Genomic DNA, 57,671 nt, shown 5'->3' with positions numbered 1-57,671 from the left:
CAGGCCCGCGATACCGCCGCGCAGCTTCTTGATCGCCTCTTCCAGATCGGTCTTTTCAGCGGCCAGCGTGTCATGTTCCTCCTGCACCGCTTTCGCGTCCTCTTCGGCCCGCAGGTTGACGGCACCCAAAGCCTCCCGCTGACGTTTCAAGCGGCTGACCTCATTTTCCAGATGCTCCAAATCGGGCATCTTGTCGGGGTCGGCGTCCAGTGTTTCCAAAAGCTTTGCTGGCGAACATTCCGCCTCCTCGCGGATCCGCAGGGCGGCGGCATCGCGGGCTTCCACGGCGGCCTCATGCCGGGCCTCGGTGCGGGCGCGGGCTTCGCGGGCCTCGCCTGCCAGACGCTCAGCCTCCCGTTCATGCAAGGTCGCCTCGCGCAGCTTTGTCTCCGCCTCGGCCAGCGCATCGGCTGCCGCCGCGCGGCGGGTTTCTGCTGCCGCCATCGCATCGGCAAGCTCCTCGCGCTGGATCGCGATTTCTTCGGGGGCGGCTTGGGCGTCTTCCAGTTCTTCCTCGGTCTGGGCCTTCCGCTCGGCCAGTTCCTTGTTCCGCTTTTCTGCCGTGTCCAAGCGGTGCTTCCAGCCCGAGATTTCCTTCGTCACCTCTTGCCGCCGCTTCAGCCGTGCCTCGCCTTCGCGCCGCAATTCATCATGCGCCGAGCGGCGGGTCATCATGGTGATCCGCGCGGCTTCGACCGTGGTTTTCAACGCCTCAACAGCCGCGCGGGCGGCGTCGAGATCGGGCAGCGTCTCCACTGCATGTCTGGCATCGCGCAGCGCGGCGCGGGCTTCGGTTGCTTCGGTTTCAAACCGGCTGACGGCCAGCCGCGCGGCCTCTTGCTTGCCGCTGGCGATGGAACGGTCGGCCTCGGCGCGGGCGAGCGCGCGGTTCGCTTCGGTCACGCGGGAATCGGCGGCACGACGCGCATCGCGGGCCATTTGATCGGCGCGGGCCAGTTCAGCCAGACGCGCTTGCAGGTTTTCATGCGCCATCTTGGCCCCATCGGCGCGGGCAGCGACATCTTCCAGATCGCGTTTCAATTGCACCAGGCGGTTCAACTGCTTCAACCGCAATGCGGCGGCCGAGGGCGCGTCATCGGCCCCGGCGCGGAACCCGTCCCAGCGCCACAGGTCGCCCGCAACGCTGACAAGGCGCTGACCGGGGCGCAGCGCGGCCTGCATCGCCGCACCCTGATCGCGGCTGACAAGGCCGATTTGCCCGATCCGGCGGCGCAGCACGGCAGGCACCTGCACCCAGTTTGCCAAAGGCGTGGCCCCGGCGGGCAAGGCGGCATCTTCGTCATAATCGGGCAGGCTGGCCCAGCCGGACACGGCATCGCCCTGCACCGCAGGCGCGCGCAGATCATCGGCAAGTGCCGCGCCAAGGGCCGCCTCATAGCCCGGCTCTACCCGGCACTGGTCCAGCACTTGCGACCCGGCGGCGGATTCGCGTTCCACCAAGCGTGCCAAGGCCGCCACTTCGGCGCGCAGAGCGTTTGCCTCGCCTTCGGCTTCGGACCGCATGGCGCGGGCATCGGCCTCGCGGCTTTGGGCGTCGGCGCGGGCCTCCTCGGCGTTTTCCAGCGCCTCCTCGGTGGCTTCGGCCAGGGCCATCGCCTCTTCCTGCGCGATTTCGGCGGCCTCATAGGCTTCGGCAGAGCGGGTCTCGAATTCCTGCGCTTCGCTCAGCGCATCTTTGGCGCGGGCGGCAGAGGCTTCGGCCTTGTCGACCGTTGCCTGAGTATCGGCCAGCAAGCGCTGCCCGGATTGGTGGCGGGCCGCAAGCCGGGCGACATCTTCGGTCATATCCGACATGCCGCCTTCGCGTTCGGTCAGCACGGCCCCGGCTTCGCGCGCCGCCTCGGCGGCCTCGCGCAGCTTGTCGTCATGGCCATCGGCCGCGCGGGCCAGTTGCTCGGCCTCCCATTCCAGCCGTTCGATCGTATCCTGCGCGTCGCGGTTGAGGCCGGTTTCCCGCTCCATATCGCGCGACAATTGTTCAATCCGGGCGCGCAGCGTTTCGATGGTTTGCAGGGCGCGGGCCTCGGTATCGTTCAGCGCATCGCGTTGCACGGTGAGGCGCTGCAAAATGGCACCTGCAATCGCCTCTTCCTCGCGCTTGGGGGGCAAAGCGGATTCCGCTTGCGCGCGGGCATCTTCGGCGGCGCGGGACAGGGCTTCGGCCTTGCCTGCCTGCACCAGACGGTCCCGCAGCAGGGTTTCCGCCTCGGTCACGGCGATATCAGCCTCGCGCCAGCGACGATAGAGCAGCATGCCCTCGCTGCGGCGCAATTCGCTGCCAATCTCGCGGTAGCGGGCGGCTTGGCGGGCCTGACGGGCAAGGGTGCCAAGCTGTGCGGCCAATGCCTCCAGCACGTCATCGACCCGCGCGAGGTTGGTTTCGGTGGCGGTCAGCCGCAGTTCTGCCTCATGCCGGCGTTGATAGAGGCCGGAAATGCCTGCGGCTTCCTCAAGGATACGGCGGCGGGCCTTGGGTTTGGCATTGATCAGTTCGGCAATCTGCCCTTGCCGCACCAGTGCAGGCGAATGGGCCCCGGTCGAGGCATCGGCGAACAGCATCTGAATATCACGCGCGCGCACATCGCGGGTATTCGCCTTATAGGCAGAGCCAGCGTCGCGGGTGATGCGGCGGGTGATCTCGATCTGATCAGCCTCGTTGAACCCCGAGGGGGCAAGCCTGTCCTGATTGTCGATCACCAAGGCCACTTCGGCAAAGTTGCGCGCCGGGCGGGTGGAGGTGCCTGCAAAGATCACATCTTCCATACCGCCGCCGCGCATGGCGGTGGGTCGGTTTTCGCCCATCACCCAGCGCAAGGCCTCTAGCAGATTCGACTTGCCACAGCCATTTGGCCCGACCACGCCTGTCAGCCCCTCATGGATAATCAAATCCGTGGGGTCGACAAAGCTTTTGAAGCCGTTGAGCCGGAGACGGTTAAATCGCAAAGTAGAGGCACCGTTGATTCTGTTTGATCTGCGATGGTCGGTGGCCTCACGGAATGTGTCAACCCGTTAACCCCTGTATCATGGGGCAGATCTGTGGTTATCCACAACATCTTGGCCATTTTGCCGCGCCAAGGGGGTAGGGTGGCAAGGGAAGCCTTGGTTTGGGCGTGGCGGTATGTGTCTTTGCGGGCTTTTGTTACAGCTTTTCGGCGCTTGGTGATGCGATGAAATTGCGCGCTGTGAAAAGCACTTGACCGGGATGGTAAGGGCGCGGAAAGTCATGGCGCCAAAGGAGTTTGCATGACGCCATTTCAACCTGTTGAGCCCTATGACTGGGATGCGCTGCTGGCGCTGATCAAACGGGCTTTTGCCGGGATGGAAGGGCGAATTGACCCGCCAAGTTCGCTGCACAAGGTCAAGGCGCAGGATCTGGCGCAGTATCCGGGCGAGGTTTGGGTGATCGGGAAGCCCCCCCGCGCCTGCATGGTGCTTACGCCAAAGCCACATGCACTGCATCTGGGTCGTCTGTCGGTGGACCCACCGTGGCAGCGCAAAGGCTATGCCCATATTCTGATCAACCATGCCGAAAGCCGTGCCCGCGCCCTCGGTCTGCCTGCGCTGGAACTGCAATCGCGGATCGAACTGGTTGAAAATCATGCGATTTTCTTTGCGCTGGGGTTCAAGCAGACCGGAGCGACGACGCATGAAGGTTTTTCGTCTCCGACCTCGTTGGTATTCACCAAGACGATTTGACACCTGACACTGCGGCAGTCGGTCGCAGCGTATTTTGGCGGGCTTACATCTATACACATTCATATGTTTGAATTTAATGGAGGCTGTCATGCCAGATACTGCAAAACCGCAACGCCCCGCAGATAGTTGGGGGCCTTTGTATTTCCTTGCCTCGGTGGGTGCCGGGGGCTTGGTGGTGACCTTCTTCATGTGGCTTTACATGTGGGTGCCGCATAAGGGCCAACCTGTGCCCGTTTTCGAAGATATCGCTGCGGCCTTTGCCACTGGTGCGCCTGTCCAGCAAGCGATGATCGTTCTGGCGGCGCTTGGGATCGCCGGATTTTCGGTGCTGAACCTGAAGTCGCTGTTCTGGAACCTTGGCCAGTTCAGCCGGTTCAAGAAAACCGAAGCCTATGGCAAGCTGTTGGGCAGCAATGCCGAAAGCCAAGTGACAGCGCTGCCGCTGGCCCTTGCCATGAGCATCAACGTGGGCTTCATCCTTGGGCTGGTGTTTGTGCCGGGCCTGTGGGGCGTGGTGGAGTATTTGTTCCCGCTGGCGATGATTGCCTTTGGCCTGACGGCTGCATTGGCTTTGGCGCAGATTGGGCGGTTCGTGGGGCAGGTTCTGGCGAAGGGCAGGTTCAATTTTGCCGCGAATGCCTCTTTCGCCCAAGTCTTGCCGGCCTTTGCGTTGTCGATGGTTGGTGTCGGCTTCTCCGCCCCGGCTGCCCTGTCTGGTAATCCAACGGTTGTGGGGATTGCGCTGATCGCCTCGACCGCGCTGCTGGTGATGTCTGTTCTATGGGCCTTGGTGGCTGTGGTGCTGGGTCTGGCCGCGATGCTGCAAAACGGGGCGAACGCCGAAAGCGCGCCGACGCTGTTGATCCTTGTGCCGCTGATGACCGTGTTGGGCATTCTGGTGCTGCGCCAGAACCATGGGTTGCATGTGCATTTCGACGCGCATGAAACGGCGGGCGATACGCTGCGCTTGTTGTCGACTTTCTTGTCGGTGCAGCTGGCCTTTGGCTTGTTCGGTTTGGCCGTGCTGCGGGCGCAGGGTTATGCCGCGCGCTATCTGACCGGGCGCGACACCTCTGTCGGGTCTTATGCGCTGGTGTGCCCCGGTGTGGCGCTGAGCGTGATGATGCAGTTCTGGATCAACAAAGGGTTGGTTGGTGCTGGATTGGTGGCCAAGTTTGGCGCGGCTTATTGGGCGCTGTCGGCGGTGGCTGTGGGCTTTCAACTGGCGATGATCGTGTTGGTTCTGGTTCTGAACCGCCGCCATTTCCGCGCCGCCCCGCAGGCCGCGGCCATTGCGGCGGAATAACCCGCGCGCGACATTAGAACCGAAAGGGCGGCGCAATCCGCCCTTTTTTGCTGCGTCTAGCGTTGTGAGACGCGCAGCGCCTTGCCCTGGTTTTTCTGCCGGCTGCGGATTACGGTGAACAGCCCCGCCAGAATGACGATAGCCCCGCCGATGATGACATTGGCGCGCAGGGTTTCATCGAACACCAGCATCGCGATGACAGTGACAAAGACGATTTGCAGATAGGCAAAGGGTTGCAGCGCGCTGGCCTCGGCCATGGAATAGCTGCGGATCAGCAGGTAGTGCCCAAGGATGGCAAGGCTGGAATAGGTGACGATCATCAGCATGTCGAACGGGGGCATCGCTGTCAGATGCGGCAGGCCGATCACTGTCATCAGCACGCAGCCAATCACCCCGGACCAGAAGAACGAGATGAAGGCAGGTTCATCCCGCGTCGCCAATCGTGTGAGCAAGCTGTAAAGCGCAAACAGAAACGCGCCGATCAGGGGCAGCAGGCTGTCGAGGGAGAACACCCCGCCATCGGGTTGCAAAATGATCGCCACGCCGACCATGCCAAAGATGATCGCGGTCCAGCGCCGCCAGCCGACCTTTTCGCCCAGCACCGGCACCGCAAGCCCCGCAACCAGCAAGGGGCAGACCGCGAAAATGGCGTGGGTGTTGATCAGCCCGATACGGACATAGGCGTAAACCATCACGCAAATCTCGGCGATCAACAGAACCGAGCGGGCGATTTGCAGCCATGGGTGGCGCGTGCGCACGGTTTGGCGTAACCCGCCCGGTTTGGTCAGTGCCTGTGCGGTGACAAAGACGGCAAAGACCCAATAGCGGATCATCACCACCATAAACACGCTGTATCCCCCGGCGAGATAGCGCGAAAACCCGTCCTGCACGGCGAAAACGAACACCGTGGCCACCATTAGCCAGATGCCAAGGCGCGTGTTCTGAACGGTCATCGGGTCAACTTTCCTGTGGCCATATGGCGTTTGTGGCCGTGGCCTTTGCGCCGCTCTACCGCAAATCCGGCGGCCTGCAAGCCCCGGCGCACAAAGCCTGCCGCCGTATAGGTGGCAAATGTGCCGCCGGGTGCGGTGTGGCGGGCCACCTCGGCCATCAGATCCTCACCCCAAAGTTCGGGGTTCTTGGCAGGGGAAAACCCGTCCAGATACCACGCATCGGCGCGGCCATCCCATGCCGCCAGCGTGTCGCGGGCATCGCCGATCACCACCTCTACTTCGATGGGGCCAAGCTGAAACCTTCGCGCGTCCTGCGCCCAATGGTGCAGGAAATCGCCCGCGACGGCCTCTGCCTCGGGGAAAGCGGCCAAGGCGCGGGCAATGTCGGCGGCAGCCATGGGAAAGGCCTCGAACGAGGTATAACGCAGCGGGGTTTCGCCTGCCGCGATCAGGGTGGCCAGCAGGTTCAACCCGGTGCCAAAGCCAAGTTCTGCGATTTGAAAGCCGGGGGTCAGGCGGGCAGGCAGGTCATTGCCGCCCAGAAACACATGGCGCGTTTCGTCCAAGCCGTTGGCAAGGCTGAAATACGGATCATCAAAGCGGGTCGAGATTGGCAAGACCCCATCGCGCCAATCAAGGGTTGCGCAGGGGGCGGGCTGGGTCTGGTTCGTCACAGGGAAATCGCCTATGGGGAAGGGGTAGCGCGACAATGAGCAAAGGGGCCGGGAATGGCAACGCCCGATCTGACGATACATGGCGCGGGCATCTTTGGCCTGTCGATCGCATGGGCCGCCGCCCGGCGCGGCGCAAAGGTGCGGGTGCTGGAGGCTGTCGCCCCCGGTGCGGGATCGTCTGGCGGGGTGGTGGGGGCCTTGGCCCCGCATGTGCCGGAAAACTGGAATGACAAAAAGGCGTTTCAGCTTGAAAGCCTGTTGATGGCGGAAAGCTGGTGGGCCGAGGTGCAGGCCGTGGGGGGCAAAGACCCGCTTTATGCGCGCACGGGCCGCTTGCAGCCAATCGCGGATACCGCAGCACTGGAACTGGCCCGCGACCGCGCCGCCAATGCCGAGGCGCTGTGGCAAGGCCGCGCCGCGTGGCAGGTGCAGCGCAGCACTGGCAGCGCGTGGGAACCCGCAAGCCCGACCGGTTGGCTGATCCATGACACGCTGACCGCCCGTCTGCATCCGCGCGCGGCCTTGGCCGCCTTGCTGGCCGCATTGGCCGCCAAAGGGGCAGAGCTTGTGATCGGTGACGGCGATGCTGTGGGGCCGCAGGTTTGGGCCACGGGCCATGCCGGGCTTTTAACCCTGTCCGAGGGCCGCGCGCGCCCGATGGGCAATGGTGAAAAGGGTCAGGCCGCCAGCCTTCGCCATGACGCGGGCAGCTTGCCGCAGGTGTTTACCGAAGGGCTGCATATCATTCCGCATGGCGATGGCACGGTGTCCATCGGTTCCACCTCGGAACGGAAATGGGCCAAGGACACGGCGACAGATGCGCAACTGGATGCGCTGATCGCCAAGGCGCGCAAGGCTCTGCCTTGCCTCGCAGATGCCGAAGTGGTGGATCGCTGGGCCGGTATTCGCCCCCGCGCCCGCAGCCGCGCCCCGATGCTGGGGCCATGGCCGGGGCGGCCGGGCCATTTCATCGCCAATGGCGGTTTCAAGATCGGCTTTGGCATGGCGCCGAAAATCGCCGAGGTGATGGCCGACTTGCTGCTGGACGGGCGTGATACGATCCCCGAGGATTTCCGCGTCGAAGCCAGCCTGTAACCCGCGCCCTATTTCGCCAGCAGCGCAACCTCGGCCCGCAAGGCATCCAACAAGGCTGTCAGCGCCTTTTCGGATTGCGGGTCTTTCAAATGGCCCGCCGCATCAAAGGCGCTGCCCGACGCGGCGAGCAACATCTCTGGCCCCTGCAACAGGCGCGGGCGAAACGGCGCAAGGCACAGCCGCAGCGAGAATTGCGACCGCGCGCCCCCGGCCCGACCCGCCGCCGCCGACATGATCGCCACGGGTTTGCCCGCCCAAGGGCTGCCCCCCGGCACCCGGCTGACCCAATCCAACGCGTTCTTCAACACACCCGGCAAGGCCGAGTTATACTCTGGCGTTGAAATCAACACAGCATCGGCAGCCCGGATTTGATCTGCCAGTGTTTGAACGGTTGCGGGAATTCCGCTTTCCGCCTCCAGATCGCCATCATAGAGCGGCAGGCGCAGATCCGCCTCGACATAATGGGCGGGACCATAGTGGCGCATGGCCTCGGCCAAAAGCGCCCGATTGGTCGACCCGCTGCGCAACGCGCCACAAATGCCAAGGATGTTGTGTTCCGCCATGCTCTGCCCTTTCACTTCTGCCGTTGTGGGGACTGTAGGGCCAATTGCCGCCACTGCAAGTCAGCGTGGGTTCCGCCGCGCGGCCCCTTGCGCATGATCATCGCTTGTCGCAGTCTGCCCGCAGGCAGATATTTGGGGGGAAACAGATGCGGCACGGCGGGCAAATCCTGGTAGATCAACTTGTGGCGCAAGGGGTTCAACGGGTGTTTTCGGTTCCGGGCGAAAGCTTTCTTGCCGCGCTGGATGGGCTGCATGACAGCGGCATCCAGAATATCGTCTGCCGTCAGGAAGGCGGGGCCGCGATGATGGCCGAGGCGCATGGCAAGCTGACGGGCACCCCCGGCGTCTTGTTCGTGACGCGGGGCCCGGGGGCAACCAATGCCAGTGCAGGCATCCATATCGCAAAACAAGACAGCACCCCGATGGTGGTTTTCGTGGGTCAGATTGCGCGGCATCACCGCGACCGCGAAGCGTTCCAAGAGGTGGATTACCGCGCCGTGTTCGGCACGCTTGCCAAATGGGCGACCGAGGTGGATCAGATCGAACGCCTGCCCGAATATATCAGCCATGCCTTCCACCTTGCCACCTCCGGCCGCCCCGGCCCGGTAGTGCTGGCCCTGCCCGAGGATATGCTCTCGGCCTGCGCCGATGTGGCCGATCTGCCTGCCCCCAGCCCGCAACCCTTTGGCATCAGCGATGCGCAGCTTGCCGCCGTCACGGATGCCTTGGCGCAGGCCAAACGCCCCATGGTGCTGGCAGGCGGGCCGAACTGGTCCGCCAAGGCCGCCGCTGATCTGGAGGCTTTTGCCAAAGGCTGGAACCTGCCCGTCGCCGTTTCTTTCCGGCGTCAGGATCGGATGAACAATGACCACCCGAATTTCGTCGGCGATCTGGGTGTGGGCATGAACCCCAAGCTGGGACAGATGCTGACGCAGGCCGATACGCTGCTGGTGCTGGGCGCGCGCTTGGGCGACACCACCACCAATGGCTATGAACTGCTGGACCCAACGCGCCCCGGCCCCCGCATCCTGCACATCCACCCCGACCCAAGCGAGTTGGGCCGCGTTTACCACCCCGCGCTGGCCATTCCTGCGCGCGCCGATCAGATGCTGGCGCGTCTTGCCCAAACCATAGGCCAAGGCGCTTGGGCCGACTGGACGCAAACCGCCCGCGGCCAATATGAGGCGTGGCAAACCCCGGTGGAAACCCCCGGCGCGGTAAAGCTGGAACAGGTTGTCACATGGCTTGCCGCGAACCTCGCCCCGGACAGTATCCTGACCAATGGCGCGGGCAATTACGCGGCCTTCCTGCACCGCTACTACCGCTTTCGCCGCTTTGGCACACAGGTCGCCCCCACCTCCGGCTCTATGGGCTATGGCTTTCCGGCAGCTATCGCCGCCTCGCTGCAACACCCGGATAGAACGGTGGTTTGCATGGCCGGGGATGGGTGCTTTCAGATGACCTGCAACGAGGCATCAACCGCCATGCAGCACGGCGCGAAACCCATTGTCATCGTCGCCAACAACGGCCGCTATGGCACGATCCGCATGCATCAGGAACGCCATTACCCCGGCCGCCCCTCGGGCACCGACCTTGCCAACCCCGATTTCGCAGCGCTGGCCCGCGCTTACGGTGGCCATGGTGAAACCGTGACCGATCAGGCCGATTTTCCTGCCGCCTTTGCCCGCGCGCAAGCCGCTGGCACCTTGGCCATCATCGAATTGAAACTGGACCCGGACATGCTGACCACAGGCCAATCGCTCAGCCAATTGCGCGCCGCCAGCACAAAGCTCTGACTGCTTTCATCTATTCAAAAATATCCCGGGGGGAGTTTGCATTGCGTGCAATGCGAACCGGGGGGCAGCGCCCCCCACCGCCGCCAAAGGCATCCCCAGCATTGGCACTCAGCGCCCTGTCAGTTCCGCCGTCACATTCACCACGCCCACCGCGCCGCGCAGCTTGGCGCGGTAGATCACCAGCGATTCCACCACGCGCATCACATAGGTCCGGGTTTCCGAAAACGGGATCGTCTCGACCCAGTCCACCACATCAACCCCCGCTTGCCGCGGGTCCCCGAATTCTGTGATCCAGCGGCGCGGGCGGCCCGGCCCGGCGTTATAGCCCGAGGCGATCAGCGCCACGGCGGGGCCGAACTCTTCGACCAATTGCGCAAGATAGGCCGCACCAAGCGAGACGTTATAGGCACCATCCTGTGTCAGGCGCGGCAAGGTATAGGCCTGCGCGGTTTTCTCGGCCATCATCTTGGCCGTCCCCGGCATCACCTGCATCAAGCCGCGCGCGCCTGCAGGGCTGATAACGGCCACATCAAATTCGCTTTCCCGGCGCGCGATCGACAGCGCAAGCGCTCGGCTGACAGGCAGGCCCTCGGGCACCAGATCGACCACCGGGAAATAGGCGCGCGGCAAGATCACGCCGCGCCCGGCGGCTTGTTTGCCAATCAGCACCGCGATATGCGGCTCGCCCAGTTCCAGCGCCAGATCGGCCAGTTGCGCCAGTTCGGCATCGCTCAGGCTTTCGGCCAGATGCAGCATGAACCGCTTGCCAAGCGAACGGTCGCCTGCTGCCAAAAGCAACCGCGCCGCCTCCAGCACGGAGGAGCCCGCAAAGCCCGCCCCCCGCCAATCCGGCGCGCGTTGGTCCGACAGCAGCGCCGGGTCCAGCGTCTGGCCCAGTTTCTCGGCGCTTAGCAAACCGTAATAGGCGGTTTGATGTTTCGCCCCGGCCTCAAAGGCTGTGCGGGCGGCAGGGTAATTTCCCAAAGCTTCCTCGGCCCGGCCTTCCCAGTAATGCGCGCGGCTAAGGCTGATCGGCGTGCTGACCCCGGATTTCAGATGTTGAAAATGCCCCCGCGCGGTTGTCGGGTCATTCTTTTTGCGCAGGGCGATGAAGCCCGCCAGAAACTCCAACTCGGCGTAATCACCGCCTTCGGTCAGGTGGTGTGAGGCTGCGACGCGATACGCCTCATCCATCCGGCCTGCCTGCACCAGATCGCGCACAACCCCGGCGCGTCTGTCGGCCCATGCCTCGGGTCGGCCCAAAGCCGCCGCACTGCTGGATCGTTCAAGGATCAAGGCCACCGCCCCGTCCAGAAAGCCTTTGCGCGCGCGCCAGACAAAGCGGTCATAGGCAAGGCCGGGGTCTGCGGCCTCTGATGCCGGAACCGCGCTGATCAGGGCATCCACCCCATCATCCTGCGCGCGCAGCGCCAGTCGCGCGCGGGCCAGTGCTTGCCATCCCGGCGGCACCAGCGGCAACATCCGCGATGCCTCGTCGCTGCGGCCTGCCCAGAGCAAGGCATCAAGGCGCTGGGTGTGAACGCTTTGCAGCGCGGTCGCTTGCAACGCCAGCATGTCGGCCTGTTCTGCCGCCGAAAAGCGCAGGTCGACCCAAGCCCGCCGGGCCGCCTTGGCCGCCGCATCGCCTTGCCCTGCGGCCAGATAGGCTTTGACAAGGCTTATCGCGCCTTCGGCGGTCGATGGCCTGTCCGATTTGAAATAGGCGATCACCCGGTCAGGCGTGGTAGAGCGTGCGACGGCCACCTCTCCCTTTTGGTGCAGCCATGGCATGCCCGGCCAATCCGGCCTGCGTGCAAGGAACGCCTCATACTCCCCCAGCAGCCCGTCGCCTGCGCGCAGGCGCTGCCACTCGATCACATCGGCGGCCACGCCTTTGGGGGCAATGGCCTTGGCGGCCGCCCAATCCTTTGACTGCGCCGCCGCAAGGGCTGCGCGCAGGTCACTGGCCGGATCGGCGCTTGCGGGGCTGGCAAGGCCAAGGGCCAGTGCAAGCAAAGGCAACGCTGCGCGCAGCAGGCGCGGATGGCGGAAAAGGCGGCGGGGTGGTGATGTGTTTTTCATGCCCGGCAATCTGCCATTGTCGCCCTTTGGCTGCAACTCACATCCACGCGGGGTGGCCGTCAGGCGGCAATATCGCGCCATGCTTGGCAAGGCCCGCGCATATCGGTAAGGAAGGCACAGAAAACCAACGGGCGACTCAAACCCCCGCCCAATGCACAAGAGGAGACGCGTGTCATGTTCAAAGGGTCAATGCCTGCCCTGGTCACGCCGTTCAAGGACGGCCAGCTTGATCTGGATACGCTGAAGAAACTTGTCGATTGGCAAATTGCCGAGGGCAGCCATGGCGTGGTTCCGGTTGGCACCACGGGTGAAAGCCCGACCTTGTCGCATTCCGAACATCAGACCGTGATCGAAGAGGTGGTGAAGGCTGTTGCGGGCCGGGTGCCTGTGATTGCGGGCACCGGCAGCAACAATACCGCCGAAGCGATGGACCTGATCAAACATGCCGAGCAGGTGGGCGCCGATGCCGCCCTTGTGGTGACGCCCTATTACAACCGCCCGACCCAAGCCGGGTTGATCGCGCATTACACGGCGCTGCATGATTGCTGCACCCTGCCGATCGTCATCTACAATATTCCGGGCCGGTCCTGTGTGGATATGCTGCCCGAAACCATGGGCGAGTTGGCCAAGCTGCCGCGCATCATCGGGGTGAAAGATGCCGTTGGCAAGATGGAACGCGTCAGCCAGCAACGCGCGCTGTGCGGCCCGGATTTCTGCCAGTTGTCTGCCGAGGACGCGACCGCTTTGGGCTTCAACGCGCATGGTGGCGTGGGTTGTATTTCGGTGACGGCCAATGTCGCCCCGCGCCTTTGTGCCGAATTCCAAGAGGCGATGCTGGCAGGCGACTACGCCAAGGCCCTGCAATACCAAGACCGCCTGATGCCGCTGCACGAGGCGATCTTTACCGAACCCGGTCTGGTCGGTGCGAAATACGGATTGTGGAAGCTGGGGCTTTGCAGCCAAGAGGTGCGCTTGCCACTGACCGGTTTGACCGATGGCACCAAAGCCAAGATTGATGCCGCCATGCGCCACGCAGGGCTGATCAACTAAGCAAAACCGGCGCCGGGCTGGCGGGAAATGCCCCAGCCCGGCGCCACCTTATCCGTTTTCGCGCAGGCGGAAGCGTTGTATCTTTCCGGTCTGGGTTTTGGGCAGTTCGCTGACAAAGGTGATCTTGCGCGGGTATTTGTAGGGCGCAATCGTCGCTTTCACATGGTCTTGCAAGCGCTTCACGCATTCCGCATCGCCTTGCACCCCATTGACCAGCACGACATGGGCTGAAACGATTTGCCCGCGCGCCTCGTCCGCCTCTCCGACCACCGCGCATTCCAGCACATCGGCATGGGACAACAGCGCCGCCTCGACATCCGGCCCCGCAATATTATAGCCGCCCGAAACGATCATATCATCGGTGCGCGCGGCAAAGTGGAAATAGCCGTTTTCATCTTGCCAGAAGGCATCGCCCGTCAGGTTCCAGCCGTTTTGCACATAGGCCGCCTGCCGCGGATCATCCATATAGCGGCAGCCCGTTGGCCCGCGCACGGCCAAGCGCCCCACCTCGCCGCGCGGCATGTCCTTGCCCGCTGCATCCACGATCTTCGCCTCATACCCCGCGACGGGGCGGCCTGTGCAGGCGGGGCGGTGATCATCAAAGCGGTTGGTGATGAAGATGTGCAGCAATTCGGTGGCCCCGATCCCATCCAGCATCGGCTTGCCAGTCTTGGCCATCCATTCCTCATAGACCGGGGCGGGCAGCGTTTCGCCTGCGGAAACGGCGGCGCGCAGGCTGGACAGGTCTGCGCCTTCCTCCATCGCTTTCAGCATCACGCGATAGGCGGTGGGGGCGGTGAAACAGACGGTTGCGCGGTATTTCTGGATAATCTCTATCAGGTTCGGCGGTGAGGCATTTTCCAGCAAACAGGCCGCCGCCCCAAAGCGGAGCGGAAACACCGCCAAGCCCCCCAGCCCAAAGGTAAAGGCCAAGGGGGGGGAACCCACAAACACATCTTCAGGCGTGACGCGCAGCACCTCGCGGGCGTAACCATCCGCGATAGTCAGCAGATCGCGGTGGAAATGCATCGTTGCCTTGGGGTTGCCCGTGGTGCCCGAGGTAAAGCCCAACAGCGCCACATCATCGCGCCCGGTTTTTGCCGCCGCAAACCGCACCGATTTACCCAAAGCCGCACGATCCAGTTCAGCATCGTGGTTGGCGGTGCCGTCAAAGCCCACCACCCGCTGCAAAAAGCGCGATGCCTTGGCGCAGGCGTCCATTTCGTCCATCAGCCGCGTGTCACACAGGGCCAGCGACACCTCGGCCTTGTCGACGATCTGGCCCAATTCCTTGGCCCGCAGCATCGGCATGGTGTTGACCACAACCGCCCCCGCCTTGGTCGCCGCCAACCATGCCGCCACCATCGCCGGGTTGTTGGCCGACCGGATCAGCACCCGATGCCCCGGCTGCACGCCGTAATCTTCCACCAAGGCATGGGCGATGCGGTTGGTCCAATCGGCCAGTTCCTTGTAGGTCCGCAACCGGCCATTGCCGATCAGGGCGGTATGGTCGCCAAACCCCTTTGCCACCATGCCATCCGTCAATTCCACGCCCACGTTCAACCATTCGGGATATGAGAACCCTGCACGCGGCAAATCAGGCCATTGGTCGTGGGGGGGCAAACGATCACGGGTGAAGCTGTCGATATGTCCTGACGGTCCGAGTTGCATGGCTATCCTCTCAATCCTGGGGGATGACGGCAGTTGCTTCGATTTCCACTTTGGCGCGATCCTCGACCAAGGCCACGACCTGCACCAAAGCCATCGCGGGGAAGTGCCGCCCGAACTGCATCCGATAGGCAGCACCAATCTCGCGCAGGCTGGACAGATAGGCCTGCTTGTCGGTCACATACCATGTCAGGCGGGTCAGGTGTTCGGGGCTTGCCCCTGCTTCGGCCAATATCGCCTTGATCGAGGCGAGGCATTGCGCGACCTGCTCTGCGAAATCATCGGTTTCCCATTCCTGATCCGCATTCCAGCCAACGATCCCACCGGTAAAGACCATCCGCCCCGTCGCCGCCACGCCATTGGCATAGCCTTTGGCGCCTTTCCAGTTTTTGGGGTGCAAAATTTCATGCGGGCTGATGGCATCGGTCATTGGTCCTGCTCCTGCGAAAAGGCTATCATTCGGGCGCGCACGGCGCTGTGCCATGGCTGCGACTGGCCGTTGCAATCCACATTCACCAAGGTCAGATCGGCGGTCAGCCGGTCAATACCGCCCGCCGCAGCGGTGATGCGAAACCCGACAGAGCTGGTGCCAATGCGGGTGATCTGCAACGTAAAATCCAGCTTTTCCCCTAGGCGAGAGGGCGCGTGGAAATTCACCTCTATCCGTGCGGTCGGCACACCAGCGCGATCTTCCATCATGCGGGCAAAAGAACAGTGCAGAACATCGGCAAAGAAATTTTCCACCACCGAGTTTGTCATCTCAAAATAGCGCGGATAGAAAACGATCCCCGCCGGGTCGCAATGGTTGAACTCGATCTGGATCAGGCGGTGATAGGTCATTCCAGCACCGCCCGCGCGATCACGATGCGCTGCACGTCACTGGCCCCTTCATAGATGCGCAAGGCCCGGATATCGCGGTAAAGGCCTTCCACGGCAAAGCCCTTGCGCACGCCGTCACCGCCATGCAGTTGCAAAGCGGCATCAATCACCTTTTGCGCGGCTTCGGTGGCATAAAGCTTGGCCATCGCCGCCTCGCGGCTGATGCGGGCGGCCCCCTGGTCCTTGGTCCATGCCGCGCGGTAAATCAGCAAGGCACTGGCGTCGATCTGCAAGGCCATATCGGCAATATGCCCCTGCACCATCTGCAACTCAGCCAAGGGTGCCCCGCCGATGCGCCGCGCCTTGACCCGCGCCAAAGCGTCATCCAGCGCGCGGCGGGCAAAGCCCAGCGCCGCCGCCCCAACGGTGGACCGAAACACATCCAGCACCGACATCGCAATCTTGAAACCCGCGCCCGAGGCCCCGATCAAGGCGGCATCCGGCACGAACACCCCGTCAAAGCGCAAATGCGCCAAAGGGTGCGGCGCGATCACCTCGATCCGCTCCACCACGCTTAAGCCCGCAGTATTGGCAGGCACCAAAAAGGCCGACAGGCCCCGCGCGCCCGCCGCCTCGCCGGTGCGGGCAATCACCACATAAAGATCGGCAATCCCACCGTTGGAAATATAGGTCTTTTCGCCGGAAATCCGGTAGCCACCCGCCACTTTTTCCGCCACCGTGGCCGTTGCCGCTACGTCCGACCCCGAAGCTGGTTCCGTCAGCGCAAAGCCAGAAATCGCCGCGCCCGCGCGCGTCTTGTCCAACCAAATCCGCTGCTCTGGCGTGCCGAACAATGACACCGCCCCCATGCCCAGCCCTTGCATGGCAAAAGCAAAATCGGCCAACCCATCATGCCGCGCCAGCGTTTCGCGCAGAATACACAGGCTGCGCACATCCAAACGCTCCCCCGCGCCGGCGCCGGTATGGCGCAACCACCCGGCTTGCCCCAAATTCGCAACCAAGGCCCGGCAAGCGGCATCCACATCAGAATGATCCACCGGCAAATGCGCCGCACACCATGCCTCCAGTCCGGCCGCCAAAGCCCTGTGGCGATCCTCAAAAAAGGGCCAATCCAAGAAACTCTGATCTGCCAAGACGCTTTCCTTCCTCTGGTCAAAAATATCATTGGGGGCTGGCTGGTTCGCCACCGGTTCGAGAACCGGCCGGCGCGCGGGGGGCAGACAGCCGCCCGGCGCTTGGTCCCGCAACCCCGCCGTCAATCCCCTTGAAACGCTGGTGTCTCTTTGGCGACAAAGGCATGATAGGCGCGCTCAAAATCGCGGGTCTGCATGCAGATCGCCTGCGCCTGCGCCTCGGCTTCAATCGCTTGGTCCAACCCCATGTTCCACTCCTGGTTGATCTGGGTCTTGGTGATGCCATGGGCAAAGGTCGGGCCAGCGGCAAGACGGCGGGCCAGCCCCATCGCCTCGGCTTGCAACACCTCCCCCGGATGCAGCGCGTTCCAAAAGCCCCACCGCTCTCCTTCCACAGCCGTCATCACCCGCCCGGTGTAAAGCAGTTCCGCCGCGCGGCCCTGCCCGATGATCCGGGGCAGCATGGCGCAGGCCCCCATATCGCAGCCCGCAAGCCCGACCCGCGTGAACAGAAAGGCACATTTCGCGGCGTCACTTGCCAGCCGCAAATCAGCGGCCATGGCGACAATTGCACCCGCCCCCACGCAGACCCCATCCACCGCCGCAATGATTGGCTTTTGGCAATGGATCATCGCTTTCACCAGATCGCCGGTCATGCGGGTAAAGGCCAACAGCGCCTTCATATCCATCCCGACCAGCGGGCCGATAATTTCATGCACGTCACCGCCGGAACAGAAATTCCCGCCGTTGGAGGCAAAGACCACTACATCCACATCGCTGGCATAGGGCAGCGCGCCAAAGAAATCCCGCAGCTCGGCGTAAGACTCAAACGTCAGCGGGTTCTTGCGGTCTGGCCGGTTCAGGCGGACAAGGGCGATGCGATCTGCCACCTCCAGCAGGAAATGTTCTGGGGTCAGCTTGGCCATTTCGGTCATTCCGTGTCCTTTCGCAGCTTCTTCAGCAAAGCGGTCAACTGCTCGATCTCGGCATCTGTCAGGCGTGAAAACAGGTTGTTCACCTCGGCCTCATGGCCAGCGGCCAATGTTTCAAATTGCTGCAAACCTTCGGGCGTCAGGGCCACATGCACCGTGCGCCGGTCGGTGGCCAAAGGTGTGCGCCGCGCCAGCCCGTCTTTTTCCAAGCGGTCCACCACGGCGGTGGCATTGCCGTTGGAGACCAGCAGCATCCGGCTGAGTTCTGACATGGTCACGCCTTCGCGGCGGCGCCACAGGGCCGCCATCACGTCAAAGCGCGGCAGCGTCGTGTCATGGCCCAACCGCAGATGTTCGCGCAAATGGCTTTCAGCGGCGCGCGTCACCCCCAGCAGACGGATCCACATTTTCAAGCGGCGTTTTGACACCCCGTCCGTTTCATTCATACCTCGCCTCCTGACAGGGCAATCGCCTGCCCGTTCACGGAATCTGCGCCGGGGCTGCACAGCCACAGCGCCGTGGCCGTCACCTCATCCGGTGCGATCAACCGCCCCTGCGGGTTTGACGCGGTCAGGATCGCTTGCGCCTCTGACGCGGTCTTGCCGGTTTTGGCGACGATATTGGCGATGGAACGGTCAGTCATCTCGGTGTCCAGATAGCCGGGGCAAATCGCGTTCACCGTGATCGGCTTTCGCGCCACTTCCAGCGCGAGGCTGCGGGTCAGGCCGACCACCCCATGCTTGGCCGCCGCATAGGGCGCGGCATAGGCAAACCCTTTCAGCCCAGCGGTAGAAGCGACAGAGATCAGGCGCCCCCAACCCGGCATTTGCAACACGCCTTCGCGCAGGGTCAGGAACACGCCTGTCAGATTGACGGCCATCATCGCATTCCACTGATCAAGGCTGGTGCGCGCCAAAAGCCCGCTATCGGCCGCGCCCGCATTGGCGATCACAATGTCACAGGGGCCTGCGGCCTGAAACATCGCCCGCACGCTGTCTTCTTGGGTTACATCGGCCAGAACCGCGCGGATGCTGGGATTGGCCTTTTCCAACTTGCGCAAGGGTTCCTCGCGGCGGCCTGTCACAACCACCTCTGCCCCGGCCCCGGCAAAGGCGCGGGCCATGTTGGCACCGACCCCGGTGCCGCCGCCTGTGATCAAGACGCGTTTGCCCAGCATCATCATGCGCGGATCACCTCTGCTGCCCTTTCTGCCAAACGGCGGGCCTGTTCGGCCCCGGCAAGGTAAGGCAAGGGCCACGCCCCCGCCGGATCACCAAGCGCCAAGCCCGCGTGCAGCGTCCAATAGGGGTTGGACAGATGCGGGCGGGCAAGGCAGACCAGATCGGCGCGTCCGGCCATCAGGATGGAATTGACGTGATCGGGTTCAAAGATATTGCCCACCGCCATGGTCGCGATCCCGGCCTCATTGCGGATCCGGTCGCTGAATGGGGTCTGGAACATACGGCCATAGACCGGGCGCGCATCAATGCTGGTTTGCCCGGCGGACACGTCGATGATATCGGCCCCGGCGGCGGCAAACAGGCGCGCAATCTCTACCGCTTCTGCCGGTGTCACGCCCGCGTCGCCCAGCCAGTCATGCGCCGAAATCCGCACCGACATCGGCTTGTCCTTTGGCCATGCCGCGCGCATGGCGGCAAACACCTCCAACGGATAGCGCATGCGGTTCTCAAGGCTGCCGCCATAGGTGTCGCTGCGGGTATTGGAGGCCGGGCTGATGAAGCTGGAGATCAGATAGCCATGGGCGGCGTGCAATTCGATCATGTCAAACCCGGCGCGCGCGGCCATTTCGGTTGCTGCGACAAACTGGTCGCGAACCTTGTCCATATCGGCGCGGTCCATGGCGCGGGGGGTGGCGTTTTGCGGCGACCACGGCATCGCCGAAGCCGATAGCAGCGGCCAGTTGCCCGCAGGCAGCGGTGCATCCATCTGCTGCCAGCCCAGTTGGGTGGAGCCTTTGCGCCCGGAATGGCCAATCTGGCAGCACAGCTTGGCCGGGGTTTCCGCATGGACAAAATCCACCAGCCGCTTCCACGCGGCCTCATGCTCTGGCGCGTATAGGCCGGGGCATCCGGGGGTGATGCGGCCTTCGGGCGAAACACAAGTCATTTCGGTGTAAACCAGCCCCGCGCCCCCCTTTGCGCGTTCGGCGTAATGCACGAAATGCCAATCGGTCGGGCAGCCATCGACCGCCTTGTATTGCGCCATGGGCGAAACGACGATGCGGTTGGCCAGTTCCATCCCGCGCAGCCGATACGGCGCGAACATTGGCGCATGGCCCGCCGCGCCGCCCGCCTGCGCCGCAAACCAATCCTCGGCCGAGCGCAGCCAAGCCGCATCGCGCAGGCGCAGGTTTTCATGGCTGATGCGCTGAGAGCGGGTCAGCAGGGAATAGTTGAACTGCACCGGGTCCAGATCGAGGTATCGCTCCACCTCCTCAAACCACTCGGTCGAGTTGCGGGCCGCCGATTGCAGGCGCAGCACATCGACGCGGCGTTCTTCCTGATAGCGGGCGAAGGCGGTTTGAATATCGGGCGCGCTGTGCAGATACTCGGCCAGCGCCACCGCACTTTCCAACCCCAGCTTGGACCCGGAGCCGATGGAAAAATGCGCCGTGGCCGAGGCATCACCCAACAGCACGACATTCTTGTAAGACCACTGCGCACACAGCACACGCGGGAAAGACAACCACGCCGAGCCGCGAATATGGTTGGCGTTGGACATCAACGCATGGCCACCCAGATGATCCTTGAAGATCGCCTCACAGGTGGCGATGCTGTCTTCTTTGGTCATTCCGGCAAAGCCGAAGGCGTCATAGGTATGCTGGCTGCATTCCACGATGAAGGTCGCGGTATCGGCATCGAATTGATAGGCATGCGCCCAGACCCAGCCATGCGGGGTTTTTTCAAAGATGAAGGTGAAGGCATCGTCAAACTTTTGCCGTGTGCCCAGCCAGACAAATTTGTTCAACCGGGTGTCGATCTCGGGCTGGAAATGCTCTGCGAATTCCTGCCGCACGGCAGAGTTGAGGCCATCTGCCGCGACCACGACATCATATTCATCCATATAGCTGGCTGCGGGTTGCGCGGGCGTTTCAAAGCGCAGGTCAACGCCCAGTTCCTGCGCGCGGGCTTGCAGGTCCAACAGCAGTTGCTTGCGCCCGATACCGCAGAACCCATGGCCGCTGGATACGGTGCGCGTGCCCTTGTGAACCACCGCCACATCATCCCAATAGGCGAAATGGCCGCGGATCGTCGCCTCGGACACCGGGTCATTCAGGGCCATGTTCGACAGGGTTTCATCCGACAACACCACGCCCCAGCCAAAGGTATCATCGGGGCGGTTGCGCTCCAGCAAGGTGATCTGGTGGCTCGGGTCGCGCAGCTTCATTGATATCGCAAAATACAGACCCGCAGGGCCGCCACCCAGACACAGCAGTTTCATCTTGCACACCTTTTGTTTCGCATTCGGACCTCGCGGCCGTAGCGATCAGCTTGCCACTGGCGTGGCGTTATTTCAAGTTTGAAATTTCAGACTTGAAATTGAAACCGCAAGCGGAAAGGATGGCGCAGCAGGGAGGGTTTCGGATGGCCGTGATCGGGGTTGTGGGCTTGGGCACCATGGGACTGGGCATCGCACAGATCTATGCCGCTGCGGGGCATAGGGTTCTGGCAACCGATGGCCAAGCCGCCGCGCGCGAAACGGCGCTGGCGCGGATGGCCGAGGGCCTTGCGCGGCGGGTGGCGGCGGGCAAGCTGACCGAAGGAGGGCGGGAGGCAACGCTGGCCAATCTGCATGTGCAGGACAGCACGGCAGGGCTGGCGCCTTGCGATATGGTGGTCGAGGCGATTGTGGAAACGCTGGAGGCCAAGCAAGCCCTGTTCCGCGACCTTGAAACCCTGCTGCGGCCAGATGCGGTTCTGGCGACCAATACCTCGGCCCTGTCGGTCACGCAGATTGCCAAGGGGTTGGGGCATCCGGGGCGAGTTCTTGGCCTGCATTTCTTTAACCCGGCCCCGGCAATGAAGCTGGTGGAACTGGTGACACCGCCGCGCGTCACCGATCAGGCCGCAGCCTTTGCCAAATCCCTGACCGAAGCGGCGGGCAAAATCGTGATCGCCTGTGCCGACCGTCCCGGTTTCATCGTCAACCGCTGCGCCCGCCCGTTTTATGGTGAGGCGCTGGCCCTGCTGGAGGAAGGCCATAGCGCGGCAGAGATTGATGCGGCCATGCTGCACGCGGGCTATCGGCTGGGGCCTTTTTCCCTGATTGATCTTGTGGGTGCAGACATCAATCTTGCCGCCACACGGTCCTTGTTCGAAGCGATGGGGCACCACCCGCGCTATCATGTGTTCGAAAGCCTTGTCGCGCAGGTCGCGGCGGGTCGCCTTGGTGTCAAAACGGGCAGCGGCTTTCTGGTGGGGGCACGTCCCACGCCACAACAAAATGATGCAATCGTCCTGCGGATAGAGGCGACCTTGGTGAATGAGGCCGCAAGCCTGCTGGCGGAAAGCTCGCTGACGCCCGAAGCGGTCGACACCGCGCTGCGGCTTGGGCTGAACTTTCCGCGCGGGCCGTTCGAATCGATGCGACAATGGGGAGTGGAAGCCATAGGCCAAACGCTTGCGCGGCTGGAAGCGCAGGCCCCTGCCCATTTGCGCGGGCGCTATGTGGCCAGTCCGTGTCTGGCATCCGAGGCCTAGACTAAGGCGCTGCCCGATGTGGCGACAAGACCCTGCCGAAGGGGACAAGAGCCCTCTGATCTGCCGCAAATCTACGCGTTTGCGATAATTTCGCGCGGTGCTTGACGGGGCGCGCATGCCTTTTGACGCGGCTTTGACGGTGGGGGACTAGCGGTAAAGGGGAAATTCCGGCAATCTTTACCCTACGTTAATGGGAGCCGAAAATGTCTTCTCTCGCCCAATCCAACTGCTATTTGCGCATCAGCCTTGTCAGCCCTTGCACATCCGTGTCTTTGGCCGCGCCCACTTTGGCGACGCATTTGGGTATCCCCATGCAAGAGGCGGTTCAACGGTTGACCAATGCGCCCGGAATACTGGCAAACCGGCTGGAACGCAGCCGCGCCAAGCGGCTTGCAACGCTGTTGCTGGCGCTGGGGGTCGCGGTTCGGCTTGACCCAACGCATCACCGCGCAGCGGTCACGGTGCCCCGCGCGGCGCTGTTCGATCTGTCGATCCAGCCGGTGGAGGCCAAAGATCTGGACGGGCTTGCCGAAACGCTGGCGCGGGCGTTGCCGCCAAAGGTGCTGGCCCCGTATCTGCGCGATATACCTGCGTTACATGAAGCATTAGCCGGGCCAAACGGTCTGGTGCTTGACGGTATCACCTCGGAACAGATCAAGCTGGTCCGGCAAGCCTTGCGGCGCACCCATGGTTTGCGGCTGGCAACGTCTAACCCCGCCTCGGCCTTGCATGACATTCTGGCGGACCCGCGCACCAAAGAGCGCGTGCCTGAAACCGTTATCGTGGCGCTGCGGCGGCTTGGCTTTACGCCGTGCCCACTGACGGGGGCGCTGGCAACCCGGGTCGATACGCGGACGCGCGATCTGATCCTCAATCGCTTTGCAGGGTCGGGACTGGTGGCAATGAACCGCGATTTCCAACGGTTTGATCTGTTCCTGACCGGGGTTCAAAACCTGTCGCCAAGGGAATTGGCCGATTTTCTGATCGCCCGCTCTGACCTGCCGCGGCAATCGCTGGAACGCATGTCGCGCCCGCTGCGAATCGAAACCGGCCTGACGCGCGCCAGCGCCTTGGCGTTTCAGGCCGATTATGCCGCACTTGGCCTTGAAACCTGTGCGCGCCTGCGGGTTTTCCACCCGATCCAGCCCGTTCCTGCGGGCCGGGTCGCGCCTTGATATTTGCCCTGCTCCCGGCAGATGGATAGGCAAAGGCGGCCTCTTCTTCGGAAGGGGCCGTTTTTCTTGCTGCGGTAAAATCGGGATGCGACCGGAAATCCTGAAAATTCTACAGGTTAACATCACCTTCACTGCGTTCCTGTAGAAGGGGACTTGGGTGTATAAATGGGTGATGTGATGGACGGGCAATCAAATGCCAGGCCAGTCATCATTAAGCGGAAGAAAGTTGTCCAAGGCGGCGGTCACCACGGTGGGGCGTGGAAAGTTGCCTATGCGGACTTCGTGACGGCCATGATGGCCTTCTTCATGCTGATGTGGCTGTTGAATGCAACGACGGAAAAGCAACGAAAAGGGCTGGCTGATTATTTCAGCCCAACGATTCCGATCAACCGGATTTCGGGTGGCGGCGATGGGGCCTTTGGCGGTGACAGTGTGGTCACAGACACCGAACGGCCGGAAGTCGGAGTCGGTGCGCCGCCGTCCATGGCAACGGAAACCAGCACGCTGGAAGAGGCTGATGCGGCGTCCAAGGCTGAAATGAAGGCGCAATCAGAGGAGCTGGAGAAAGCCCTCGCCGCACGCAGCGGAGAAAGCATGACGATGGAGCGTGCGCTTCGCCATGTGGTCACGAAACTCACCGACGAGGGTCTGGTGATCGAGATCTTCGATCTTGAGGATGTCCCGCTTTTTGATGGGCTGACCGCCACACCCGAACCTGTGACGCGTGATATTGCGGCGTTGTTGGCTGATGTGCTGGCGATCACCCGCAACACGCTGGCGGTGAACGGGCATGTTCGTTCTTTTCCGATCACCTTGGTCGAAAATCCGGCTTGGGCCATGTCTTCGGCAAGAGCGCAGGCGATGCGCGGCCTGTTGCAAGAGGCGGGGATTGATTCGGAGCGTATCACCCGGATCAGCGGATATGCCGACCGGAAACCGGTTACCGCGAACCCGATGGCGGTGCGAAACAACCGGCTAGAGGTGATATTGCTGCGCAAAAACCGCTAGTTTGCCAGCGAAAGCGGGGATAAATCAGATCAAGTTTTACCTATTAGCCTGATCTTAAGGCGCCGGATGCAGTTTGGGCTTTGACCAAGGATCGAAGCAGCAGAAAGGCGCTATTACATGACGATTTCCTCCTCGCTCAATGCCGGGGTGGCCGGGCTGAATGCCAATGCCACGCGGCTTGCAACCATTTCGGACAACATCGCGAACTCGGGCACTTATGGCTACAAGCGCGCCAATGCCGATTTTGAAAGCATGGTGCTCACCCAGACGCAGGGGGCGGGCATCTATTCGGCTGGTGGCGTCCGCGCCACGAATACCCGGTTGATTGATGAGCGCGGTTCATTGGTCGCAACATCTAATGCCTTGGATATTGCAGTATCTGGTCGGGGTATGCTGCCAGTTGCGTCCTCGACAGAAATTGCCAGCAGCGGGTCCCCCGACAATCTGATGATGACAACGACGGGCTCTTTCAGGCCTGATGCGGATGGTATTTTGCGCACCGCCTCTGGTCTGGTCCTGCTTGGCTGGCGGGCCGAGGCTGATGGCACCATCCCTGCGCTGCCACGCGATACCGTGGTGGGGCTTGAAGCCGTAACGATCAACACAAACCAACAAGCGGGCGACCCTACGACATCCATGAATTTGGGCGTGAACTTGCCTGCCACCAGCACAGCAAGCGGCAGTGCAGGCGCGTCCCTGCCTCTTTCGGTTGAATATTTCGGCAACCTTGGCACATCCGAGGCGCTGGATATCAGCTTCACCCCCACGGTTCCCGGCTCTGGCAGCTCAAATGAATGGACGATGGTTATCTCTGATTCCGCACAGGGTGGTGCGGTCATCGGGGAATATACGTTGACCTTTGACGATACGCGGGCCGCGGGCGGCACTTTGTTGTCTGTCACCACGGTTTCCGGCGGGGCTTATTCGCCTGCGGATGGAACCCTTGCGCTGACCGTCGCCGGTGGTCCGATGACGATGACCATCGGGCGGCTCGGCGACCCTAAGGGCCTGACCCAACTGTCCGACAGCTTCGCCCCGACTTCGATCACCAAGAATGGCTCTCCGGTTGGCAGCCTTACTTCGGTTGAAATCGATGAAAACGGATATATCAATGCCACCTATGATACCGGCTTCACCCGGCGGCTCTATCAAATCCCACTGGTTGACGTGGCAAACCTGAATGGTTTGGTTGCGATGAACAACCAGACCTACAAGATCTCGCCGGACTCCGGGTCGTTCTTTCTGTGGGACGCGGGCGATGGGCCAACCGGATCGGTGGTCGGCTATGCGCGTGAAGGGTCCACGACCGATGTCGCGGCCGAACTCACTGCGCTGATCCAGACCCAGCGCGCCTACTCCTCCAATGCCAAGGTCATTCAGACTGTGGACGAGATGTTGCAGGAAACCACGAACATCAAACGTTAAGGAACCTAAGAAATGAGCATTTCAGGATCCATGTCGAGCGCCCTTTCCGGGCTGAACGTCGCGGCAAGAAACGCCGAGGTTATTTCCTCGAACATCGCAAATGCGCTGACAGAGGGCTATGGCCGACGCGAGTTGCAATTGTCTGCCCGCCGCCTGGGGGGCACTGGCCAAGGCGTTCAAGTGACCGGAATCGCGCGTGAAATCAATCAGATCCTGATTGCTGACCGTCGCATCGCAGAAGCTGGCGCTGCCAATCTGGACAGCCGTGCCAGCTTCCTGTCGCAACTGGAAACATCCTTTGGATCGCCCGAGAATGCGGATTCGCTATCTGGCCGCATTGCCAGCTTGGACTCGGCCTTCTTGGCCGCCGCAGCCCAACCCGAAAGTAGCACGCGCCATAGCCAGGTGTTCGACGCGGCAGAGGCGTTGACAAAAAGCTTTCAGACAATCTCATCTGACATTCAGGCCGCCCGTAGCGCCGCCGATACCCGCATCGCCTCCGAGGTGGAGGGCATTAACCGTGCTTTGGTCTCGATCGCTGAGCTGAACCGCAACATCACCTCGCTATCCAGCGGCGGGCGCGATACGTCAGCTTTGGTCGATCAACGCCAGCAGTTGATTGATCAGATCGCAACCGTGATCCCGATCCGCGAGGTGCCGCGCGAGAATGGCAAGATTGCGCTGTTCACATCGGGTGGCGCAGTGTTGCTGGAAGGCAAACCGGCGGAGCTTGGATTTAGCTCTGTCAATCTGATCACCCCCGATATGACGCAAAGCTCGGGCGCGCTTTCTGGTCTGACCATAAATGGCCGCGCCGTCCGGACAGATGCAAGCGGACCTTTGGTCGGCGGCAGTCTGGCCGCGAATTTCGCAATCCGCGATGACCTTGCCCCTGCGGCACAAGCCAATCTGGACGCCGTTGCGCGCGACCTTGTGGGTCGGTTTCAGGACCCGGCGATGGACGCCACACTCGCAACGGGGGCTCCCGGCCTTTTCACAGATCTGGGCAGCGCTTTCACCTCCACGAACGAAGTCGGACTCGCCTCGCGACTTCGGATAAACGCCGCTGTTGACCCCGCGGCCGGAGGCGCCTTGTGGCGGCTTCGCGATGGGTTGGGGGCTGCGGCTCAAGGCCCGATTGGCCAATCCGCCTTGTTTTCGGCCATGCAATCGGCGCTGAATGACTCGCGACCAACCGCTTCTGGTGCATTCGCGGGCTCCACCCGAAGTTTGGGGAGCCTTTCGGCGCAGGTGTTGTCATCTGTTGCAAGCGATCGTTTATCCTATGAAACCGAAGCAGGCTTTGCGGCGGCGCGGGCCAGCGCCTTGCAATCGCTGGAACTTGAAGGTGGCGTTGATACGGATCGCGAATTGCAGGACTTGTTGCTGGTCGAACAGGCCTATGCCGCCAATGCCAAGGTGATCCAAACCGCAGATGATTTGATCCAGATTTTGTTGGGAATGTAAGATGGGACTCGTAAGCTTGGGCGATATGGCGCAAAGCTTCATGCTGCGCCGCATGACAACCTCTCTCAAACAAGACTCGCAAGTGGCGGCAAAGGAGCTGACGACCGGGCGCAGCGCTGATACCTCGCGCACGCTGCGCGGTGACTACAGCCAGCTTTCCGGCTTGCAAGCCTCGCTCGCGCGTCTCACCGGGTATCAATCGGCAACAAGCAGCGCCGCTTTGACCTCAAGCACGATGCAAGCGACGCTCCGCACAATCAGCGATCTGACTGAGGGAATGGGCGTTAACCTTCTCAACGCTGGCACATTGACGGATGGCGGAACCTCCAGTGCTTTCCTGCAAGATGTGACAGAGCGGTTTGACGCGGTTATCAGCAGCCTCAATACCAAGGTGGGTGACAAAAGCCTTTTCGCCGGCATCGCGAGCGACCAGCCCGCCTTGGTATCCTCGGATGTCATTCTTTCGGCGTTGGAGGCGGAGATCACCAGTGCTGGGGCGACCACGGCGCAAGATATCGAAAGCGTCGTCAGCAACTGGTTCGCAGCATCCAGCGGGTTTGCCAGCGTGGCTTATCTTGGCGGAGCAGCAGCCAGCCCCTTGGCGATTTCTCCTGATGACAAGGTAGAGCTGGCTATCACCGCCGCCGATCCGGCCTTGCGCGATGGCTTGAAAGCTTTGTCGCTCGCCGCCTTGGCCGCACGCGGCACCGTCACGGCTGACGCCACAACCAAAACGGAACTTTCGCGGCTTGCGGGGGCAAGCTTGCTGCAAAATGAAAGTGATCGGATGCTGCTTGCAGGGCGGCTCGGGCTGGCAGAGGCGCGCATTGATCAGGCGCAAACCCGGAACCAATCTGAAATTTCGGCCCTGCAAATGGCGCGTTCAGACATGGTTGCAGTCGACCCCTATGAGGCTGCAACCCGTATGGAAGCCGCCCAAAACCAGCTTGAAACCCTTTATTCTGTCACCGCGCGCCTGTCGCGCCTTCGCCTTGTGGATTTCCTGAGATGATCCGAATGATCCTTCTTTGCCTTTTGTTACCGATGATCGCCCAGGCAGCCCCCATTCGCATCAAGGATCTGGTCGAGTTCGACGGGGTGCGGGGGAACGACCTTGTCGGCTATGGTCTGGTTGTCGGCCTCAATGGCACCGGGGATGGCATGCGCAACGCGCCTTTCACAGAAGAAATCATGACAAATCTTCTGGAAAGACTTGGCGTCAACGTGAATGGTGAGCAGTTTCGACCCAAGAACGTCGCTGCGGTTTTCGTGACGGCAACGCTGCCCCCGTTCGGTCGGATGGGGGGGCGCATTGATGTGACCGTTTCGGCGATCGGCGATGCAAAAAGCCTGCTGGGCGGCACGCTTGTCATGACCCCGCTCAATGGCGCAGATGGTCAGGTCTATGCTGTGGCGCAAGGCACTATTATTGCCGGGGGGGTCGCGGCCGAAGGGGCCGCTGCCCGAGTTGTTCAAGGGGTGCCAACGGCTGGCGTGATCCCCTCTGGTGCGCGTATCGAACAAGAGGTCGACTTTGATTTTGCCGGGCTGCGGACCATCCGGCTGGCTTTGCGCACCCCTGACTTCACAACAGCCGGACGCATTGAAGCCGCAATCAACGATAATTTCGGGCGCGCCGTAGCCGCCATGCTCGATTCCGGAACGGTCGCCATTGATCTTGGGGCGACGCGGATGGGGTCGCCCGCCCATGTTCTCGGTCGGGTGGAAAATATTCGGGTGGAGCCTGAAACCCGCGCTCGGGTCGTTGTGGATCAACGGTCTGGGACCATTGTCATGGGTGCCGATGTCCGGATCAGCCGCGTCGCAGTTGCGCAGGGCAGCCTGACGCTTCGGGTAGAGGAAACACCCATGGTGGTGCAACCCAATCCCTTTACGGATGGTGAAAGCATTGTTGTCCCCAGAACCAATGCAAGCATAACGCAGGCGCCGGGGACGGGCATGGCAGAAGTGGAAGGGTCTACCAACCTCTCCGAAGTTGTTGCCGGGATGAATGCCTTGGGCGTCGCCCCGCATGACATGATCGACATTCTCAAGAGCATCAACGCAGCCGGGGCGCTTCATGCAGAGTTTTTCGTGCACTAAAACACGCGGGTGTCCCCAGATCATTTAAGTCGGTGTTTCTGGCTTTTCTGTGAGGCTTCGTAAGGCGCTTTGCCGTTGTTTACGGCTTGAGGCCCGTGGGGAGTTTTAGAACTGCGGCCATTTGGCAGGTTTTGCGTCAGGATCGACGGCCCTTGGAAAGCTGATTAGCTGATAGATCTCTGTGCTGGCAGTAGCAAGGCCGACGCAGCCGACGGATATCGATGTCTGCGTCGGCCAACTGTTCGGTGTAGCGAACGGATAGATGTTTCAAGCTCATTGGCTGGTAGGGCATTGTGGAACATGTTCCACAATGCCCCCTCTGGCGTGGTTGCGAGCGCCACCGCGCCATGAACGCCTGAGATTGATCTTTCATTGCCCGATGCCGCTGATTTCCATGGAAAGGGGAGCTAACGGGTAGCGGGGCAGAGGCGGGATCACACAGGCCTTGAAGCTGAAAAGGGCGGCGTGGGTTCTGCCGCGATGTCGCGCTATCAAAGGATTGTCGCGCGCCGGTCAATGAAAATCGCGGCTGGGAAACAAGGCTTTGGCCTGTTCGCGGGGGTGGCGCGCCGAGGGCCTGATTTTGCCACCGACGGGCCGTTTCGTTTCATCGGCCCGGCCATCGTTAGCATCGATCAGCACAGGGCGGCCAAGGGTTGCCAGCATCGGCGACACATCCTCTACCCGTTCGGCGATCAGATGGGTTGTGGGGCCATCATGCTGGATGCGGCCCGTTACACGCACCAGCCGCCCCGCGATCACGGCTTTGCGGAATGTCTCATACACCTGTTTCCAGACAATGATATTGGCGGTGCCGGTTTCATCCTCCAACGTCAGGAAAATCACCCCTGCTGCTGTGCCGGGGCGTTGGCGGGTGATGACAAGGCCGGTGACGCCGATGCGGCCCTTGGCCTGTGGCAGTTTGTCATGTGGCAGGCTTTCGGGCAGGCGGGGGCGCAGCAGTTCCATCGGATGGGCGCGCAAGGACAGGCGCAGCGACAGGTAATCCTCTATCACCTCTTGGCCCAGAGTCATTTGCGGCAGGGTGACATTTGGTTCCGCGCCGCCTTCGCCATCCGGGCCGAACAGCGGCAAGGGGGCAGGGGCCTTCAGCGCCGAAGCCGCCCAAAGCGCATCCCGGCGGGTCAGGCCAAGCGCGGCGAAGGCGTCTGCCTCGGCCAGCCGTTCCAGCGTATCGGGCCTTATACCCGCACGGCGCCACAGGCTTTCAACATCGGGGTAGCCATTGCCACGCGCGGCGGCGATCCAATGCGCGTCTTCCTCGCGCAGACCCTTGATCTGACGAAAACCCAGCCGCAGGGCAAGGCTGCCATCGGGGCGGGGTTCCAGCGTGCAATCCCATTCGGAATGGTTGACCGAGACGCCCCGCACCTCGATCCCGTGGTCACGCGCATCGCGCACCAATTGCGCGGGCGCATAAAACCCCATCGGCTGGCTGTTCAGCAGGGCGCAGGTGAACACCGCCTGATGGTGACATTTGAGCCATGCGGAAATATAGACGAGCCGCGCAAAACTGGCGGCATGGCTTTCGGGAAAACCATAGCTGCCGAAGCCTTCGATCTGCGCGAAACACCGTTCGGCAAAGCCCGCATCATAGCCCCGTGCCAACATGCCCGAGATGAAGCGGTCACGAAAGCCGCCGATGGTGCCCATGCGTTTGAACGTGGCGAGGGAACGGCGCAAACGATCCGCCTCGGACGGGGTAAAGCCCGCAGCGACAACGGCAATCTGCATGGCCTGTTCCTGAAACAGCGGCACGCCATATGTGCGGCCCAACACTTCCATCATCGCGGGGCCGAGGTCTTCAACCGGTTCGCGGCCTATGCGGCGGTTGATGAACGGATGCACCATGCCGCCTTGGATCGGGCCGGGGCGCACAATGGCGACCTCACAAACCAAGTCATAGAATTTACGCGGGCGCATGCGGGGCAGAAAGTTCAACTGCGCGCGGCTTTCGACCTGAAACACCCCGATCGCATCGGCGCGGCAGAGCATATCGTAGACCGGCGGGTTTTCTGGTGGCACATTGGCCAGCGTCCAGCTTTGGCCGCGATGATCGGCCAGCAGGGTAAAAGCCTTGCGGATACAGGTCAGCATGCCAAGCGCCAGGATATCGACCTTTAGCAGCCCCAGCGCGTCGATATCATCCTTGTCCCATTCGATGATGGTGCGATCTTCCATCGCCGCGTTTTCAATCGGGCACAGCTCATCCAGCCGCCCATGGGTGATGACAAACCCGCCGACATGCTGCGACAGGTGGCGCGGAAAGCCGATGATCTCATTGATCAGCTTGGTCGCAAGCACCATCCGGCTGTCTGAAGGATTCAGCCCCGCATCGCGCATCCGGTCTTCATCGGGGGCGGCAGCGGACCAGCCCCAGATTTGCCCGGATAACCGCGCGATCACGTCCTGCGACAGGCCCATGACCTTGCCCACCTCGCGGATGGCGGCGCGGCTGCGAAAGTGGATGACAGTGGCGGTCAGACCTGCGCGGTCGCGGCCATAACGCGCGTAAATCCACTGGATCACTTCTTCGCGGCACTCATGTTCGAAATCGACGTCGATATCCGGCGGCTCGCCGCGTTCTTTGGAAATGAAGCGTTCAAAGATCAGGGTGATGCTTTCGGGCGGCACCTCGGTGATGCCAAGAAGATAGCAAACCACCGAATTGGCGGCGGACCCGCGACCTTGGCACAGAATGCCTTTGGACCGGGCGAATTGCACGATGTCATGCACGGTCAGGAAATAGGGGGCATATTCCACCTCGCGGATCAGGGTCAGTTCCTTTTCGACGCGGTGGACGATCTTGGGCGGCGGGCCGGACGGATAGCGCCACTGAAGGCCAGCGCGGGCCAAGCGTTCCAGCCGCGCCTGCGCGGGCTCACCGTTCTGTGCCTCATCGGGGTATTGATAGCGCAGTTCTTCCAGCCCAAAGGCGCAGCGGTCGGCGATATCAATCGTGCGACGAATAGCGGCGGGGTGGCGGTGGAACAGGCGGGCCATCTCGGCCCCGGTTTTCAGGCGGCGTTCACCATTGGCAAGCCGGTTGGTGCCGATGGAATCGATGGTGCATCCAACCCGCAGACAGGTCAGCACATCGGCCAGAGGGCGGCGGGCGGCGCGATGCATCAACACATCACCCACCGCGACCATCGGCAGGTTGACCCCTTGGGCAATGATTGCCAAGGCATCCAGCCGGCTTTGGTCGCGCCCGTCATAGCGCGGGGCGGCCCCCAGAAAGCACTGGCCCGGAAAGCGGCGCGCCATGTCCAGCAGATCGCCTCGCGGCAACCGTGCCTCTAGCGGATCGGGGCAAAGCGCGATCAGGATCATGCCAGCCCCCCATTCGGTCAGATCAATGCGGGTCAGGTGACATTCGCCCTTGGGCGCGCGGCGTTTGCCAAGGCTCAGCAAACGTGTCAGCCGGGACCACGCAGCCAGATCCGTTGGCAGGGCCAGCCATTCAACGGCGCTATCGGTCAGCACAAGCCGCGCCCCGGCGATCAGTCTTGGCAACGCTGCCTGTGGCGAGGGCGGCCGCTGCATTGCCCCTGTGGGATGTGGCATGGTCTGGCGGCTGGAATGGTCCGTGACCTGCTGTGACCGGATCATCGGCCCGCTTTGCTCTGCATCGCTTTGCGCGCGCGCCTCTGCACGCAGACGGGAGAGTTCTTTCAGCGCCGAATAGGCCCGCACCACCCCGGCCACCGAATTGCAGTCGGTGATGGCGATGGCAGCAAGGCCCAGTTCGGCGGCGCGGCTGACCAGTTCTTCGGGATGCGATGCCCCGGTCAGAAAGGTGAAATTGGAGGTGACGCAAAGCTCGGCATAGTTGGTCTGGGCGGGGGTCATGCAAACTCTCCCTGCACATACCAGTTTTGCCCGGCCGCATCCTGCGGTGTCACGAACAGCCAAAGGCGCGGGCCTTGCTCTGTCTCAATCCGCCAGTAATCGCGCAGGCCAGAGCGCCAAGCCGGATCATCCAGCCACCAATCCGGGGTGATGCGTTCGGGCCCTTTCGCGCTGTGCGTGGTAAAGCGCATCCGCCGCCAGCGAAACCGGCGTGGTGGATGGCCCGACGCCTCGGTGACGGGTTCGGGGGGGAACAGGGTGATCGGGCGGTTTGGCCCGCCGCGCGGTGGCATAGGTTCGGCACTGCTATAGGCGGCGGGGGCCAGCAGGAAACTACGCTCTGGGATCAGGCTGTCGGCAGGCAACAGCCGCAACACCCGGTCAAAGCCAATCCGGTTGCCAAGCGAGGACAGCAGATCGGCCAGCGCATCTTCATGCCGGAGGGCCGGGCCCCCGCCGCGCTGTTCGCTGAGGTGCAAGCTGATATGTGAGCCGACCTGTTCCGGCGCCAGCGGTTCGGTGATCGGGGCAGACAGGCGCAGGGCGTCAATGCCAAAGCCTGCGTCAACCTCATCCACGCCTTTGGTGAACAGCGCTGCAATGCGCATGGGGTCACGCATCGGGCGGGCCAGACCGATTTCGACCTGCGTTGTGCCGCGATCTACCCGGCGCAGATCCAGCCGCAGACGGCGCGCACCCATATTATGCAGGGCCAGCTTGTGGCACAATCGGTCCAGCAGGCGCGCAAGGCCAGCCATCACATCCGATTGCAGGCCAATCGGTTCTGGCAAGGTCATCCTGACGCCGAAATGCGGCGGCTCTGCCGTGGCGGCAACCGGTTCTGACTGCGCGCCAAGGGCTTGATCCAGCCGCAGCACCAAGCCGGTGCCAAACCGCCGTGCCAAAGGGGCGCGGGGCAGCGGGATCAGATCGGCAATCCGTGACAGACCCACGCGAGACAGCGCCTCGGCTGTTTCCTGATCCACGCGCAGGGCCGTGATGGGCAGTGACCCGATACCATCGCCCAGATGCCCATCGGGAACAATGCCGCCGCCATGCCGCGCCAGCGCATGTGCCGCACCGCGGGTGCCCGCAATCGCGCTGACGGCGGTCAGCCCTGCACGTTCCAGCCGCGCTTGCAGATCATCGCGCAAATCTGCCTCGCCGCCAAACAGATGCGGCACACCCGAGATATCGGCGATCAGCCCATCCGGGCCATCGGTGCCCACCATCGGGGCATAGCGTGCGGCCCAGCGGCGCAGGCTGGCCAGCGCGGCGGCCTCGGCTGCCAGATCGGCGGGGCGGGTGGCAAGATCGGGGCAAATGGCGCGGGCATCGGCCAGTGCCATCCCGCGCGACAATCCCCGCGCCAGCGCCGCCATGTTCACGCAATGCAGATGATCGGTATTGCCCGACCGATGGGTCAGGGCAAAGGCCCCGTCAAAGGGGCGGTTCCGCAGGCTGATATCGCTCGCCAGTCTCGGAAACCATATGGAAAGCAGTCGACGCGCCATCCCAGTTTAAAACCCAATGCCCTAAAGTTCCCTGTTTGTTCTTATTAAGGGACCAGTGATGCAGAGTCGAGTCCGATGCAGGGCTGGCCTGCGGTTCGCAAGCCCATCGCGTTTCGGTGGCGTTGCTGCCCGCATCCTGCCGAATCAGCATCAGCCCGGTCGTGCGCCCTGCCTCGGCGGCCAGTTGTAACCTGCGCCCGGCCAGCAGTGACAGCGGTTGCTGCGGTTCGGCAATGACCAGCCCGGTCGGGGCCGCGCGCAAGGCTTCTTCGACACACCAAAGCAGGTCGGTTTCCCCGGCAGGGCGCAGCAGATGCAGCCGCGCGCTGACCCCCTTTGGCAGGCCCCATGGCATCGGCAGTTCGGGCAAATATGCGGGCAGCACCCAGATCAGGGGGCCAGGGTGGCGCGCGGCCTGAAACAGCGCAAAGGCACGCCGCCCCCGCCCTGTTGCCTCATGCACGCGGGCCGGGCGCAAGGCGAAGGCATCGCCCACGGCGGGGGCAAGCCGCTTGCCTGATCCATCCTTCAACACTGCTTCCCCCTTTCTCGGGTCATGGCTGTTTCCCGTGCAGCCCCCTGCGGGTTTCGACCCATGGCCGACAAGGCGCAGAGGGGGCCGATTCGAATGCCGGTGCCATGAACAGGTTGGAACTTTACGAGAACATGCCGCGCAAGGGAACAGGCCTTGGACCGATCTGTCGGGTGGGGTGTGGCTGGCCTTAGCTGCCTTGCTTGGCCCAAGGGCCGTGATGCCCTGCGCCGCCGTCGATACGTTCAAACCCATGCGCGCCGAAAAAGTCGCGCTGGGCCTGAATCATATTGGCGGTAGAGCGCCCGGTGCGCATCATGTCAAACCACGCAAGCCCGGCGGCCAAGGCTGGCACGGGCAGCCCGTTCAGCGCCGCCTGTGCGACAACATTGCGCAGGGCGTCATGGGTCTTGGCCAGATGATCGGCAAAGAACGGTGCCAGCATCAGATTGCGGTTCGGATCTTCGGCCAAGGCGCTGGCCATATCATTGAGCATGGAGGACCGGATGATGCAGCCCTCGCGCCAGACTTTTGCGATTTCGGGCAGCGGCAATGACCAGCCAAACTCGGCCGAGGCGGCGGTGATCAGGGCAAAGCCTTGGGCATAGCACAGAATCTTGCCTGCGATCATGGCTTGTTCCAACTCGGCCACAGTCAGGCTGCCGCGCGGCAGGGTTTGCGGCGCGGGGCCAAACAGCGCCTCACCCTTGCAGCGTTCATCCAGCAGCGCCGAAGTGTTGCGGGCCATCACGGCAGCCTCGATCACCGGAATCGGTGCTGAAAGGTGCTGCGCTTCGATCACTGTCCAGCGGCCCGTGCCTTTTTGGCCTGCGCGATCCAGAATGACATCGACAATCGGTTCGTTGGTTTTGTCATCAATCACGGCTGTGACTGCGGCTGAAATCTCGATCAGATAGGATTGCAGCGGGCCTGTGTTCCATTCGGCCAGTGCCTCGGAAATATGCGGGGCATGCAGGCCCATGCCATCCCGCATGACGCCATAAACCTCGGCGATCATTTGCATATCGGCATATTCGATACCGTTGTGCACGGCTTTGACGAAATGGCCTGCGCCCGCCTCGCCCATCAGGGTGGCGCAAGGGGTGCCTTGGTATTTCGCAGCAATCGCCTTCAGGATATGCGACACGCGGTCCCAATCCGCAGCATTGCCACCGCCCATGATCGAGGGACCGTGGCGCGCACCTTCTTCGCCGCCTGACACGCCGATGCCAAGAAAGCGCGGGCCGCCCTGTGTGGCATTTGCGGCGCGGCGGTTGGTGTCGCGGAAATTGGCATTGCCGGCGTCGATGATCAGATCACCCTCATCCAGCAAGGGGGTCAGGGCGGCAATCTGGTCATCCACAGGCTGCCCGGCGGGCACCATCAGGATGATCGCGCGCGGTGTTTTCAGCGCGGCAACCAAGTCTGCCAGCGTATCGGTCGGGGTGATGCGCGGTGCAAGCTCTCCCGCGGTTTCGGCGAATTTGCGGGTGACTTCGGTTGTCCGGTTCCAGACCGCAATGGGAAAGCCCTTCTCTGCGATGTTCAGGGCCAGCATCGCCCCCATTGTGCCAAGGCCGATCAGGCCAATGTCTGATTGGGTCATGGGGTCTGTGCTCCGTTTCGGTTGGGCGTGACAGTTCCTAAGGTCATGGGTTAGCGGTAACGCGGTGGCTGGCCCCGGTCAAGCAAAGTGCCGCAGGTGAAAGCTGCCGCAGAAGGCCCACCAAGGCCGGAGCGCGGCTATAGCCCCAAGCGGCCCAAAGCCGCATCCAGCGGCCCCCAATCCGACAGCCGCAGGCGCACGGGCAGCGTCAGCACTTTGGGCCGGAAGGCGGCGGGCAGGCGCACGGCGTCTTTTTCGGTGGTGACCAGTTGCGCGCCAAGCTGGGCGGCATCCCGTTCCAGCCGGGCCAGCAACGCATCGCTGAAGGGTTGATGGTCGCTTAGCGCTTCGCCGTGCAAAACCTCGGCCCCGGCGCTGCGCAGGCTGGCAAAGAATTTCTCGGGGTGGCCGATGCCGGCAAAGGCCAGAACGTGGGTGCCTTGCCAGTCCATGCCCATTTGCAACACATCAAGTTGCCCTGTCAGATGCGGCACAGGCAGGGCCGCGCCCCACTGCGCAGTAAAGCGAGCCTGCGCGGCAGCATCACCGATGGACAGCACGAAATCGGCGCGGCCTAGCCCCTGCGCCACGGGTTCGCGCAATGGTCCTGCTGGCAGGCAGCGGCCATTGCCAAAGCCGCGCTGGGCATCCACCACCACCAGCGACAGATCCTTGACCACCGAAGGGTTCTGGAACCCGTCATCCAGCAGAACCACTTGGGCCCCGGCGTCTTGTGCCGCCCGCACCCCTGCGGCGCGATCCCGCGCGACCCAAACCGGGGCAAAGGCGGATAAAAGCAAGGGCTCATCCCCGGTATCGGCGGCGCGGTGGTGGCGTTCGTCCACCCGCACGGGGCCAGCAAGCTGCCCGCCATGCCCGCGCGACACCACATGCGCGGCAATCCCGCGCGCGGCCAATCGCTCTACAAGGGCAATCACGCTGGGCGTCTTTCCCGTGCCGCCAGCGTTCAGATTGCCGACACAGATTACCGGAACCCCGGCCTTGAACCCAGCCCCCTGCCGCAGCCGCCGTGCCGTTGCCGCCCCATAGGTCCAACCCAGCGGGGCCAGCAGCCGCGCGCGCCAATCAGGGCGATCAGGTGGGGTGAACCAGAAGCGCGGGGCCTGTATCACTTGGCCCCCTTCAGCAGCTTGCACAGCGCGTCGACAACTTTCTGCGTGGCCTCGGCCCCGTCGGATTCCACCGCCCAAGCCGCCTGCGCTAATCGTGCCGCACGATCGGGTGACAGCAACTCGCCCAGCGTGACACCAAGGTCATGACCATTGCCGATAAGGCAGGTTGCCTGTGCCGCCGCAAGCCGCCCCAAGGACGCCCCAAAGACCCCGGCGCGCGGGCCGTGAATGATCGCCGAACCAAGCGCCGCCGCCTCCATCGGGTCGCGGCCAATGCCGCTATCGTCCAATCCGCCACCAAAATAGGTGATGGGTGCCAGACGATACCAAAGCCCGTAATCGCTTGCGGGCTCGGCAAGATACACCTGCACATCGCTGTCCGGTTCTTCTTCGGCGTGGCGGCGTGCCACGGTCCAGCCTTCGTCTTGTTCCATCCGGGTGACGAGCGCGGGAATACGTTCTGCGTCTTGCGGCGACAGGATCAGCAGCAAGCGATGCGCCAGCTTCATGGCGGAGCGATGCGCCGCTATCACTGCATCCTCTTCGCTTTCTGGCAAAGCGGCTGCGAACCAGACGGGCCGGGTTGCCAATAGATGGGCGAGTTCGGTCCGCTCTCCTTCATAGCAGGGCAAAACCGTGCTGGGATATTCCATCCGGCCCGAGACCTGCACCGATTTCGGCTCTGCCCCTGCGCGGCGAAAGGCCCGTGCCGCGGTTTCGTCAATCGCCAGAATGACGTTGAAGCTGCTGAGCAACCCACGCATCAGGCCCGGCCACCAGCCTTCGCGGCCGCGCAGAATGGCGGGGCTGCGGGCATCAATCAGCGCCGAAGGGATTTGCCTTGCATGGGCTTCATGCAGCAGGGCCGGGCGCAATTCGCCTTCGGCCTGCGCGATCAGGTCGGGGGTCCAGTAATCCAGCAGCGCCCGCGCCTCGGTCGCGTTGTCAATCGGGTTGGGCTGCCAGATCACCCCGGCAGGCAGCTTTTGCGGGGCGGTGGCACTGCTGAGCACCACCGTGATGCCGTGTTCTTCCTCCAGCCGCCGGGCCAGACCCAACAGTTGCGGCACGCTGTCCGGCCCCGCCGCCTGCACCCAGATCAACGGGCCCTGCGGGCGCGGCGGGCGCGGCGGCGATGTGGCCTCCTTTGCCCGGTTGGCAAGATTGTAAAGCGTCAGGCCAAGGGAATAGGCCATGATGGTCCTTAGTTGCCCAGCTCTTCGGTAGAGGATGCAGGCTGTTCTTCATCCCGCAGGCGGTGAATATGGGCGATGAAATAGCGCGTCTGCGCCTCATCCACGGTGCGCTGGGCCTCGGCTTTCCACGCTTTGTAAGCGGCTTCATAATTCGGGAACATGCCGACGATATGAATATTGTCGGGGTCCTTGAACGCCGTGCTTTGGGTGCTGACAAGCTCGCCACCAAAAACGAGGTGCAGGCGCTGGGTTTTATTGGATGTCATCGAAGTCTCCAGTAGCGAATTTCGGTTGCTGCTTAGGCTAAAGCGTTTGGCGGGGCGGCGAAAGGGGGCCTGTCGCCGGGGCCAGATGCATTGCAAAAGGTTTTCATGGACTCGCAGGGGTTTTGCGCGTAAACGGCGCGCTTGGCCCAGAGAATTCCGGTGCTGGCGGGCGAGGAGGCTCGATGCCAGTCAGGGGTGAGCGGCCTTTGAACGGGCAAAGCGACGCCCCCTGATAGGTAGAAGATAATGGAAAATATGAATATCGCCGCGCCTTTGGCTGCGGCGTTGGAAGCCAAGGGCTATACATCCCTGACCCCGGTGCAAGAGGCGATGCTGGCCCCCGAAGTGGATGGCCGCGATTTGCTGGTTTCGGCCCAGACGGGTTCGGGCAAGACCGTGGCGTTCGGGATCGCGATTGCGCCGGACCTGCTGAATGGCGCGGATCGGTTCTTGTTCGCCGATGTGCCGATGGCCTTGATCATCGCCCCCACCCGCGAATTGGCCCTGCAAGTCGCGCGCGAGTTGGATTGGCTTTATGGCGAAGCGGGCGCACGCATTGCAACCTGTGTCGGCGGGATGGATTACCGGACCGAGAAACGCGCGCTGGATCGTGGCGCGCATATCGTTGTCGGCACGCCGGGCCGTCTGCGCGACCATATTGATCGCAAATCGCTGGACCTGTCTGGCCTGAAAGCCGCAGTGCTGGATGAGGCCGATGAAATGCTGGACCTCGGGTTCCGTGACGATCTGGAATATATCCTGAGCCAGGCCCCCGAAGACCGCCGCACCCTGATGTTTTCGGCCACGGTGCCAAAGGCAATCGCGGCACTGGCCAAGGAATTTCAGAACGACGCGCTGCGCATTCAGACGGCGGGTGAGGCCAAGCAGCATGTCGATATCGAATACCGCGCGCTGTCGGTGCAGATGCGTGACCGCGAAAACGCGATTTTCAACCTGCTGCGTTACTATGAGGCGCCGACCGCGATTGTGTTCTGCAAAACCCGCGCGGCTGTCACCTCGCTAATGGGCCGCATGGGCAACCGTGGATTCAAGGTCGTGGCCCTGTCGGGCGAGTTGAGCCAAGCAGAACGCACGAATGCCCTGTCGGCGCTGCGCAATGGCCGCGCGAATGTTTGTATCGCCACCGATGTGGCCGCGCGCGGGATCGACCTTCCGGGGTTGGACCTTGTGATTCACGCCGATTTGCCCAGTAATTCCGAAACGCTGTTGCACCGTTCAGGCCGGACCGGGCGCGCGGGTTCCAAAGGGGTTTCGGCGCTGATCGTGGTGCCGTCAGAATTCCGCAAGGCGCAACGTCTGGTGCAGGGCGCCAAGCTGGTGGTCGAATGGGGCTCTGCCCCGTCGGCCGAAGAGGTGCAGGAGCGCGATGACCAGCGTATTCTGGAACATCCCGCCCTTGGCCCGAATGATGGCGAAGATGGTGCCTTGGCGCAGGTTCTGCTGGAACGCTTTGGCGCCGAGCAAGTGGCGCAGGCGTTCGTGACCATGTGGCGGCAAGGGCGGTCCTCGCCCGAGGTGCTGTCGGATGTGGCCAACCCCGGCGAGCGGCCGGAACCAAAGCCGCGCGCGGCCTTTGGTGCATCGGTTTGGTATACGATTTCGGTGGGCCATACCGGCCGGGCCGAGGCGCGCTGGCTGCTGCCCAAGATCTGCGAAGCCGGCGGGATCACCAAGGACGGAATCGGCGCGATCCGCGTGCAGACCGATCAGACCTATGTGCAGATTGGCAAGGATGTGGCCGACAAGTTCGGTGAGGCCACCGCCTTGGAAGAAGGCGTCGAAATGCGCCGGATGGAAGGCGAGCCGGTGTTGGACCGCCCCGAACGCCCGGCCCGCGCGCCGCGCCCGGATACGCGCGGCGAAAAGCCCGCCTACAAGCCCAAACCTTCGCGTTTTGTCGAAGATGATGCACCGTTGAAAGAGCGCAAACCCTATACCAAGCGCGAACCGGCCCCCAAGCCTGAAGCCGTCTGGAGCCCGGACAGTGGCGCGCCGCAAGGGTTTGAGCCGAAGCCCGCCAAACCGGCCTATGCCAAACCGGAAGGCGGCAAGAAACCTTATGCCAAGCCCGAGGGTAAAAAACCCTATGCGAAAGCGGATGGGGAAAAGAAACCTTGGGTGAAGCGCGAAGAAGGGGACGGGAAGCCGTGGGAAAAACGTGACGCGGCCCCGCGCAAACCCTATGCCAAGCGCGCCGATGCCGTCGAAGGGGCAAAGCCCTATGCCCGCAAAACCGAGGCAGGCGACAGCCCGAAACCCTATGCCAAAAAGGAATTCGGCGCGAAGCGTGAGGATGGCGCAAAGCCCTATGCTCCGCGTGGTGCGACCCCGGATGCCGGCGGCGAGCGCAAGCCGCGTTGGAAAGCCGAAGGCGGCGCCGGGGCCAAGCCACGCTCTGCCGGGTTCAAAAGCCAAGGTGGCGGCAAAGCGGCTGAAGGCAAGCCAGCCCGCGCGGCGGGGTTCAAATCCCATGCTGGTGAGGGCAAGAGCTTTGGCAAACCGGGTGGCAAAGCTGGCGCTGGCAAACCCTTTGCCAAGCCAGCAAAACCAAAGGCCAACCCGTCGGACACCAGCAAACGCTTTGTGCCGCCGAAAAAGGGCTGACGACCTACCCCGACACATTGACAAGGCCCGGCGGTAGCGCCGGGCCTTTTGCGTTGCGTGTATGGTTGGCCGCCGGGGCGCTGCCCCGGACCCCGGGATATTTTTGCCGAAAAGAAAGCGGAGGATTCTTAGCGGGCTCAGGTTAACGGGCTTAGGCGAGTTCGCTGGTTTTTGCGTTGGTAACCGGGAAAACCGAGCTTGGTGCATGATTGAGCAGCGCTTCGGTGATTGCGGTTTTGCGCAGGGGTTTCGTCAGGTATTCATCAATCCCAGACGCAAGGATAGAGGTATCATCCCCATCCATCGCATGGGCTGTAAGCGCCACAATCGGCACATGCCCGCCTTTGGCCTGTTCGATGGTGCGGATTTCACGGGCGGCATCTTTGCCATCCAGTTCCGGCATGGAAATATCCATGAAAATCAGATCGGGTTGAAAGCTTTGGAACAACTCGACTGCCTCGCGCCCGTTATTTGCGAAAGTGAGATCGATCTGCAAATCCTTTACCATCTTGCGGAACACAAGTTGATTGGTGCGGTTATCCTCGGCTGCGAGAACGCGCATGATCCGTTCCGGTCCCGCAGAGCGGGGTTTGGCGGGGGCGACCATATGGGAAGGGGGCGGCGCGGCCAGATCGCGCAGGCGGCGATAGAGTTCTGAGCGCAGCAAGGGTTTTTGCAGGACGGTTGTGACATGCGCCGCCGAAAGCCCGTCGCGGGCGGCTGCGGGGTTGGATGACAGCAACACGATGGGCAGGTTGTGTCCCGCCCCGCGCAGGGTTTCGGCCAGTTGCAAACCGTTCATTTCGGGCATCTCATGGTCGGTTATCAAGACATCGAAACCGCTGTCTTTTTCCAGCGCGGCCACCACTTCGGCCCCGGTGCGGCAGGTTTTCACCTGCATGCCGCAGGTGATCAACTGGCGTTCCAGAATGGTGCGGTTGATGAATTGATCATCAACAACGATCGCGCGTTTCAACGTCACAGGCACCGGGATTGTGGCCTGATCTTCGGCCACGGGCAGTTCGATGCGGAACCCAAAACAGGACCCTTTGCCAAATTCGCTATCGACCCAGACGCTGCCACCCATACGATCAATCAGCCTTTGGGTGATGGCAAGGCCAAGGCCGGTGCCTTCGAACTTGCGGTTCGCGGCGGATTCGACCTGATTGAATTCGCCAAACACATGTTCAAGCTGATCGGCTGGGATGCCGATGCCAGTATCTTCGACCGAGATATGGAGTTGCTGATTGCCCGGTTCGGTTTCGATACCGACAATGCGGATCAGCACATGGCCTTTTTCGGTGAATTTGACCGCATTGCCGACAAGGTTGGTGAGGATTTGACGCAACCGGCCGGCATCGCCGATGAAGCGGGTGGGCAAGAACATATCAAAATCAATCATCAGGTCCAGCCCGCGTTCCCGCGCGCTGGGTTGTAGCAGCATCGCCACTTCGTGAATAAGCCGTTCCAGATCAAAGGGTTCCGGGTGCAGCGTCAAACGCTCTGCCTCGATCTTGGAATAGTCCAGAATATCGTTGATGATAACCAGAAGCGCCTCACCGGACGAACGGATCGTATCGGCAAAGAGACGTTGTTCTTCGGTCAGGCCAGTATCGCAAAGCAATTCCGCCATCCCGACCACGCCGTTCATCGGGGTGCGGATTTCATGGCTCATATTCGCGAGGAAGGCCGATTTCGCGCGGTTTGCCGCTTCGGCGGCTTTGCGGGCCTCATTCAGCGCGGCCTGTTGTTCCTTTTGATGGGTGATGTCGACGCGCAGGCCGACCCTGCCCCCATCGGGTGTTGGCTGTTCCAGCACGCGCAGCCAGCGTCCGCCTTCCAGTTCCTGTTCAAGGATCGAGGATGTATCGTGGTGCCGTTCCAGCCGTTCCTGCAACCACTCCGCCTCGCGGCCGATCGCGTCCTTATACTGCCCGCGGTCCAGCCCATAGCGCAGAATTTCTTCAAAAGGCGCACCGGGCACCATGGCCTCGGCGCTTTCAGGATAAAGTTCGCGGTAACGCTGGTTGCAGGCCAAAAGCCGGTCTTCCCGGTCGAACAGCACAAACCCGTCTGGTATCGCCTCCAGCGCGGCCCAGATCCGCATCTGTTCAGTAATGTTCAACGCAAGGCAGACCATATCGCCATCGCGCGCGCGCCGGTCCACCAGCCTGATCCATTCGCCGTTGGTGCCTTGCACGACTTCTGGTTCAATCGGGTCGCTGTCCCAGCGGGAAAGCATCCGCGCGACCCATTCATCGGGAGAGCTGTCGCCGATGTCGACCATACCTTCTTCGGCGGTGAGTTTCAGAATCTCGGCATAGGGGGTGCCGGGGCCGACGTTATAGTCCTGATACGGGGCCAGATAGGCGCGATTGGCCACCAGCAGCCGGTGATCCGGGGTGAAAACGGCAAAGCCGTCATGCAGGGCGTTGACCGAATCGCGCAGGCGCCGTTCGGCCATCACGGCGCTGGTGTGGGCCGCCTCCAGATCGGCCAGAAAGCGGGAGTTCTGCCCTTTGAGCGATTGCGCCTCATTCAAAGCGGCCTTGGTGGCGTGGCGTTGTTCGACGATCTGATCTGACAAAGCGCGCGCATGCAGCGCAAGTTTTTCGTTCGCAGCATAGAGTTCGCGCTGTTTTTGTTCGAGCAAGCGTTCGGCGGCGAGCCGTTTGCGCCGTTCCGTCGCCAACCGTTCCACAATATCCATAGCTACGCCAACCACTGCCTGTTGTTCCAAAGCCCACGTGGGACATTCTGCCCCCGACCTTTGGCGACTTTGGCCGATCTGGGTGAACCGTTGGTTAATGTGAACGAAAAACCCAGCAGAATACTTGCCAGTGAAGGGAGCGGCGTGCCAAGCTGCAAGGGTATTGCCACAGTTCGAATTTTGGCGAAGGCGGGCGCGGCCAGCGGTGCGCCTGTGCAGGCAGAGGCTGGAGGGTTTTTCGCATGGCGTTTTTCAAGACAATTGGTTTCGGGGCTATTTTTGCAGCGGTTTTGGGCGTTTCAACGCCGGGTTTGGCGCAGGACCTGATTCCCGAAAAGCGCTTTGTGATGACGCGGGATGCGGACCTGCCGGGCGGTGACATTTCCACCATGTTCGACACGGTTCTGGAGGCCTGCCAAAAGGCTTGTGCCACGAATACATCTTGCACGGCCTTCACCTTCAACTCGCGCAACGGGTCTTGCTTTCTGAAGGCCAATCCGGGCCAGCCTGCGGATTATGCGGGGGCGTTTTCTGGCTATGTGATCAAGGCGGCGCCCGGTGTGGCCGATATGGCGGCCCAACGCGCGAAAGAGCTTTCCTTCCTGCGCTCCTCTGACCTGTCGGGGGCCAAGTCGCTGGCCGAAGGCTTGGCTGCGCGGCATTTGACAGGGCCCTGGACGGCGCAAGAGCATCTGGAAGCGGCACGGGCAGAGGAATCGCAAGGTTCTGTGCTGCGGGCCAGTTCCTTTGTGGGCGCGGCCCTGAATATCACCGATGCGGCCCCCGATTGGGCGGAATATGCGCGGCTGCTGCTGGCCGCTGCCAGCCGCGATGCCAATGCCCGGTCAGAGCTGGAAACGCGCGCATTTTACGCCACGATCAACAGCTATCTGCGAACCGATAACCCCGGCATGCGCCACAGCCTGCTGGTCGATATGTCCGAGATTCTGGAAGCGCGGAAACGCGGCCGCGATATGGTGCCCGCCCTGCGCTTGGCACAAGAGATTCAGCGCCGCGATGATACCGAGATCGCGCTGGATGCGGCCATCGCGAAATATGGCTTCCGCATCATCGAACATGAGGTGCAATCCGATAGTGTCCGCGCCCGAATTTGTGCGCAATTCTCGGACACGCTGGCCAAAACCGGGGTCGATTTCGAAAAATTCGTTCAGATGGATGCGCCCGGCCTGACGGTGGTGCGCGCAGGCGACGAGTTGCTGTGCGTTGAAGGGGTGGAGCATGGCGCGCGCCATGCGCTGACCTTCCGCGCGGGGATTCCGGCGGATGATGGGCAGGTGACGGTGAAACCTGTAACCATCACCGCCTATGTGCGCGACCGTTCGCCCTCGGTCCGGTTTCCGGGGCGGGCCTATGTGCTGCCCAAGGTGGGCGAAGGTGCTGCGGTGCCGCTGGAATCCGTCAACACCGCTATGGTGGAGTTAACGCTGTTCCGGGTAACGGATCGCAATATCCTGCGCGCGATACAGGGCGGCTATTTTTCGGAACCAATGTCCTATTGGCGCGAAGATGATTTTGCGCGCGGGGTGGGTGCGGAAATCTGGCAGGGTGAGGCCGATCTGGCGGTGGAGGTGAACCGCGATATGGTCACCCGTCTGCCGATGGCAGAGGCGCTGGCGGGCCAAGGTGCAGGGATTTTTGCGCTGCGGGCAAAAATTCCGGGGGAGCAGGACAGCGAAACCGCCCCGGCATGGCAATGGTTCGTGGTGTCTGATCTGGGGATCAGCAGCCTGAGCGGGATTGATGGCCTGCATGTCGTTTTGCGTAGTTTGGGCACCGCCGAGGCCAAACCGGGAGTCGCCGTGGACTTGCTCAGCCGCAGCAATGAGGTTTTGGGCAGTGCCACAACCGACGAACAGGGTTACGCCGTTTTCCCGGCATCGCTGACGCGGGGCACCGGGGGCCTTGCGCCTGCGATGATCGTCGCCAAGGATGGCGCAGAGGATATGGCCTTTCTGTCGCTGACCGACCCCGAATTTGACCTGTCGGATCGCGGCGTCGAGGGGCGCGAACCTGCACCGCCGATTGATGTGTTTGTCACCACGGATCGCGGGGCCTACCGCGCCGGGGAAACGGTGTATGCCACAGCACTGACACGGGATGCCGATGCCGCCGCAATCGAAGGTTTGCCGCTGACCGCCATCGTCAAGCGCCCGGATGGCGTGGAATACAGCCGCGCCTTGGTCGAGGATGCAGGCGGCGGCGGGCATGTGTTTGCCTTGCCCATCGCCGGATCTGCCCCGCGCGGGCAATGGCGGCTGGAACTGCTTGCCGATCTGGACGCGGCACCGCTGGCCGCCAAGACCTTTCTGGTCGAGGATTTCTTGCCAGAACGCATTGATTTCACACTGACCTTGCCCGAAGGCCCGGTGCGGCTTGGCGATGCGCCGGAACTGGTGTTTGACGCGAAATACCTGTTCGGCGCACCGGGGGCGGACCTTGCGATTGAAGGCGATGTGATCTTGCGCGCGGCCAAGGGGCTGGCCAAGTTTCCCGGCTATCAGTTTGGTCGCACCGATGAACCTTTCAGCACCCGGATCGAAGGGTTCGGCGGCGAAGTGACCAATAGCGAAGGCCGCGCCGCCTTTGCCCTGTCGATGCCCGAGGCACAAGACCCGGCACGACCGCTGGAAATGGTGGTTGTGGCGCGGGTTGCCGAAGGCTCTGGCCGCCCGGTGGAACGGCGTCTGACCCGCGCGCTGCAACCCGCCGCTGCGATGATCGGCGTCAAACCTATGTTTGACGATGTGGTGGCCGAGGGCAGCGATGCCCGCTTTTCCGTGCTGGCCGTTGGCCCCGATGAATCCGCCGTGCCGATGGATGTAAAATGGGAATTGTCGCGGATTGAAACCCGCTATCAGTGGTATCAGGAATACGGCAATTGGTATTGGGAACCAGTCACCAGCCGCGAACGCGTGGCCGTTGGCGTGGCCCAGCTTGGCACCGCCCCGGTAGAGATTTCGGGCGCGGTAAGCTGGGGCGAGTATGAAATGGTGGTCGAACAGGCCGGGGGCGGCAGCGCGTCAACCTCTGCGCGGTTCTATGCGGGTTGGTATGCGCCCCCGGATGTCACCAGCACCCCCGACACGCTGGAACTGTCGCTGGACAAACCTGCCTATAAGCCGGGCGAAGTGGCGCAATTGCGCATCGTGCCGCGTGCGGCGGGAACAGCGCTGGTTTCGGTGCTGTCCAACCGTCTCGTCACCATGAAAATGGTTGAGGTGACTGAAGGCGAAAACGTAATTCCATTGGAGGTGACAGCAGAATGGGGCGCAGGCGTTTACGTCACGGCCTCGGTTCTGCGGCCGATGGATGTGGCCGCAGGGCGCAATCCGGCGCGGGCTTTGGGCCTTGCCCATGCCAGCATCGACCCCGGTGACAAAGCGCTGGGCGCGGTTGTCGAAGTTGCGGCAGAGGTGGCCCCGCGCGGCCCGATGGAGGTTGCCGTAAAGGTCGAAGGCGTGGCACCGGGTGAAACCGCCTATGCCACGATTGCAGCGGTGGATGTGGGTATCTTGAACCTGACATCCTTTGCCGCACCCGACCCCAAGGGCCATTACTTTGGTCAGCGCAAGCTGGGCGTCGGTATCCGCGATATCTATGGCCGCTTGATTGACGGATTGAACGGCGCGCAAGGGGTTGTGCGGTCTGGTGGTGACAGCGCGGCCCAGGCAAGGCTGGAGGCCCCACCCCCGACAGAGGAACTTGTGGCCTATTTCACTGGTCCGGTGACAGTTGGTGCCGATGGCTTTGCCCGCGCCAGTTTCGACTTGCCGTCTTTCAACGGCACAGTGCGGGTGATGGCGGTGGTCTGGTCCAAACGCGGGGTGGGCCAAGCGACAGCGGATGTGCTGGTGCGCGATCCTGTCGTGGTGACTGCATCGGTGCCGCGCTTCATGGCACCCGGCGATGAAAGCCGTTTGTTGCTGGAGATTGTTCACGCCAAGGGGCCTGCCGGGCGCATGGGGCTGGATGTTTCTGCCCAAGGGCTGGTCTGGGGCGATGTGCCATCGGGCTTTGATCTGGCCGAGGGTGGCAAGGCCAGTTTCTCGGTGCCGATCGTGGCAGGGCAAGCCGAAGGGCTGCACAGCCTGACCGTGGCCCTGACCACACCAGATGGCAAGCAATTGACCAAGGTGCTGACCCTGCCAATCCAGCGCAATGACCCAGAGATTGCCCGCACCACCCGGCTGGAACTGGCCGCTGGCCAGACCTTCACACTGGATGAGACGGCGTTTGACGGCTTTGCGCCCGGCTCTGGCCTTGCCACGCTGGCCGTGGGGCCGATTGCGCGGCTGGATGCACCGGGGCTTTTGGCGGCGCTGGATCGCTACCCTTATGGCTGCACCGAACAGATTACCTCGCGTGCGCTGCCCTTGATCTATTTCGATCAGGTGGCGCAGGCGATGCAATTGAAGGGGGCCGAGAATATCAGCACCCGCATTTCCCAAGCCGTTGCCGAGGTCTTGACGAACCAATCCTCAGAGGGTGGGTTCGGCCTGTGGGGACCAAGCCAAGGGGATGCATGGCTGGATGCCTATGTCACCGATTTCCTAAGCCGGGCAAGGGCGCAGGGTTATGCGGTGCCAGACCTCGCTTTCCGCTCGGCCTTGGACAATCTGCGCAACCGCGTGAACTATACCGCCGATTTCGACAATGGCGGCGAAGACCTCGCCTATGCGCTGATGGTGCTGGCACGCGAAGGGGCGGCGGCGATTGGCGACTTGCGCTATTATGCCGATGTGAAGGCCGATGCCTTTGCCACTCCGATTGCGCAGGCCCAGCTTGGCGCGGCACTGGCCAGCTATGGCGACCAACGCCGGGCCGATGCGATGTTTGGCAAGGCAGGGGCGCGGATTGCGGCCTATAACAACTTTGACGATACGCAGGTCTACCGCACCGATTTCGGCACAAGCCGGCGGGATGCGGCGGCGGTGCTGACCTTGGCGGTCGAGGCCGGGTCGGCGGTGCTGGACCGGGACGCCTTGGCCGCAGCCTTGCAACCCAACGGGCGCAGCCTGTCCACGCAAGAGGCAACATGGACGCTGCTTGCCGCCAATGCCTTGATTGATCGGCCCGGCGTCGATGGCATCACCCTGAACGGCGAAGCGGTTTCGGGGCCGTTGGTGCGGGTGCTGAAAGCGGGCGACGGACAAACGGTCGCTGTGGCCAACAGTTCGGGCCAGCCCACCACGCTGACGCTCACCTCTTACGGTGTGCCGCAGGTGCCGGGGCCAGCGGTGGGCAATGGCTATGCGATCACGCGCAGCTATTTCACCGAAGACGGTGCGCGGGTTTCCTTGGCCGAAGGTGTTGCGGCAGGGGAACGGCTGGTCGTCGTGCTGGAGGTGGTGCCCTTTGGCAAGGCCGAGGCGCGGCTGATGGTGGCAGACCCGCTGCCTGCGGGGTTTGAGATTGATAACCCCAACCTGCTGCGCGGCGGCGATGTTGGTGGGTTTGACTGGCTGAATGTGGAAAACGATGTCGCGCATAGCGAATTCCGCCAGGACAGGTTCCTGACCGCGGTGGATGCGCAGGGTGGCCAGACCATTCGCTTGGCCTATGTCGTGCGGGCGGTTTCGCCGGGGCGGTTCCATCATCCGGCGGCCTCAGTCGAGGATATGTATCGCCCTGAATACCGCGCGCAAACCGATGCCGGAGAGGTGGTGATCGCACCGTGATCCGCCCTGCGTTTGGCAAGCGCGCGCTTTTCGGGCTGGCCTTCGCCCTTTGGGCGGGGGCCGTGGCGCGGGATGCGGGCGAGGCATGGGTGCGCGCCACGGTTCTGCCGGATCTGGCCATCGAAACCTCGGACGAGGTTTTGGCGCGGGATCATCGCTTGCTGCGCGCCTATACAGTGGCAGATGGGCGCTGGCGCATGGCGGTGGATGCGGTCGACCCCGGTTATACCGCCATGCTGGTGGCCTTTGAGGATAAGCGGTTCTACCGCCATTCCGGTGTTGACCCTTGGGCGCTGCTGCGCGCGGGTGGGCAGGCGCTGGTGTCAGGGCGCGTGGTATCGGGCGGGTCAACCCTGACGATGCAGGTCGCGCGCTTGCTGGAAGACAGTGGCACCGGGCGGCTGGCGGGCAAACTGCGTCAGGCGCGGGTGGCACTGGCACTGGAACAGCGGCTTAGCAAGGCGCAGATACTTGGCCTTTACTACCGGATCGCGCCCTATGGCGGCAATCTGGAAGGGGTGCGCGCGGCGAGCCTTGCCTATTTCGGCAAGGAACCGGGGCGGCTGACCCCGGCGCAATCGGCGCTGCTTGTGGCCTTGCCGCAATCGCCCGAAAGCCGCAGGCCGGATCGCGCGCCAGAACTGGCCTTTGCTGCGCGGGCAAAGGTTTTGGCGCGCGCCGTCAATGCCGGGGTGATTACCCCAGATCAGGCGCAAGCAGCCGAGCGCGAGGCCGTGCCCCACCTTCGAAAGCCCTTCCCCGCGCTTTCCCCGCATCTGGCCGACCGGGTGCGGGCGGCGGCGCCGGGTGGCTCCCCCTATGTCACAACGATTGATCTGGCGTTGCAGCGCGGATTAGAGGAACTGGCCGCCCAAGCCGTTGCCGCGCAAGGCGCGCGGTTGCAAGTGGCTATTGTGGTGGCCGACCATGCCTCGGGCGAGGTCTTGGCAAGCGTGGGCTCTGCTGCCTATCAAGCGGATGCGCGGCAAGGCTTTGTGGATATGACGCGCGCGCTGCGCAGCCCCGGATCAACGTTGAAACCTTTGGTCTATGGCTTGGGCTTTGATGAAGGGTTGATTCATCCCGAGACTTTGATCGAAGATCGCGCGATGGATTTTGGCGGCTATGCGCCGCAGAATTTCGACAAGGTTTTCCGGGGTATGGTGCGGGTGCGCGAGGCGCTGCAACTTTCGTTGAACTTGCCGGTGGTGGCGCTGACAGATGCGATGGGGCCTGCGAAACTGCTGGCAGCCTTGCGCCGCAGTGGGGCCGCGCCGCAGGTGCCGGGCGGGCAACCGGGGCTTGCCGTGGCGCTGGGCGGGCTGGGTGTGACATTGGAAGATTTGGTCGGGCTTTACGCCAGTATCGCGCGCGGTGGCGTGGCGCGACCTTTGCATGTGACGGGCGAAGGCGTGGCAGGGGAGCGTGTGATCTCGGCCGTGGCGGCATGGCAGGTGGCGGATATTCTGTCGGGTATGCCGCCGCCTGCGGGTGCGCCTGCAAACCGACTTGCTTATAAAACAGGCACCAGTTACGGGCATCGCGATGCCTGGGCCATTGGTTTTGATGGGGCGCATGTGGTGGGCGTTTGGATGGGGCGGGCGGATGGGACGCCAGTGCCGGGCGCGTTTGGCGGCGAGTTGGCGGCCCCGGTGCTGTTTCAGGCCTTTGCGCGTTTGGGGCGCAGCTTGGCACCGTTGCCCGCGCCGCCTGCCGCGACTTTGATGGTGGGGAATGCGGCCTTGCCACAACCACTACGGCAATTCCGGTCGCGCGCGGCGGCCTTTGAAGCGGCGGATGCGCCTGCTGTGGCCTTCCCGCCCGATGGCGCGGAGGTGGAGTTGATGCCCGAAGGGTTGCTGCTGCGCGTCCGGGGCGGGGTGGGGCCGTTTACATGGCTGGTTGATGGGCAACCCGTTGCCGTGGCGGAACGGTCGCGTGACACCGTGGTGCCGCGTCTTGGGCCGGGGTTTGTGGTTGTCTCGGTGATTGATGGCGCGGGGCGGTCGGCGCGGGTGCAGGTGCGGCTGCGGTAGCCGGGGGGCTTCACGCCCCCCGGACCCCCCGTGAGGTATTTTCGCCAAGATGAAATCAGGGCGGGATTACAGCCGTTCTATGGCGATCGCGATGCCTTGACCGCCGCCGATGCACATGGTGATCAGGCCGATTTTGCCGCCTGTGCGTTCCAGTTCATACAGCGCCTTGACGGTGAGGATGGCCCCTGTGGCCCCGACCGGGTGGCCCAAGGCGATGGCACCGCCGTTCGGGTTGACGCGCGCGGGGTCCAGTTGAAGGGCTTTGGTTACGGCGAGGGCTTGGGCTGCAAAGGCCTCATTCGATTCGATGACATCGAAGGACGCAGAGGTCAGGCCGGTTTTCGCCATCAGCGCCTGCACCGCCGGGATGGGGCCAAAGCCCATCACCTCTGGCCGGACGCCTGCCACGGCATAGCCAAGGATGCGGGCGCGGGGCGTCAGGCCGGCCTTGTCGGCGGCATCAGCGCGCGCAAGGACGAGGGCCGCAGCACCATCATTGATGCCGGAGGCATTGCCCGCGGTGACGGAGCCGTCTTTCTGGAACACCGCGCGCAAGCCTGCCAAAGCCTCAAGGCTTGTGGCTTTGGGGTGTTCGTCGGTGGCGAATTGCACCATGCCTTTGCGGGTTTTCACCTCGATCGGGGTGATCTGGTCGGTGAAATAGCCCTGCGCAATGGCATGGGCCGCGCGGGTCTGGCTTTGCATCGCGAAAGCGTCTTGTTCGGCCCGCGAGATATCGGATTCGGCCGCAACGTTTTCCGCCGTGACACCCATATGTCCGGTGCCAAAGGGACAGGTGAGCGCGCCTGTCATCATGTCTTGGGCCAGTGTATCGCCCATTTTCTGACCCCAGCGCGAGGTTGAAAGGATATGGGGGCTGCGGCTCATGCATTCGGCGCCACCGGCCAGTGCGAAATCGGCATCGCCGAGCATCAGCGCCTGTGTGGCCGAAACGATGGCCTGCGCGCCAGAGCCGCACAAGCGGTTCACGTTCATCGCAGGGGTCGTATCGGGGATGCCTGCGTTAAGGGCAGCAACACGGCTAAGATACATATCGCGCGGCTCGGTGTTGATGACATGGCCAAAGACCACTTGGCCGATGCGATCCGGGGCGATGCCTGCCCGTTCGATTGCGGCCTTGCTGGCATGGGTGGCAAGATCAATCGGGGCAAAGCCAGAGAGGCTGCCGCCGAACGTGCCGATGGCGGTGCGGGCACCAGAGAGGATGACGATATCGGTCATGGGATTAGCCTTTGGGTTGATGGTTGTCGGGATGGGCGGCCTGAACCGCTGGCAGGGTTTCAAGCGCGGTGGCAATGGCGGCAAGGCGCGGATAGGGTGCCAAATCCAGCCCGATACGGCGGGCATTGTAAACCTGCGGCACGAGGCAGATATCGGGCAGCGTTGGGCGGTCACCGTGGCAATAGGGGCCGGTTTCGGGATGGGTCAACATCGCTTCGAACGCTGTGAAGCCCTTGGCAATGAAATGCGCCTGCCAGCCATCTGCGGTGATCCCGCCGTTGGACAGCTTTGCTGCAAGGTTGCGCACCGACAGATTGGCAACCGGCGCGGTTTCCATCGCGATCACATAGGCCAGCGCACGGACACGCGCGCGGCCGGGCGCATCGGGGGGCAGAAAGTGCGCGCTATGCACCTCATCCAGATATTCAAGCACGGCGAGCGATTGGGTCAGCGTCAGCCCATCTATTTCCAATGTAGGAACAAGGCCTTGCGGATTGCGGGCAAGGTTTTCCGGGCTGTGCTGTTCGCCTTTGACCAGATCAACGGGCACCGACCGATACGGCAGGCCAAGCAGATTAAGGCCGATGCGAATACGGTAGGCCGCAGACGAGCGCCAGTAGTCATAAAGCGTGATCATTTCGCCCCCAAGTTCTGCCGATGGGCGCATCGGCATGGGGGAAGTTTGCAACGGTCAGGGCCCTATCGCAAGGGTTTGACGCCCCGGGCGTTGCATGGCCGTAACGTCACAGAGATGCAACCGCCGCCCGAACCCTCGGGCGGCGTGGTTTTTACAGAAAGCGGCGCGAACCGATGGTCGTATCCCGCAGGGCATGCCCGCCCGACAGCAACCGCCACAGATGCACCATGGTCATGGTGTCACTATCCGCCGCCCCTTGCCTTGCCCTATCCGTCAGCTTGAGAACGCGAATTCCGTCAATCATTTCTACCGTCATTTTTGGCACCTCAGAAGACGCGCCCCCACAGTGCAAGGATGCGCAACGCTGCTTAACAAAGCCTTACATTTGCCCATGTCGCGCGGCCGAATTCGCGTAAGATTTTCCCAAGGATTTCATGGAAATTGACTTGAAAGCGCGCGACCCTGCTCGCCTGTCTTTTGGGTTCGACCTTGGCAAAAGGCTCGGCTAGACTGATCGCTCAGGAGGACTGAATATGGCCTATTACGAAACCTTCGTTGCCCCCGTGCGCGTGGAAAAACTGGATGAATATTTCGCCATTTCGGCGCAGATGGTCCCGATCTGGAAGGAGTTGGGTGTGATTTCCTTACTGGATGCCCGGCCCGACAATGCGCCGACCGGCAAGCTGACATCCTTTCCGCAATCCGTGATGTGCGATGATGATGAAGTGCCGGTTTTTGGGTTCATGGTGTTCCGTGACCGGGCGCATCGCGACGAAGTGATGGAAAAAGCGATGGAACGGGCCGATATGAACGCCTTGATGATGAAAGCGCCGCTGGACGGCAAGCGCATGATCTTTGGCGGCTTCGTGGCCGAAATCGAAACCTGAGCGGCCGCGCTCAGGCGGGTTTACCGAACGCCAAGAAGGGACGCTATGAACAGAATTGTCTTTCTGGGCACCAAGGGGGGGCCGGCCATCCGCGCGGGCGGGGCGATGCCCACGTCCAGCCTGTTGGAACTGGACGGGCGGCGCGTTGTCGTCGATTGCGGGATCGGCGTGACCAAGGCGCTGGTTGAGGCGGGGATGGACCTCAAGGCGCTGGATCTGATCTTTATCACCCATCTGCATTCCGATCATATTCTGGAACTTGGCCCCTTGATCCACACGGCCTGGACAACCGGGATGCAAGGCCCGGTGCGGGTTTTTGGCCCGAAGGGAACAGAGGCGTATTGGCAAGGATTCATGGCCTCGATGGCCTATGACAATGCAATCCGCGTTGCAGATGAAGGCCGCCGCCCGCTGGAAGAGATTGTCAGCATTTCCACCTATGATGAAGGTGTTGTGCTGTCTGATACGCTGGCGGTTTCCGCCTTGCGGGTGCCGCATCCGCCGCTGGAAGATTGCTTTGCACTGCGGTTTGAAGGCAGCAAGACCGTGACCTTCAGCGGCGATACCGCTTATTTCCCGCCACTTGCCGCCTTTGCCCAAGGCAGCGACGTGTTGGTGCATGAGGCGCTTTTGCCCGAAGGGGTGGAGCTGATTATCCAGCGCACGGGGTTGGGCGACAGGCTGCGTGACCACCTGTATAACTCCCACACCAAGGCGGCGGATGTGGGGCGCATTGCGGGGGCGGCAGGGGTTGGGCGCTTGGTTCTGAACCATCTGGTGCCTGCCGATGACGCCAGTATCGGGCCGCAGGATTGGCTTGCCCAAGTGGCGCTGACGTGGAACGGTAAGGCCGAAGTTGGCTCGGACGGGATGGAGATTTTGCTGTGAAACTGATGCGATCATGGGTCGAAAGCGCCAATGACCCCGAAACCCAGTTCCCGCTGAACAACCTGCCCTATGGCGTGTTTTCGGTGGATGGCGACGATCCGCGCTGCGGTGTGGCCATTGGTGATATGATCCTTGATGTCGCCGCGATGGAGGCCACAGGGTTGCTGCGCATCGGGGATGATCCGGTGTTGGATGTGCCCTTCTGGAACGAGGTGATGGAACTGGGCCCACAGGCTTGGGCGCAGTTGCGGCTGATGCTGTTCGGGTTTCTGGTGGAAGGGGCCGAGACCAAGGGCAGCGTGGCGCAATACCTGATCCCGCAAGCGCGTGCGCGGCTGCATATGCCGCTGCTGGTGGCCGAATACACCGATTTCTATGCCGGGATGCAGCACGCAAAGAACATGGGGGCGATTTTGCGCGGCTCCCCCGATTTGCCTGCGAATTGGCTGCATATTCCGATTGGCTATAATGGGCGGGCATCATCCGTCGTGGTGTCGGGCACCGATATTCACCGCCCGTTGGGCCAGACCAAGGCACCGGACGCGGCGATGCCCAGCTTTGGCCCCTCGAAACGTGTGGATATAGAGCTGGAGATGGGGGCGATTGTTGGCACCGGGTCGACGCTTGGCCAACCCATCACCACCGCCGAAGCAGCCGAGATGATCTTTGGCTATGTCTTGCTGAATGATTGGTCGGCGCGCGATATTCAGGGCTGGGAATACCAGCCGCTTGGTCCGTTTCAGGGCAAAGCCTTTGGCACCAGCATCAGCCCATGGATCGTGACCGCCGCCGCGCTAGCGCCGTTCCGCTGCCCCGCCCCCGCGCGAGAGGTGCCGCTGCTGCCTTATTTGCAGGAAAAGGAACCGGGCTTTTACAACGTCACGCTGGAGGTGCTGATGCAGCCCGCTGGCGCGGCACAGGCCAGCACCATCGCCCGCACCAATTACAACCGGGTGTATTACTCTGCCGCGCAACAACTGACCCATCACGCGGTCTGCGGCTGTGAAATGAACGCAGGCGACCTGCTTGGTTCGGGCACGATTTCGGGGCCGACAAAGGCAGAATTCGGCTCGTTGATGGAATTGAGCTGGGGCGGGAAAGAGCCGATCACGCTGGACG

43 protein-coding genes (2 of these 43 only partly in view) are annotated in these 57,671 nt (G+C 62.5%); 19 read left to right on the top strand and 24 right to left on the bottom strand.

Annotated elements, in window-relative coordinates; all coding sequences use genetic code 11:
• Positions 1-2,964 carry the 5' portion of a chromosome segregation protein SMC gene (gene smc, locus EGN72_RS06390; RefSeq protein ID WP_127045826.1) on the bottom strand. Its footprint begins 492 nt before the window's first position, so only the first 2,964 of its 3,456 coding nucleotides appear in the window; it begins with the start codon at positions 2,962-2,964; the stop codon falls past the left edge of the window.
• Positions 2,965-3,264: 300 nt separating this feature from the next.
• Here smc and EGN72_RS06385 point away from each other — a divergent pair, with 300 nt between their 5' ends.
• Entirely contained in the window at positions 3,265-3,717 is a 453-nt protein-coding gene (locus EGN72_RS06385) for an N-acetyltransferase (protein ID WP_127045825.1), read from the top strand.
• Positions 3,718-3,805: 88 nt separating this feature from the next.
• Positions 3,806-5,023, top strand: a complete 1,218-nt coding sequence (locus tag EGN72_RS06380) for a hypothetical protein (protein ID WP_127045824.1) — start codon at positions 3,806-3,808, stop codon at positions 5,021-5,023.
• Positions 5,024-5,079: 56 nt separating this feature from the next.
• Here the strand turns inward: EGN72_RS06380 and EGN72_RS06375 are convergent, their stop codons facing one another.
• The gene (locus tag EGN72_RS06375) at positions 5,080-5,976 is read right to left on the bottom strand and encodes a DMT family transporter (protein ID WP_127045823.1); all 897 of its coding nucleotides are present in this window, start codon (positions 5,974-5,976) and stop codon (positions 5,080-5,082) included.
• Entirely contained in the window at positions 5,973-6,650 is a 678-nt protein-coding gene (mnmD, locus tag EGN72_RS06370) for a tRNA (5-methylaminomethyl-2-thiouridine)(34)-methyltransferase MnmD (RefSeq protein ID WP_233587049.1), read from the bottom strand. Before mnmD ends, EGN72_RS06375 begins: the two co-directional genes overlap by 4 nt.
• Positions 6,651-6,704: 54 nt before the next feature.
• On the opposite strand from mnmD, the gene EGN72_RS06365 reads away from it, so the two are divergent.
• Entirely contained in the window at positions 6,705-7,745 is a 1,041-nt protein-coding gene (locus tag EGN72_RS06365) for an FAD-binding oxidoreductase (protein ID WP_127045821.1), read from the top strand.
• Positions 7,746-7,753: 8 nt separating this feature from the next.
• On the opposite strand, the gene EGN72_RS06360 is transcribed toward EGN72_RS06365, so the two are convergent.
• Entirely contained in the window at positions 7,754-8,308 is a 555-nt protein-coding gene (locus EGN72_RS06360) for an NADPH-dependent FMN reductase (RefSeq protein ID WP_127045820.1), read from the bottom strand.
• Positions 8,309-8,454: 146 nt separating this feature from the next.
• On the opposite strand from EGN72_RS06360, the gene EGN72_RS06355 reads away from it, so the two are divergent.
• Positions 8,455-10,104: a thiamine pyrophosphate-binding protein gene (locus tag EGN72_RS06355; RefSeq protein ID WP_127045819.1), complete on the top strand. Its 1,650-nt coding sequence runs from the start codon at positions 8,455-8,457 to the stop codon at positions 10,102-10,104.
• A gap of 108 nt (positions 10,105-10,212) precedes the next feature.
• Here the strand turns inward: EGN72_RS06355 and EGN72_RS06350 are convergent, their stop codons facing one another.
• Complete coding sequence (locus EGN72_RS06350; RefSeq protein WP_127045818.1) at positions 10,213-12,186, bottom strand: lytic transglycosylase domain-containing protein; 1,974 nt, start codon at positions 12,184-12,186, stop codon at positions 10,213-10,215.
• A 174-nt stretch (positions 12,187-12,360) separates the two neighbouring features.
• Between EGN72_RS06350 and dapA the strand changes: the two genes are divergently transcribed.
• Positions 12,361-13,236 carry a 4-hydroxy-tetrahydrodipicolinate synthase gene (gene dapA, locus EGN72_RS06345; RefSeq protein WP_127045817.1) on the top strand — a complete coding sequence of 292 codons (876 nt, stop codon included), beginning with the start codon at positions 12,361-12,363 and terminating at the stop codon, positions 13,234-13,236.
• 48 nt (positions 13,237-13,284) lie between these two features.
• Here the strand turns inward: dapA and EGN72_RS06340 are convergent, their stop codons facing one another.
• The 8 genes from EGN72_RS06340 to EGN72_RS06305 all read right to left on the bottom strand — a co-directional run bounded on the left by EGN72_RS06340 (position 13,285) and on the right by EGN72_RS06305 (position 21,271).
• On the bottom strand, positions 13,285-14,907 hold the full coding sequence (locus tag EGN72_RS06340) for an AMP-binding protein (protein ID WP_127045816.1): 1,623 nt from the start codon (positions 14,905-14,907) through the stop codon (positions 13,285-13,287).
• Between the two features lie 10 nt (positions 14,908-14,917).
• Positions 14,918-15,334, bottom strand: a complete 417-nt coding sequence (locus EGN72_RS06335) for a RidA family protein (protein WP_127045815.1) — start codon at positions 15,332-15,334, stop codon at positions 14,918-14,920.
• Complete coding sequence (locus EGN72_RS06330; protein ID WP_127045814.1) at positions 15,331-15,744, bottom strand: thioesterase family protein; 414 nt, start codon at positions 15,742-15,744, stop codon at positions 15,331-15,333. Before EGN72_RS06330 ends, EGN72_RS06335 begins: the two co-directional genes overlap by 4 nt.
• Positions 15,741-16,877, bottom strand: coding sequence for an acyl-CoA dehydrogenase family protein (locus EGN72_RS06325; RefSeq protein WP_127045813.1), 1,137 nt, complete (start codon positions 16,875-16,877; stop codon positions 15,741-15,743). Before EGN72_RS06325 ends, EGN72_RS06330 begins: the two co-directional genes overlap by 4 nt.
• A gap of 122 nt (positions 16,878-16,999) precedes the next feature.
• Positions 17,000-17,812: an enoyl-CoA hydratase family protein gene (locus tag EGN72_RS06320; RefSeq protein WP_127045812.1), complete on the bottom strand. Its 813-nt coding sequence runs from the start codon at positions 17,810-17,812 to the stop codon at positions 17,000-17,002.
• On the bottom strand, positions 17,809-18,255 hold the full coding sequence (locus EGN72_RS06315) for a MarR family winged helix-turn-helix transcriptional regulator (RefSeq protein WP_127045811.1): 447 nt from the start codon (positions 18,253-18,255) through the stop codon (positions 17,809-17,811). The genes EGN72_RS06320 and EGN72_RS06315 overlap by 4 nt, the downstream gene beginning before the upstream one ends.
• Positions 18,252-18,992: an SDR family NAD(P)-dependent oxidoreductase gene (locus EGN72_RS06310; RefSeq protein ID WP_127045810.1), complete on the bottom strand. Its 741-nt coding sequence runs from the start codon at positions 18,990-18,992 to the stop codon at positions 18,252-18,254. Before EGN72_RS06310 ends, EGN72_RS06315 begins: the two co-directional genes overlap by 4 nt.
• Positions 18,989-21,271: a bifunctional salicylyl-CoA 5-hydroxylase/oxidoreductase gene (locus tag EGN72_RS06305; RefSeq protein WP_127045809.1), complete on the bottom strand. Its 2,283-nt coding sequence runs from the start codon at positions 21,269-21,271 to the stop codon at positions 18,989-18,991. The genes EGN72_RS06310 and EGN72_RS06305 overlap by 4 nt, the downstream gene beginning before the upstream one ends.
• Positions 21,272-21,390: 119 nt before the next feature.
• Between EGN72_RS06305 and EGN72_RS06300 the strand changes: the two genes are divergently transcribed.
• The 7 genes from EGN72_RS06300 (at position 21,391) to EGN72_RS06270 (ending at position 29,708) form a co-directional block, all read left to right on the top strand.
• Positions 21,391-22,530, top strand: coding sequence for a 3-hydroxyacyl-CoA dehydrogenase NAD-binding domain-containing protein (locus EGN72_RS06300; protein WP_233587048.1), 1,140 nt, complete (start codon positions 21,391-21,393; stop codon positions 22,528-22,530).
• 203 nt (positions 22,531-22,733) lie between these two features.
• Positions 22,734-23,705, top strand: coding sequence for a hypothetical protein (locus EGN72_RS06295; RefSeq protein WP_127045808.1), 972 nt, complete (start codon positions 22,734-22,736; stop codon positions 23,703-23,705).
• Positions 23,706-23,882: 177 nt separating this feature from the next.
• Positions 23,883-24,713: a flagellar motor protein MotB gene (locus EGN72_RS06290; RefSeq protein WP_127045807.1), complete on the top strand. Its 831-nt coding sequence runs from the start codon at positions 23,883-23,885 to the stop codon at positions 24,711-24,713.
• Between the two features lie 117 nt (positions 24,714-24,830).
• Entirely contained in the window at positions 24,831-26,138 is a 1,308-nt protein-coding gene (locus EGN72_RS06285) for a flagellar hook protein FlgE (protein ID WP_127045806.1), read from the top strand.
• 12 nt (positions 26,139-26,150) lie between these two features.
• Complete coding sequence (gene flgK, locus EGN72_RS06280; RefSeq protein ID WP_127045805.1) at positions 26,151-27,605, top strand: flagellar hook-associated protein FlgK; 1,455 nt, start codon at positions 26,151-26,153, stop codon at positions 27,603-27,605.
• Between the two features lies 1 nt (position 27,606).
• Positions 27,607-28,617, top strand: coding sequence for a flagellin (locus EGN72_RS06275; RefSeq protein WP_127045804.1), 1,011 nt, complete (start codon positions 27,607-27,609; stop codon positions 28,615-28,617).
• Positions 28,614-29,708, top strand: a complete 1,095-nt coding sequence (locus EGN72_RS06270; RefSeq protein ID WP_127045803.1) for a flagellar basal body P-ring protein FlgI — start codon at positions 28,614-28,616, stop codon at positions 29,706-29,708. Before EGN72_RS06275 ends, EGN72_RS06270 begins: the two co-directional genes overlap by 4 nt.
• 513 nt (positions 29,709-30,221) lie before the next feature.
• Here EGN72_RS06270 and EGN72_RS06265 read toward each other — a convergent pair.
• The 7 genes from EGN72_RS06265 to EGN72_RS06235 all read right to left on the bottom strand — a co-directional run bounded on the left by EGN72_RS06265 (position 30,222) and on the right by EGN72_RS06235 (position 39,828).
• Positions 30,222-33,581 carry an error-prone DNA polymerase gene (locus tag EGN72_RS06265; protein ID WP_127045802.1) on the bottom strand — a complete coding sequence of 1,120 codons (3,360 nt, stop codon included), beginning with the start codon at positions 33,579-33,581 and terminating at the stop codon, positions 30,222-30,224.
• Positions 33,578-35,095 carry a DNA polymerase Y family protein gene (locus EGN72_RS06260; protein WP_127045801.1) on the bottom strand — a complete coding sequence of 506 codons (1,518 nt, stop codon included), beginning with the start codon at positions 35,093-35,095 and terminating at the stop codon, positions 33,578-33,580. The genes EGN72_RS06265 and EGN72_RS06260 overlap by 4 nt, the downstream gene beginning before the upstream one ends.
• Positions 35,022-35,627 (bottom strand): ImuA family protein, encoded by a 606-nt coding sequence (locus EGN72_RS06255; protein WP_127045844.1) that lies wholly within the window; start codon positions 35,625-35,627, stop codon positions 35,022-35,024. Before EGN72_RS06255 ends, EGN72_RS06260 begins: the two co-directional genes overlap by 74 nt.
• Positions 35,628-35,817: 190 nt before the next feature.
• Entirely contained in the window at positions 35,818-37,233 is a 1,416-nt protein-coding gene (gene gndA, locus EGN72_RS06250; RefSeq protein WP_127045800.1) for an NADP-dependent phosphogluconate dehydrogenase, read from the bottom strand.
• A gap of 137 nt (positions 37,234-37,370) precedes the next feature.
• Positions 37,371-38,363: a tetraacyldisaccharide 4'-kinase gene (gene lpxK, locus EGN72_RS06245; protein ID WP_127045843.1), complete on the bottom strand. Its 993-nt coding sequence runs from the start codon at positions 38,361-38,363 to the stop codon at positions 37,371-37,373.
• Positions 38,363-39,562: a 3-deoxy-D-manno-octulosonic acid transferase gene (locus EGN72_RS06240; RefSeq protein WP_127045799.1), complete on the bottom strand. Its 1,200-nt coding sequence runs from the start codon at positions 39,560-39,562 to the stop codon at positions 38,363-38,365. The genes lpxK and EGN72_RS06240 overlap by 1 nt, the downstream gene beginning before the upstream one ends.
• Positions 39,563-39,570: 8 nt before the next feature.
• A complete protein-coding gene (locus EGN72_RS06235) occupies positions 39,571-39,828 on the bottom strand; it encodes a DUF4170 domain-containing protein (protein ID WP_127045798.1) in 258 nt (85 codons plus the stop codon).
• Positions 39,829-40,074: 246 nt separating this feature from the next.
• Here EGN72_RS06235 and EGN72_RS06230 point away from each other — a divergent pair, with 246 nt between their 5' ends.
• A complete protein-coding gene (locus EGN72_RS06230) occupies positions 40,075-42,453 on the top strand; it encodes a DEAD/DEAH box helicase (RefSeq protein ID WP_127045797.1) in 2,379 nt (792 codons plus the stop codon).
• Between the two features lie 151 nt (positions 42,454-42,604).
• Here the strand turns inward: EGN72_RS06230 and EGN72_RS06225 are convergent, their stop codons facing one another.
• On the bottom strand, positions 42,605-45,163 hold the full coding sequence (locus EGN72_RS06225) for a response regulator (protein ID WP_127045796.1): 2,559 nt from the start codon (positions 45,161-45,163) through the stop codon (positions 42,605-42,607).
• On the opposite strand from EGN72_RS06225, the gene EGN72_RS19285 reads away from it, so the two are divergent.
• The 3 genes from EGN72_RS19285 to pbpC are packed head-to-tail and all read left to right on the top strand — an operon-like array spanning position 45,050 to position 52,898.
• On the top strand, positions 45,050-45,490 hold the full coding sequence (locus EGN72_RS19285) for a hypothetical protein (RefSeq protein WP_199743712.1): 441 nt from the start codon (positions 45,050-45,052) through the stop codon (positions 45,488-45,490). The two genes, EGN72_RS06225 and EGN72_RS19285, sit on opposite strands and share 114 nt — an antisense overlap.
• Positions 45,406-50,862, top strand: a complete 5,457-nt coding sequence (locus EGN72_RS06220; RefSeq protein WP_127045795.1) for an alpha-2-macroglobulin family protein — start codon at positions 45,406-45,408, stop codon at positions 50,860-50,862. The genes EGN72_RS19285 and EGN72_RS06220 overlap by 85 nt, the downstream gene beginning before the upstream one ends.
• The gene (gene pbpC / locus EGN72_RS06215; RefSeq protein ID WP_233587047.1) at positions 50,859-52,898 is read left to right on the top strand and encodes a penicillin-binding protein 1C; all 2,040 of its coding nucleotides are present in this window, start codon (positions 50,859-50,861) and stop codon (positions 52,896-52,898) included. The genes EGN72_RS06220 and pbpC overlap by 4 nt, the downstream gene beginning before the upstream one ends.
• A gap of 66 nt (positions 52,899-52,964) precedes the next feature.
• Here pbpC and EGN72_RS06210 read toward each other — a convergent pair whose 3' ends face one another.
• The 3 genes from EGN72_RS06210 to EGN72_RS19140 form a co-directional block, all read right to left on the bottom strand.
• Positions 52,965-54,140, bottom strand: a complete 1,176-nt coding sequence (locus tag EGN72_RS06210) for an acetyl-CoA C-acyltransferase family protein (RefSeq protein ID WP_127045794.1) — start codon at positions 54,138-54,140, stop codon at positions 52,965-52,967.
• Between the two features lie 4 nt (positions 54,141-54,144).
• On the bottom strand, positions 54,145-54,813 hold the full coding sequence (maiA, locus tag EGN72_RS06205) for a maleylacetoacetate isomerase (protein WP_233587046.1): 669 nt from the start codon (positions 54,811-54,813) through the stop codon (positions 54,145-54,147).
• Between the two features lie 115 nt (positions 54,814-54,928).
• Positions 54,929-55,093, bottom strand: a complete 165-nt coding sequence (locus EGN72_RS19140; RefSeq protein WP_158623149.1) for a hypothetical protein — start codon at positions 55,091-55,093, stop codon at positions 54,929-54,931.
• Between the two features lie 217 nt (positions 55,094-55,310).
• Here EGN72_RS19140 and EGN72_RS06200 point away from each other — a divergent pair, with 217 nt between their 5' ends.
• The 3 genes in view from EGN72_RS06200 to fahA are tightly spaced (at most 45 nt apart) and all read left to right on the top strand, a layout consistent with a single transcriptional unit that may run on beyond the window.
• On the top strand, positions 55,311-55,664 hold the full coding sequence (locus EGN72_RS06200; protein ID WP_127045792.1) for a DUF1428 domain-containing protein: 354 nt from the start codon (positions 55,311-55,313) through the stop codon (positions 55,662-55,664).
• 45 nt (positions 55,665-55,709) lie between these two features.
• A complete protein-coding gene (locus EGN72_RS06195; protein WP_127045791.1) occupies positions 55,710-56,552 on the top strand; it encodes an MBL fold metallo-hydrolase in 843 nt (280 codons plus the stop codon).
• Positions 56,549-57,671: the 5' portion of a fumarylacetoacetase gene (gene fahA / locus EGN72_RS06190; protein ID WP_127045790.1), read on the top strand. It continues 140 nt past the right edge of the window; the window shows 1,123 of its 1,263 coding nt (coding positions 1-1,123); the start codon lies at positions 56,549-56,551; its stop codon lies off the right edge, out of view. Before EGN72_RS06195 ends, fahA begins: the two co-directional genes overlap by 4 nt.

Source organism: Pseudorhodobacter sp. E13 (assembly GCF_003991405.1).
Taxonomy (GTDB): Bacteria; Pseudomonadota; Alphaproteobacteria; order Rhodobacterales; family Rhodobacteraceae; genus Pseudorhodobacter.
The sequence above is the reverse complement of the archived record's forward strand: the minus strand, read 5'-3'. Positions and strand labels throughout refer to the sequence as shown.

Excerpts from the sequence above, each read along its gene's own strand:
- EGN72_RS19285 (WP_199743712.1), top strand. The coding sequence starts at position 45,050 with ATGCAGCGCAAGTTTTTCGTTCGCAGCATAGAGTTCGCGCTGTTTTTG.
- EGN72_RS06195 (WP_127045791.1), top strand. The coding sequence starts at position 55,710 with ATGAACAGAATTGTCTTTCTGGGCACCAAGGGGGGGCCGGCCATCCGC.
- EGN72_RS06355 (WP_127045819.1), top strand. The coding sequence starts at position 8,455 with ATGCGGCACGGCGGGCAAATCCTGGTAGATCAACTTGTGGCGCAAGGG.
- EGN72_RS06230 (WP_127045797.1), top strand. The coding sequence starts at position 40,075 with ATGGAAAATATGAATATCGCCGCGCCTTTGGCTGCGGCGTTGGAAGCC.
- gndA (WP_127045800.1), bottom strand. The coding sequence starts at position 37,233 with ATGACCCAATCAGACATTGGCCTGATCGGCCTTGGCACAATGGGGGCG.
- EGN72_RS06235 (WP_127045798.1), bottom strand. The coding sequence starts at position 39,828 with ATGACATCCAATAAAACCCAGCGCCTGCACCTCGTTTTTGGTGGCGAG.
- EGN72_RS06295 (WP_127045808.1), top strand. The coding sequence starts at position 22,734 with ATGTCTTCTCTCGCCCAATCCAACTGCTATTTGCGCATCAGCCTTGTC.
- maiA (WP_233587046.1), bottom strand. The coding sequence starts at position 54,813 with ATGCCGATGCGCCCATCGGCAGAACTTGGGGGCGAAATGATCACGCTT.
- EGN72_RS06225 (WP_127045796.1), bottom strand. The coding sequence starts at position 45,163 with ATGGATATTGTGGAACGGTTGGCGACGGAACGGCGCAAACGGCTCGCC.
- EGN72_RS06290 (WP_127045807.1), top strand. The coding sequence starts at position 23,883 with ATGGACGGGCAATCAAATGCCAGGCCAGTCATCATTAAGCGGAAGAAA.
- EGN72_RS06320 (WP_127045812.1), bottom strand. The coding sequence starts at position 17,812 with ATGACCGAAATGGCCAAGCTGACCCCAGAACATTTCCTGCTGGAGGTG.
- EGN72_RS06240 (WP_127045799.1), bottom strand. The coding sequence starts at position 39,562 with ATGGCCTATTCCCTTGGCCTGACGCTTTACAATCTTGCCAACCGGGCA.
- EGN72_RS06265 (WP_127045802.1), bottom strand. The coding sequence starts at position 33,581 with ATGACCCCCGCCCAGACCAACTATGCCGAGCTTTGCGTCACCTCCAAT.
- EGN72_RS06260 (WP_127045801.1), bottom strand. The coding sequence starts at position 35,095 with ATGGCGCGTCGACTGCTTTCCATATGGTTTCCGAGACTGGCGAGCGAT.
- EGN72_RS06385 (WP_127045825.1), top strand. The coding sequence starts at position 3,265 with ATGACGCCATTTCAACCTGTTGAGCCCTATGACTGGGATGCGCTGCTG.
- EGN72_RS06300 (WP_233587048.1), top strand. The coding sequence starts at position 21,391 with ATGGCGCAGCAGGGAGGGTTTCGGATGGCCGTGATCGGGGTTGTGGGC.
- EGN72_RS06200 (WP_127045792.1), top strand. The coding sequence starts at position 55,311 with ATGGCCTATTACGAAACCTTCGTTGCCCCCGTGCGCGTGGAAAAACTG.
- EGN72_RS06375 (WP_127045823.1), bottom strand. The coding sequence starts at position 5,976 with ATGACCGTTCAGAACACGCGCCTTGGCATCTGGCTAATGGTGGCCACG.
- EGN72_RS06335 (WP_127045815.1), bottom strand. The coding sequence starts at position 15,334 with ATGACCGATGCCATCAGCCCGCATGAAATTTTGCACCCCAAAAACTGG.
- EGN72_RS06330 (WP_127045814.1), bottom strand. The coding sequence starts at position 15,744 with ATGACCTATCACCGCCTGATCCAGATCGAGTTCAACCATTGCGACCCG.
- EGN72_RS06360 (WP_127045820.1), bottom strand. The coding sequence starts at position 8,308 with ATGGCGGAACACAACATCCTTGGCATTTGTGGCGCGTTGCGCAGCGGG.
- EGN72_RS06220 (WP_127045795.1), top strand. The coding sequence starts at position 45,406 with ATGGCGTTTTTCAAGACAATTGGTTTCGGGGCTATTTTTGCAGCGGTT.
- EGN72_RS06285 (WP_127045806.1), top strand. The coding sequence starts at position 24,831 with ATGACGATTTCCTCCTCGCTCAATGCCGGGGTGGCCGGGCTGAATGCC.
- EGN72_RS06275 (WP_127045804.1), top strand. The coding sequence starts at position 27,607 with ATGGGACTCGTAAGCTTGGGCGATATGGCGCAAAGCTTCATGCTGCGC.
- EGN72_RS06365 (WP_127045821.1), top strand. The coding sequence starts at position 6,705 with ATGGCAACGCCCGATCTGACGATACATGGCGCGGGCATCTTTGGCCTG.
- EGN72_RS06270 (WP_127045803.1), top strand. The coding sequence starts at position 28,614 with ATGATCCGAATGATCCTTCTTTGCCTTTTGTTACCGATGATCGCCCAG.
- EGN72_RS06210 (WP_127045794.1), bottom strand. The coding sequence starts at position 54,140 with ATGACCGATATCGTCATCCTCTCTGGTGCCCGCACCGCCATCGGCACG.
- EGN72_RS06380 (WP_127045824.1), top strand. The coding sequence starts at position 3,806 with ATGCCAGATACTGCAAAACCGCAACGCCCCGCAGATAGTTGGGGGCCT.
- EGN72_RS06310 (WP_127045810.1), bottom strand. The coding sequence starts at position 18,992 with ATGATGATGCTGGGCAAACGCGTCTTGATCACAGGCGGCGGCACCGGG.
- EGN72_RS06350 (WP_127045818.1), bottom strand. The coding sequence starts at position 12,186 with ATGAAAAACACATCACCACCCCGCCGCCTTTTCCGCCATCCGCGCCTG.
- EGN72_RS06315 (WP_127045811.1), bottom strand. The coding sequence starts at position 18,255 with ATGAATGAAACGGACGGGGTGTCAAAACGCCGCTTGAAAATGTGGATC.
- EGN72_RS06340 (WP_127045816.1), bottom strand. The coding sequence starts at position 14,907 with ATGCAACTCGGACCGTCAGGACATATCGACAGCTTCACCCGTGATCGT.
- flgK (WP_127045805.1), top strand. The coding sequence starts at position 26,151 with ATGAGCATTTCAGGATCCATGTCGAGCGCCCTTTCCGGGCTGAACGTC.
- EGN72_RS19140 (WP_158623149.1), bottom strand. The coding sequence starts at position 55,093 with ATGACGGTAGAAATGATTGACGGAATTCGCGTTCTCAAGCTGACGGAT.
- dapA (WP_127045817.1), top strand. The coding sequence starts at position 12,361 with ATGTTCAAAGGGTCAATGCCTGCCCTGGTCACGCCGTTCAAGGACGGC.
- EGN72_RS06305 (WP_127045809.1), bottom strand. The coding sequence starts at position 21,271 with ATGAAACTGCTGTGTCTGGGTGGCGGCCCTGCGGGTCTGTATTTTGCG.